The organism is Streptomyces caelestis, from assembly GCF_001279005.1.
Taxonomy (GTDB): domain Bacteria; phylum Actinomycetota; class Actinomycetes; order Streptomycetales; family Streptomycetaceae; genus Streptomyces; species Streptomyces heliomycini.
This window is the reverse complement of the sequence record NZ_LGCN01000074.1, coordinates 112,171-169,841: the sequence shown is the minus strand read 5'-3', so window position 1 is coordinate 169,841 and position 57,671 is coordinate 112,171. Positions and strand designations below refer to the sequence as shown.

The 57,671-nt window shown below is 74.2% G+C and carries 46 protein-coding genes and 3 pseudogenes (2 of these 49 only partly in view); 24 read left to right on the top strand and 25 right to left on the bottom strand.

The annotated features are described in order from the left end of the window. The 9 genes from ADK41_RS07625 to ADK41_RS07585 form a co-directional block, all read right to left on the bottom strand. Window positions 1-4, bottom strand: the 5' portion of a protein-coding gene (locus ADK41_RS07625) for an acyl carrier protein (protein WP_030827193.1). Its footprint begins 242 nt before the window's first position; 4 of the gene's 246 nt are visible here — the first part of the coding sequence; the start codon lies at window positions 2-4; the stop codon falls past the left edge of the window. A gap of 2 nt (window positions 5-6) precedes the next feature. Next, entirely contained in the window at window positions 7-1,389 is a 1,383-nt protein-coding gene (locus tag ADK41_RS07620; protein ID WP_030827190.1) for a dihydrolipoamide acetyltransferase family protein, read from the bottom strand. 2 nt (window positions 1,390-1,391) lie between these two features. Continuing rightward, entirely contained in the window at window positions 1,392-2,390 is a 999-nt protein-coding gene (locus ADK41_RS07615; protein ID WP_030827187.1) for an alpha-ketoacid dehydrogenase subunit beta, read from the bottom strand. Window positions 2,391-2,392: 2 nt separating this feature from the next. Next, on the bottom strand, window positions 2,393-3,478 hold the full coding sequence (pdhA, locus tag ADK41_RS07610) for a pyruvate dehydrogenase (acetyl-transferring) E1 component subunit alpha (RefSeq protein WP_030827184.1): 1,086 nt from the start codon (window positions 3,476-3,478) through the stop codon (window positions 2,393-2,395). After that, entirely contained in the window at window positions 3,475-5,265 is a 1,791-nt protein-coding gene (acsA, locus tag ADK41_RS07605; protein WP_030827181.1) for an acetate--CoA ligase, read from the bottom strand. Before acsA ends, pdhA begins: the two co-directional genes overlap by 4 nt. 96 nt (window positions 5,266-5,361) lie before the next feature. Then, the gene (locus ADK41_RS07600) at window positions 5,362-6,390 is read right to left on the bottom strand and encodes an alcohol dehydrogenase catalytic domain-containing protein (RefSeq protein ID WP_030827177.1); all 1,029 of its coding nucleotides are present in this window, start codon (window positions 6,388-6,390) and stop codon (window positions 5,362-5,364) included. Between the two features lie 126 nt (window positions 6,391-6,516). Then, window positions 6,517-8,100, bottom strand: coding sequence for an FAD-dependent oxidoreductase (locus ADK41_RS07595; protein WP_234318794.1), 1,584 nt, complete (start codon window positions 8,098-8,100; stop codon window positions 6,517-6,519). Further along, window positions 8,097-8,660: a hypothetical protein gene (locus ADK41_RS07590; protein WP_030827165.1), complete on the bottom strand. Its 564-nt coding sequence runs from the start codon at window positions 8,658-8,660 to the stop codon at window positions 8,097-8,099. Before ADK41_RS07590 ends, ADK41_RS07595 begins: the two co-directional genes overlap by 4 nt. 298 nt (window positions 8,661-8,958) lie before the next feature. Beyond that, complete coding sequence (locus ADK41_RS07585; protein ID WP_030827161.1) at window positions 8,959-10,434, bottom strand: AAA family ATPase; 1,476 nt, start codon at window positions 10,432-10,434, stop codon at window positions 8,959-8,961. A gap of 414 nt (window positions 10,435-10,848) precedes the next feature. Between ADK41_RS07585 and ADK41_RS07580 the strand changes: the two genes are divergently transcribed. The 7 genes from ADK41_RS07580 (at window position 10,849) to ADK41_RS07550 (ending at window position 17,055) form a co-directional block, all read left to right on the top strand. Next, window positions 10,849-11,670 (top strand): universal stress protein, encoded by an 822-nt coding sequence (locus ADK41_RS07580; RefSeq protein WP_030827158.1) that lies wholly within the window; start codon window positions 10,849-10,851, stop codon window positions 11,668-11,670. Between the two features lie 159 nt (window positions 11,671-11,829). Next, complete coding sequence (locus tag ADK41_RS07575) at window positions 11,830-12,432, top strand: Rv1733c family protein (RefSeq protein ID WP_030827155.1); 603 nt, start codon at window positions 11,830-11,832, stop codon at window positions 12,430-12,432. A gap of 39 nt (window positions 12,433-12,471) precedes the next feature. Then, entirely contained in the window at window positions 12,472-13,872 is a 1,401-nt protein-coding gene (locus tag ADK41_RS07570; RefSeq protein ID WP_030827151.1) for a nicotinate phosphoribosyltransferase, read from the top strand. An 11-nt stretch (window positions 13,873-13,883) separates the two neighbouring features. Then, window positions 13,884-14,171 carry a DUF1876 domain-containing protein gene (locus ADK41_RS07565; protein ID WP_030827148.1) on the top strand — a complete coding sequence of 96 codons (288 nt, stop codon included), beginning with the start codon at window positions 13,884-13,886 and terminating at the stop codon, window positions 14,169-14,171. A 36-nt stretch (window positions 14,172-14,207) separates the two neighbouring features. Beyond that, a complete protein-coding gene (locus ADK41_RS07560) occupies window positions 14,208-14,666 on the top strand; it encodes an Hsp20/alpha crystallin family protein (protein ID WP_030827146.1) in 459 nt (152 codons plus the stop codon). 435 nt (window positions 14,667-15,101) lie between these two features. After that, complete coding sequence (locus tag ADK41_RS07555) at window positions 15,102-16,025, top strand: DUF1918 domain-containing protein (RefSeq protein ID WP_030827144.1); 924 nt, start codon at window positions 15,102-15,104, stop codon at window positions 16,023-16,025. Between the two features lie 37 nt (window positions 16,026-16,062). Further along, a complete protein-coding gene (locus tag ADK41_RS07550) occupies window positions 16,063-17,055 on the top strand; it encodes an Acg family FMN-binding oxidoreductase (RefSeq protein WP_420706764.1) in 993 nt (330 codons plus the stop codon). A 72-nt stretch (window positions 17,056-17,127) separates the two neighbouring features. Here the strand turns inward: ADK41_RS07550 and ADK41_RS07545 are convergent, their stop codons facing one another. Next, a complete protein-coding gene (locus ADK41_RS07545; RefSeq protein WP_078661964.1) occupies window positions 17,128-17,805 on the bottom strand; it encodes a CBS domain-containing protein in 678 nt (225 codons plus the stop codon). Window positions 17,806-18,105: 300 nt separating this feature from the next. On the opposite strand from ADK41_RS07545, the gene ADK41_RS07540 reads away from it, so the two are divergent. Further along, complete coding sequence (locus ADK41_RS07540; RefSeq protein ID WP_030827138.1) at window positions 18,106-18,981, top strand: universal stress protein; 876 nt, start codon at window positions 18,106-18,108, stop codon at window positions 18,979-18,981. A gap of 58 nt (window positions 18,982-19,039) precedes the next feature. Continuing rightward, window positions 19,040-21,439 carry a glycoside hydrolase family 65 protein gene (locus tag ADK41_RS07535; RefSeq protein ID WP_030827136.1) on the top strand — a complete coding sequence of 800 codons (2,400 nt, stop codon included), beginning with the start codon at window positions 19,040-19,042 and terminating at the stop codon, window positions 21,437-21,439. 329 nt (window positions 21,440-21,768) lie between these two features. Here the strand turns inward: ADK41_RS07535 and ADK41_RS07530 are convergent. Continuing rightward, window positions 21,769-22,152, bottom strand: a pseudogene (locus ADK41_RS07530) (cytochrome c oxidase assembly protein); the annotation flags it as partial. A gap of 530 nt (window positions 22,153-22,682) precedes the next feature. Here ADK41_RS07530 and ADK41_RS07525 point away from each other — a divergent pair. Further along, complete coding sequence (locus ADK41_RS07525) at window positions 22,683-22,985, top strand: DUF1540 domain-containing protein (RefSeq protein ID WP_199821830.1); 303 nt, start codon at window positions 22,683-22,685, stop codon at window positions 22,983-22,985. A gap of 363 nt (window positions 22,986-23,348) precedes the next feature. Beyond that, window positions 23,349-23,480, top strand: a complete 132-nt coding sequence (locus tag ADK41_RS43870; protein WP_267883148.1) for a hypothetical protein — start codon at window positions 23,349-23,351, stop codon at window positions 23,478-23,480. Window positions 23,481-23,879: 399 nt separating this feature from the next. On the opposite strand, the gene fdhF is transcribed toward ADK41_RS43870, so the two are convergent. From fdhF to ADK41_RS07505, 4 genes are all read right to left on the bottom strand, one after another. After that, window positions 23,880-26,567, bottom strand: coding sequence for a formate dehydrogenase subunit alpha (gene fdhF / locus ADK41_RS07520; protein ID WP_234318792.1), 2,688 nt, complete (start codon window positions 26,565-26,567; stop codon window positions 23,880-23,882). Then, entirely contained in the window at window positions 26,564-28,249 is a 1,686-nt protein-coding gene (locus tag ADK41_RS07515; protein ID WP_037804296.1) for an NAD(P)H-dependent oxidoreductase subunit E, read from the bottom strand. The genes fdhF and ADK41_RS07515 overlap by 4 nt, the downstream gene beginning before the upstream one ends. Window positions 28,250-28,529: 280 nt before the next feature. Continuing rightward, window positions 28,530-29,192 (bottom strand): response regulator, encoded by a 663-nt coding sequence (locus ADK41_RS07510; RefSeq protein ID WP_030827113.1) that lies wholly within the window; start codon window positions 29,190-29,192, stop codon window positions 28,530-28,532. After that, window positions 29,189-30,316: a sensor histidine kinase gene (locus ADK41_RS07505; RefSeq protein ID WP_030827110.1), complete on the bottom strand. Its 1,128-nt coding sequence runs from the start codon at window positions 30,314-30,316 to the stop codon at window positions 29,189-29,191. The genes ADK41_RS07510 and ADK41_RS07505 overlap by 4 nt, the downstream gene beginning before the upstream one ends. Window positions 30,317-30,544: 228 nt before the next feature. On the opposite strand from ADK41_RS07505, the gene ADK41_RS07500 reads away from it, so the two are divergent. Beyond that, complete coding sequence (locus ADK41_RS07500; protein WP_030827107.1) at window positions 30,545-30,919, top strand: DUF6223 family protein; 375 nt, start codon at window positions 30,545-30,547, stop codon at window positions 30,917-30,919. Between the two features lie 273 nt (window positions 30,920-31,192). Here the strand turns inward: ADK41_RS07500 and ADK41_RS42905 are convergent. Beyond that, window positions 31,193-31,478: pseudogene (locus tag ADK41_RS42905) on the bottom strand (fumarylacetoacetate hydrolase family protein); the annotation flags it as partial. Between the two features lie 905 nt (window positions 31,479-32,383). On the opposite strand from ADK41_RS42905, the gene ADK41_RS07495 reads away from it, so the two are divergent. The 8 genes from ADK41_RS07495 (at window position 32,384) to ADK41_RS07460 (ending at window position 39,532) form a co-directional block, all read left to right on the top strand. Next, complete coding sequence (locus tag ADK41_RS07495; protein ID WP_030827104.1) at window positions 32,384-33,595, top strand: ATP-binding protein; 1,212 nt, start codon at window positions 32,384-32,386, stop codon at window positions 33,593-33,595. Continuing rightward, window positions 33,592-33,993, top strand: a complete 402-nt coding sequence (locus ADK41_RS07490) for a roadblock/LC7 domain-containing protein (protein WP_030827102.1) — start codon at window positions 33,592-33,594, stop codon at window positions 33,991-33,993. Before ADK41_RS07495 ends, ADK41_RS07490 begins: the two co-directional genes overlap by 4 nt. Continuing rightward, on the top strand, window positions 33,990-34,364 hold the full coding sequence (locus ADK41_RS07485; RefSeq protein ID WP_030827099.1) for a DUF742 domain-containing protein: 375 nt from the start codon (window positions 33,990-33,992) through the stop codon (window positions 34,362-34,364). Before ADK41_RS07490 ends, ADK41_RS07485 begins: the two co-directional genes overlap by 4 nt. Next, window positions 34,339-34,941: a GTP-binding protein gene (locus tag ADK41_RS07480; RefSeq protein WP_030827097.1), complete on the top strand. Its 603-nt coding sequence runs from the start codon at window positions 34,339-34,341 to the stop codon at window positions 34,939-34,941. The genes ADK41_RS07485 and ADK41_RS07480 overlap by 26 nt, the downstream gene beginning before the upstream one ends. 102 nt (window positions 34,942-35,043) lie before the next feature. After that, window positions 35,044-36,345 (top strand): cytochrome P450, encoded by a 1,302-nt coding sequence (locus ADK41_RS07475; protein ID WP_037804295.1) that lies wholly within the window; start codon window positions 35,044-35,046, stop codon window positions 36,343-36,345. Window positions 36,346-36,448: 103 nt separating this feature from the next. Beyond that, a complete protein-coding gene (locus ADK41_RS07470) occupies window positions 36,449-37,714 on the top strand; it encodes a cytochrome P450 (protein ID WP_030827091.1) in 1,266 nt (421 codons plus the stop codon). Next, on the top strand, window positions 37,711-38,493 hold the full coding sequence (locus ADK41_RS07465; RefSeq protein WP_030827089.1) for an enoyl-CoA hydratase/isomerase family protein: 783 nt from the start codon (window positions 37,711-37,713) through the stop codon (window positions 38,491-38,493). The genes ADK41_RS07470 and ADK41_RS07465 overlap by 4 nt, the downstream gene beginning before the upstream one ends. Before the next feature lie 112 nt (window positions 38,494-38,605). Next, window positions 38,606-39,532, top strand: coding sequence for a GNAT family N-acetyltransferase (locus tag ADK41_RS07460; protein ID WP_030827086.1), 927 nt, complete (start codon window positions 38,606-38,608; stop codon window positions 39,530-39,532). A 261-nt stretch (window positions 39,533-39,793) separates the two neighbouring features. Here the strand turns inward: ADK41_RS07460 and ADK41_RS07455 are convergent, their stop codons facing one another. From ADK41_RS07455 to ADK41_RS07435, 5 genes are read right to left on the bottom strand one after another with little or no spacing between them, the layout of a single operon-like run. Further along, a complete protein-coding gene (locus ADK41_RS07455; RefSeq protein ID WP_051843180.1) occupies window positions 39,794-40,102 on the bottom strand; it encodes a vitamin K epoxide reductase family protein in 309 nt (102 codons plus the stop codon). Beyond that, window positions 40,099-40,845 carry a respiratory nitrate reductase subunit gamma gene (gene narI, locus ADK41_RS07450; RefSeq protein ID WP_030827083.1) on the bottom strand — a complete coding sequence of 249 codons (747 nt, stop codon included), beginning with the start codon at window positions 40,843-40,845 and terminating at the stop codon, window positions 40,099-40,101. The genes ADK41_RS07455 and narI overlap by 4 nt, the downstream gene beginning before the upstream one ends. After that, entirely contained in the window at window positions 40,842-41,633 is a 792-nt protein-coding gene (gene narJ / locus ADK41_RS07445) for a nitrate reductase molybdenum cofactor assembly chaperone (RefSeq protein WP_030827079.1), read from the bottom strand. Before narJ ends, narI begins: the two co-directional genes overlap by 4 nt. Then, entirely contained in the window at window positions 41,630-43,171 is a 1,542-nt protein-coding gene (gene narH / locus ADK41_RS07440) for a nitrate reductase subunit beta (protein ID WP_030827076.1), read from the bottom strand. The genes narJ and narH overlap by 4 nt, the downstream gene beginning before the upstream one ends. Next, the gene (locus tag ADK41_RS07435; RefSeq protein WP_037804294.1) at window positions 43,168-46,872 is read right to left on the bottom strand and encodes a nitrate reductase subunit alpha; all 3,705 of its coding nucleotides are present in this window, start codon (window positions 46,870-46,872) and stop codon (window positions 43,168-43,170) included. Before ADK41_RS07435 ends, narH begins: the two co-directional genes overlap by 4 nt. Window positions 46,873-47,725: 853 nt before the next feature. Here ADK41_RS07435 and ADK41_RS07425 point away from each other — a divergent pair. Together ADK41_RS07425 and ADK41_RS07420 are read left to right on the top strand one after the other, a co-directional pair. Next, entirely contained in the window at window positions 47,726-48,970 is a 1,245-nt protein-coding gene (locus tag ADK41_RS07425) for a nitrate/nitrite transporter (RefSeq protein ID WP_030827070.1), read from the top strand. Between the two features lie 26 nt (window positions 48,971-48,996). After that, complete coding sequence (locus ADK41_RS07420; protein WP_030827067.1) at window positions 48,997-49,470, top strand: hemerythrin domain-containing protein; 474 nt, start codon at window positions 48,997-48,999, stop codon at window positions 49,468-49,470. Window positions 49,471-49,535: 65 nt separating this feature from the next. On the opposite strand, the pseudogene ADK41_RS07415 reads toward ADK41_RS07420, so the two are convergent. Beyond that, window positions 49,536-50,375 (bottom strand): annotated as a pseudogene (locus ADK41_RS07415) (serine hydrolase domain-containing protein); the annotation flags it as partial. Window positions 50,376-50,442: 67 nt separating this feature from the next. Then, window positions 50,443-51,645 carry a globin domain-containing protein gene (locus ADK41_RS07410; RefSeq protein WP_030827063.1) on the bottom strand — a complete coding sequence of 401 codons (1,203 nt, stop codon included), beginning with the start codon at window positions 51,643-51,645 and terminating at the stop codon, window positions 50,443-50,445. A 378-nt stretch (window positions 51,646-52,023) separates the two neighbouring features. Here ADK41_RS07410 and ADK41_RS07405 point away from each other — a divergent pair, with 378 nt between their 5' ends. Together ADK41_RS07405 and ADK41_RS07400 are read left to right on the top strand one after the other, a co-directional pair. Next, the gene (locus ADK41_RS07405; protein ID WP_030827061.1) at window positions 52,024-53,532 is read left to right on the top strand and encodes a PTS transporter subunit EIIC; all 1,509 of its coding nucleotides are present in this window, start codon (window positions 52,024-52,026) and stop codon (window positions 53,530-53,532) included. A 479-nt stretch (window positions 53,533-54,011) separates the two neighbouring features. Further along, on the top strand, window positions 54,012-54,875 hold the full coding sequence (locus ADK41_RS07400) for an endonuclease/exonuclease/phosphatase family protein (protein ID WP_030827059.1): 864 nt from the start codon (window positions 54,012-54,014) through the stop codon (window positions 54,873-54,875). Window positions 54,876-54,896: 21 nt separating this feature from the next. Here the strand turns inward: ADK41_RS07400 and ADK41_RS07395 are convergent, their stop codons facing one another. Together ADK41_RS07395 and ADK41_RS07390 are read right to left on the bottom strand one after the other, a co-directional pair. Continuing rightward, window positions 54,897-56,435: an MFS transporter gene (locus ADK41_RS07395; RefSeq protein ID WP_078661957.1), complete on the bottom strand. Its 1,539-nt coding sequence runs from the start codon at window positions 56,433-56,435 to the stop codon at window positions 54,897-54,899. A 910-nt stretch (window positions 56,436-57,345) separates the two neighbouring features. Continuing rightward, window positions 57,346-57,671, bottom strand: partial view of a TOPRIM nucleotidyl transferase/hydrolase domain-containing protein gene (locus tag ADK41_RS07390; protein ID WP_030827050.1) — the 3' portion only. The gene runs 292 nt beyond the window's last position; the window shows 326 of its 618 coding nt (coding positions 293-618); its start codon lies off the right edge, out of view; it ends in the stop codon at window positions 57,346-57,348.

Genomic DNA, 57,671 nt, shown 5'->3' with positions numbered 1-57,671 from the left:
TCATGTTCACAGGTGCTCCGGTTTCTGCAGGAGACGGGCGACCGCCGTGAGGTAGCGGGATCCGACGGCGCCGTCCGTCGCCCGGTGGTCCGCCGAGAGGGTCGCCGTGACCACGGGTCGCACGCCCAGCAGGCCGTCGACGGCGCACGGCCGGTCGGTCACGCGCCCGAAACCGACCAGGGCCACCTGCGGCGGGTGGATCACGCCGAAGACCGTCTCCACGCCCTGATCGCCCAGGTCGGTGACCGTGATCGTGGCCCCGGACACCTCGGAACCGCGCAGCCTGCCCGTGCGGGCCCGGGTGACCAGGTCCTTCAGGGCGTTCATCAGCCGGGGGAGGGCCAGGGTGTCGGCGTGACGCAGCGCGGGGGCGACGAGTCCCCCGCCGCGCAGGGACACGGCCACGCCGAGGTGGACGCCCTCGCCGGCCGTGAAGTGGTCGTCGGCCCAGAAGCCGTTGAGTTCGGGCACCTCCCGGGCCGCCAGGGCCGCCGCCTTGAGCAGCAGGGCCGCGGGGAGCAGCCGTTCACCGATGGGGCTGCGCCGGTTGTGCTCGTGCAGCCAGTCCGTCGCGGCGGCCATGTCCACGGTCGTGGAGAGGTGGTAATGGGGGATGTCACGGTTGGCGCGGCTCATCAGGCCGGCGATCGCCCGACGCATGGCCGCCGCCCGGTCCTCGGCCGGGCGCGCGGCGGAAGGAGGTCCGGGGGCGGCGGACGCGGGCGGGGCCGGGGCCGACGGGCCGGGGGCCGCCCGGCGTACGTCCGACGCGTGGACGGCCGACTGCCTTCCCGTCCCTCTCACCGTGGCGGGGTCGACGCCCAGTTCGGCGGCGAGCCGCCGGGCGAGGGGGGTGACCCGCGCCCGCGGCGGCCCGGCGCCGGTGCGGGCGGCCGCCGCGTGTTCGACGTCGGTCCGGGTGACGCGTCCACCGGGTCCGGAGCCGTGCAGTGTTCCCAGGTCGACGTCGCTCTGCTCCGCGAGGTGCCGGACCAGGGGGCCGGCGTCGACGTGGCCGGGCGGCCGGGCGGCGGGGGACGCCGGCACCGGGGCGGGCTCGGGCGGCGGGGAGGGGGGCTCCGGGGGCGTGCGGGGCTCGACGGGCTCGGAAGGCTCGCCCTTCTCCGGTGCGTGAGGGGCGGGCCGCCGTTCCCCGGCCGGCCCGATCAGCGCGAGCGGCGTGCCCACCGGAACGGTCGTGCCGGGTTCGACGAGCAGCTTCGTCATGGTCCCGGTGTCGAAGCACTCCACCTCGATGGTCGACTTGGCGGTTTCGACGACCGCGACCGGGTCTCCTCTGCGGACGAGGTCACCGGGCCCCACCAGCCATTCCACGAGCGTGCCCTCGTCCATGTCCGCGCCGAGGGACGGCATGGTGAACTCGGCCATGATCAGTCCACCGCCCGGTGGACGGCCGCGACGACGTCGGCGGTCTGCGGCAGGGCGGCCTCCTCCAGCCGCCGGGCGTACGGGATGGGCACCTCGGCGCTGCACACCCGCTCCACGGGTGCGTCCAGGTCGTAGAACGACTCCTCCGCGATCCGGGCGGAGAGCTCCGCGGCGAGGCTTCCCGTCCGCCACGCCTCGTCGACGACCACCGCACGGTGGGTACGGGCCACCGAGGAGGCGATGACCGCCTGGTCGAGGGGGCGGAGCGTGCGCAGGTCGATCACCTCCGCGCTGATGCCCCCGGAGGCCAGCTCGTCCGCCGCCGCGAGCGCCTTGGGCAGCGAACCGCCGTACGTGATCAGGGAGATGTCGGTACCGGGGCGGCGGACCGCGGCGTGGTCCAGGTCCACGGGCCCGGTGGGCGGGGGGAGCTCCCCGGAGGCGTTGTAGAGGCTCCCGTGCTCGAAGATCAGTACGGGGTCGGGGTCGGCGAGCGCCGGGGCCAGCATGTGGCGGGCGTCCTCGAGGGTGGCGGGGGCGAGGACGCGGAGGCCGGGGATGTGCGCGTACCAGCCCTCCAGGCTGTGCGAGTGCTGTGCGGCGAGTTGCCGTCCGGCGCCCGTGGTCGTGCGGATGACCAGCGGCACCGGGAGCTGCCCGCCCGACATGTGGAGGAGGGTGGCGGCGTTGTTGAGGATCTGGTCGAGGGCGAGCAGGCTGAAGTTGACGGTCATGATCTCGACGATCGGCCGCATCCCGGCCAGGGCGGCGCCGATGCCGGCGCCGACGAACGCGGACTCCGACAGCGGGGTGTCGCGGACGCGTTCGGGGCCGAACTCCTCCAGCAGGCCGAGGCTGACGCCGAAGCATCCGCCGTACCGGCCCACGTCCTCGCCCATGAGGAAGACGCGGTCGTCGGAGCGCAGGGCCTCCCGGAGCGCCTCGCGCATCGCCTCCCGGTAGGTGGTCGCCCCCGTCCCTTTCCCTCCGCCGGCGCCCACGGTCAACTCACCGCCTCTGCCGGGGAGCTGGTGACGTGGTGGAGCAGGTGCCCGACCGGTTCCTCGGGCGCCCGTTCGGCCGCTTCGACGGCGTGGTCGATCCCGTCGGCGACGCGCTGCTCGATCCGGGCCGGTTCCCCGTCGTCCAGCTCACCGTTCTCGCGCATGCGGTCGGTGAGCAGGGCGATCGGGTCCCGCTCCTTCCACCGTTCGACCTCCGCCTTGTGACGGTACCGGTCCGGGTCGTACATCGAGTGGGCGCGGAAGCGGTAGGTGCGCAGCTCCAGGAAATGCGGTCCGGCGCCGGCCCGGACGCCCTCGACGGCCCGCCGGGAGGCTCGTTCGACGGCCTCGACGTCCATGCCGTCCACGGCCCAGGCGACCATGCCGTACGAGGCGGCGCGCATGGCCAGGTCGGTCTGTGCCTCGTGCCGTTCCAGGGCCGTGCCCATGGCGTAGAGGTTGTTCTCGCAGAGGAACAGCAGGGGCAGGTTCCACAGCGCCGCCAGGTTCGCGGTCTCGTGGAACTCGCCCTCGGCGAAGGCGCCGTCGCCGAAGAAGCAGCAGGTGACGTGCTCCTGCCCGCGCATGCGGTCGGCGAGCGCGAGACCGGCGGCCAGGGGGAGCCCGCCGGCGACGATGGCGTTGCCGCCGTAGAAGCGGCGGCTCGCGTCGAACAGGTGCATCGATCCGCCCCTGCCGCCGCTGCACCCCGTCGTCCTGCCGTACATCTCCGCCATGACGGCCTCGGCCGGGATCCCGCGAGCCAGGGCGTGACCGTGTTCGCGGTACGTGGAGACGACCGCGTCCTCGGGCGTCAGGGTCGCGTTGACGCCGACGGCGACGGCCTCCTCGCCGATGCAGAGGTGGACGAAGCCCCGGATCCTCGCGGCGCTGTACAGCTCGACGCACCGCTCCTCGAAGCGCCGGATGCGCAGCATCGACTCCAGCAGATCCGTCCGGTGGCCGGCGGCCCCGTGCCGGGCCGGCGTCCCGGCGTCCGTGTCCCCCTTGGTCGCCCTGGTCCTCCTGCCGGACTTCGGGAGCGCCGGGTCCTTCCGTGTGCGGGTGGGGCGGGCCACGCTCATGCCGTTCCCTCCAGGGTCGACAGGTCGCCCGTGGGCAGACCGAGTTCACGCGCCCGCAGCAGGCGGCGCATCACCTTCCCGCTGCGGGTCCTGGGCAGGTTCTGGTCGAACGCGATCTCCCTGGGGGCGACGGCGGGGCCCAGCCTGCGGCGGCCGAAGGCGAGCAGTTCCCGCTCCAGATCAGGGGTCGGCTCGACACCGTGCCGCAGTGACACGAACGCCTTGACGACGTTCCCGGCGACCGGGTCCGGCCGTCCGATCACCCCGGCCTCGGCGACCGCCGGGTGCTCCATCAGCGCGCTCTCCACCTCGAACGGGCCGATCAGATGTCCCGCCGACTTGATGACGTCGTCGGCGCGCCCCACGAACCAGTACCAGCCGTCCGCGTCCCGGCGGACCAGGTCACCCGTCAGATACCAGCCGCCGGCGAACGCGGCGTCGTAGCGCTCCCGGTCGTGCAGGTAGCCGCGGAACATCGACGGCCAGCCCGGCCGCAGCGCCAGCTCGCCCTCGACGTCAGGGCTTTCCACCTCCGTCACGCCGCCCCCGGTGACCAGGACCCGGCCGTCCTCACCCCGCTTCAGCACGGTCGCGTCGACGCCGGGCAGCGGCCGCCCCATCGAGCCGGGACGGATCTCGCAGGCCGCGAAATTCGCGATCATGATGCAGCCGGTCTCCGTCTGCCACCAGTTGTCGTGCACCGGCAGGCCCAACACGTCCCGGCCCCACACGACGGCCTCCGGGTTGAGGGGCTCGCCGACGGAGGCGACGAACCGCAGGGCCGACAGGTCGTAGGAGCGCGGCAGGTCGTACGGGCCCTGGCGCGGGGTGGCGCGCATCAGCATGCGCAGGGCCGTGGGGGCGGTGTACCAGACGGTGACGCGCTGTTCGCCGAGGATCCGGTACCAGCGCCGGGCGTCGTAGTCGCCCTCGTCGACGACCACCGTCACACCGTGCGCGAGCGGGGCGATGATCCCGTACGACATGCCGGTGACCCAGCCGGGATCGGCGGTGCACCAGTACACGTCCTCGGGGTGCAGGTCGAGTGCGTACGCGGCCGTGGCGTGGTGGGCGACGACGGCCTCGTGGACGTGGACCGCGCCCTTGGGGGCGCCGGTGGTGCCGCTGGTGAAGTGCAGCAGGGCCGTGTCCTCGGGCGAGGTGGGCGGGACGGCGAAGGTGTCCGGGGCGGCGGACACCAGGTCGTCGAAGGAGGCCGTGCCGGGCAGCTCCTCGGCGCCGGGACCGACGATCAGGACGTGCTTCAGCCCGGGAACCGACGCGCGGCGCTCGGCGACCTTGCGCCGGTAGAGGGCCGCGGTGGTGACCAGCACCCGCGCGTCGCCCAGTCGCAGCCGCTGTTCCACGGGGTCGGGGCCGAAGGCGGAGAAGAGGGGGCAGAGCACGCTGGTGTTCTTCAGCGTGCCCAGCACCGCGGTGTACAGCTCGGGACAGCGGCCGAGCAGCGTGAACACCCGGTCGCCGCGGCCGACGCCGAGCGACCGCAGGACGCCTGCGAAGCGGGCCGTGCGACGGGCCAGTTCCGCGTACGTCACGGTCGAGACGGAGTCGTCCCGGGCGACGCACCGCAGTGCGACCTTGTCCGCGAGGTCCGAGGAGGCGTGCCGGTCGACGGCCTCGTGGGCCATGTTGAGTCCGCCGCCGGGCAGCCCGGACAGTCCGGCGCGCGCCTGCGACCAGGTGAAGGCGGAGCGGGTCCGGTCGTAGTCGGTGAGACGGGGCGGGACGGCCGGCGCGGCCTCCTTGTGGATGGTCTCCCCGTGCATGGATGCTCCTCCCTGCACTGTCCCCCCCCCCCCGCACCTCCAGGGTCACCGAGTCCGGCACCGGCCGCATCTCCGTGCTCCCGCGGGCCGGGCCCTTCACTCACGGCGCAGTGCGACCTTGAGCGCGCCGGACGTCGTGCCGTGGGAGAACACCTCGTAGGCGTCCGCCACCCGGTCGAGGCCGAAGGCGTGGGTGACCAGCGGGGAGACGTCCAGGCGCCCGGACCCCAGCAGCCCCAGCAGCCAGGGCGTGGAGGAGGTGTCGACCTGGCCGGTGCTGATCGTCACGTTCTTCCGCCACAGGGACTCGAGGTGCAGTGTGACCGGTTTGCCGGGCGTGCCGATGACGGCGATGTGGCCTCCCGTGCGGACGGCGCGCGTGCACAGGACGAAGCCCTCCGGTTCGCCCGACGCCTCGACGACCACGTCGGCGCCGGGCCCGTCGTACAACTCGGCGATCATCCTTCCCGGCACTTCGGCGGCGTCGGCGCCCATACGGGCGGCGGCCTCCAGCCGGGCGGTGGACAGGTCCACCGCGATGACCCGGCGGGGCGAGTAGAGCCGCGCGATCGCCACCGTGGCGAGGCCGACGGGGCCCGCGCCCACCACGACGACGGTGTCCCCCGGGCCGACCTCTCCCTTCCGCACGCCGACTTCGTAGGCGGTGGGGAGGACTTCGGCGAGCAGGACCGCGTCGTCGAGCGGCAGTGCGGGGGGCAGGCGGTGGGTGGAGCGGTCGGCGAAGGGCACCCGCACCAGCTCCGCCTGGGTCCCGTCGATCAGATGGCCCAGGATCCATCCACCGCCCCCGCGGCACTGCCCGAACAGGTGGTCGTGGCACGGCCGGCAGCGGCCGCAGGCCGAGACGGACGAGACGATCACCTGGTTCCCGGGACGCAGGTGGCGGACGTCGCCGCCGATCTCGACCACCTCGCCGACCGCCTCGTGGCCGAGGACCGTCCCCGCCTCCACCTCGGGCAGGTCCCCGCGCAGGATGTGCAGATCGGTGCCGCAGACGGTCGTGGTCCCGACCCGCACGACGGCGTCGGCGGGATCCTCGATCGCCGGATCCGGGACGGTGTCCCAGGAGATCCGTCCGGGACCGTGGTAGACGAGGGCTCGCATGGTCATCCACTCCCTGGCGGCTCGGCCGGCTCCCTCCACCGTCGCCCCGGGCGGAGGCCCGGGCAACCGGGGCCCTCGGCCCGTCGGCCCCCTGCGGCCGGGAGGCGGGGCCGCGTCGCCCGGCGTTCACGGCCGGACGGGCGGGGACGGCGCCGCGCCGATCAGGGAGAGCCAGCCGGTCAGCCCGGCGGGGTCGGCGGCCCCGCAGCGGAAGCCGACGTGCCCGTCCGGGCGGACGGCCACCAGACCGCGGCCGGGGCTGTTCGACAGCCGCAGGACGGTCACCCGAGGGCCGACCGTGTCCGGCGGTGGGTCGGCGTCGCGTTGCAGCAGCAGGTGCACGCCCGGGCGGGCCAGCAGTCCGTGCAGCCGCTCGGCAGGTCCTCCGACGCCGACGGCCGCGTCGGGCAGGCGGTCTCCTGGGCGAGGAGCCCCCCGCAGGGGCGGTGTCCCCTCCACCGACAGGGGACTGCGCCGGTAGTTCACGCGCAGCTGGGAGATGAGCCGAACGGCCTCGGCGACCAGCCGTCGCCGGCCGAGGAGGACGGGGACGGCGGGGGCCGCGCGCGGAGCGGCCACCGCGCGCAGCCATGAGGGGAGCCGGCCCGTCGACGCCTCCGCCCAGAACGCGGTGTGGGTCAGGAGCAGCCGTCGACGGGCGGCCGCCCTGCGCTCCCCCTCGTAGGAACCGAGCAGCACGTCGGCGTCGAACCCGTCCGCGGACCCGCCCCCGGGACCGCTCGCCGCGAAGCCGAGCTTCCAGCCGAGGTTCACCGCGTCCTGGATACCGGCGTTCATGCCCTGGCCGGTGGCCGGCGAGTAGGTGTGAGCCGCGTCCCCCGCGAGGAAGAGCCGCCCCCGGCGGAACCGCCGGGCAAGGGCGCACTGCAGCGGAACCCGCGCCGACCACGCGAGACGCTCGATCCGCGCGTGCGTCCCGGCCTCGTCCAGGAGGCGCTGGAGTTCGGCTTCCGGGACGGCGGGGCCGGGCTGGCCGAAGTCCTGCCCGGCCCCGCCGGCGGACGCGCGCGTGGCCAGCAGCCGCCAGGTGGCCCGCTCCCCGATCGGGAAGAGGAACAGCAGCCCCCGGCGCCCCGCGAACACCTGGGCGTCGGCGCCGGGGGGCCTGCCGCCGAGGTCCAGGTCGGCGAGGACCACCTCTTCGGCGTAGGGCCTGCGGTGCCACCCGATGCCGGCGCAGGCCCGCACGGCACTGGCCGGGCCGTCGCAGCCGACGACGAAGGGGCAGCGGATCTCCTCGGTGCCGCGCCGCGAGCGCAGCACGGCCCGCGCGCCGTCCCCGTCGTCGCGGGCGGTGAGCAGTTCGGTGCCCCGCTCGACCGTCACCCCGCGGTCGGCGAGCGCTCGCGTCAGCACCGTTTCGACATCCGTCTGCCGCATGAGCGACAGATGGGGGAACGCCGTGTCGGGCAGCGCGAGGTCCGCGAGCCCGGCTTCGACGACGCGGGGGCCGAGATGCAGGTGGACCCCCGGAGCGGTGTCCGCCAGCTCCAGCAGGGCGTCCGTGACACCGAGCGGTCGCAGCACCTCCAGGGTCCGCGGGTGCACGATGAGCGCGCGGGAGGGCCGGAACGGCTCGGGGCGCCGCTCGACGACCCGGACCCGTGCCCCGTGGGCCTGGGCCTGCAGCGCCAGGCTGAGGCCGGTCGTACCGGCCCCGACGACCAGGACGTCCACCGCCGCTGTCACGTCCCTACCGCGGTCCGCCACCATGCGGCGGCCTCCGGCTCCGGCCCCCCGACCGGTCGGGGGCCCGCGAGCACGTCGTCGCGGCGCATCCCCGGCACGACGGCGTACCGGATCGAACCCGGCACGCTGACCAGCGCGAGAACCCGCCACAGGGAGCGCGCGTAGCGCTCGGCGCGCCGCGGGCCGTCCCACTCGTACACGCCGCGGTAGCGGTCGCGCTCGTCGTGGGTCAGCCACAGCTTCGAGGTGAAACCGGGGAACCCGACGAACAGGGGCGTGTTCAGCAGGCTTTCGCGGCGGAACAGCGCGTGCGCGGGTCCGCGCACCAGCCGCAGCCGGAAGGTGACCACCAGCGTGCACGGGTCCTTCGCCAGGCCGCTGCCGAGGCGGGTCTCCCGGTAGACCCGGGCCCCGGTGCCGTCGGCGAAGCCCAGCCGCACGCCCACGTGCTCTTTCGGCAGCCGGATCCGGTGCCGCGAGAGCAGCGCGAAGGTGGTGAGGAAGCACGCGGCCACGGCCCGCCACGCCTCGCCGGGGGCGAGTGGTCCCTGTTCACCCATGGTGGCCTCCTCCGAGGGGCCATGACGGGCCCGCGCTGCCGGGCTCTGCCACGCCGGCCGGGCCGGAGTTCCCCGTACACCCCACCATGAGGCAACGCGCCCCGCCCCGCGAGACCGGGTGGCGCGGTCCGGCCGCCCAGGGGCGTCGTTCGGATCTCGCCGGGGTCGGGGAGGGGCCGACACCGCTCCCCCCGCTCCCGGCGTCCTCCTCCGCCTCGCGACGCACGGCGCCGGACCCCGCCCGGCCCGGCCGCGAGGAACCGCTCACCGGAGCCGGCCCGATCCGAACGGCATCCCCCTAGTCCGGCTCCATGTAGGGGCGGCGGAAGACCGGTGCCTGGCCCGTGCCCCACGGGCGCACGGCGGCCAGTGCCCGGGCGACCGCGGACTCCAGGGAGCCGCTGGTGTCGACCGCGACGGCCTCCGGCCACGGCTGTTCCCCGGCCTCCATCGCGGCGGCGACAAAGGCGTCGGCGTCGGACGCTCCGGGGGCGCGCGTGCCCAGGCGGGCCGTCGACACGTCCCTCGGCACGTGGCAGTGCAGGGCCACCAGGCCGGCGCTGGTGCGTTCGGCCATGCGCAGGGCCGCCTCACGCTGTGCCGCGTCGGACCAGGTGGCGTCCAGGACGACGGATTCCCCGGAGGACAGCAGGGCGGACGCGCGGTCGAGCAGGACGGAGTAGGTCCTGGCCGTCCACTCCGGCGTGTAGATCCCTTCGCCGTAGCCGGCCGCCGCGGACTGCTCCGCGGGGATCCCCGCCAGCTCCTTGCGGAGACGGTCGCTGCTGAGCAGCGTGACCCCCAGCCGGTCGGCCAGCGCCCCGGAGAGGGTGGACTTCCCGCTGCCCGGCAGCCCTCCGACGAGCGTCAGGCCGACGGCGGAGGTACGCAGGTGGCGCAGCGCCGTCGAGACCAGCCGCCGGAACGCCGCCTCCGCGCCCGGCGCTCCCTGGCGTGCCTGGATCAGGGAGACCTTGGCGCGGACGAAGGCGCGGTAGGCGACGTAGTGGTGCCACAGGGAGGAGGGCGCCGGGTCGCCCGAGTACTCGCCGTACCGGGCGAGGAAGTACGCCGCGGCCTGAGGGGCGCCGAGCTGTTCCAGGTCCATGGCGAGGAAGGCGGCGTCGTCGAGTCCGTCGACGTAGCGCAGGTGGTCGTCGAACTCCAGGCAGTCCAGGACACGGGGACCGTCGTCGAGACAGAAGACGTCCTCGGCGAGCAGGTCGCCGTGGCCGTCGACCACCCGCCCCTGTTCGATGCGGGAGTCGAACAGACGCGCGCGGCCGGCGAGGTAGCGGCGCACCAGCCGCTCCGTCTCCGCCACCCCGTCCGGCACGACGCCGTCCTCGGCCAGCGCACGGACCTGCCGGAAGCCGGCCTCCCAGCGCGAGGACAGGGCGTCCCGCGTGCCCTGCTCGTCCACCTCACGGCTCCGGGGCGCGTCCGCGTGCCACGCCGCGAGGTGCCGGGCGACGGCCCGCAGGGCGTCGTCGACGGCGGCCCCTTCCCGCACCAGGCGGGAAAGGCGGCGGTCCGCGGGCATCCGGCGCATCACCACGAGCGGTTCCGGCGCCTGCGCGTCGGGGCTTCGGAGCTCACCCAGCCCCAGATAGACGTCGGGGGCGAAGCGGCGGTTGAGAGCGACTTCGCGCTCGCACGCCGCCCGGCGGGCCGTCACCGTCGTGTAGTCCAGGAATCCCAGATCCACCGGCTTCTTCAGCTTGTAGGCGCGGTCGCCGGCGAAGAACACGACGGCGGTGTGCGTCTCGCACACCTGCGCGCGCGGCGGCTCACCGTCGTACCGGTCACCGGCCCGGAGCGGGGACGTGCCGGCCGCGGGCGCCGGGGGCGCCGTCCCCCCGCCGGGGCCCGGCTCAGTCATGGGAGCCGACGGTGACGGCAGGGCGTGCGGGACGGACGGCTGCCCGGCGGACGGCGGGGCTCCCGGGTGAGCCGGCGAGGCCCACGGTGACGACTGGCTGCATGGCGGTGCCCTCCGTCTCGTATGAAGCTGGAAGAGGGATGGATGACCGTGTGCGGGCCCGACGACGCGGATGGCCGAGACGTCGTCGGCGTGCCGGGCATGGCGGGCCCTCTCGTTCGAGGAGTACCCCAATCCCCTCCGCGGCGCATGTGGACCGGCAGAAGGGACGCAGGCGCGGGATCCGGCCGAGAGGAGACAGCGGCGGTGACGATTCCCCTGGTGGTCGGCGTCGACGGGTCCGAAGCGAGCCTGGAGGCGGTGGACTGGGCCGCCGACGAGGCCGTCCGGCACGGCGTGCCGCTCCACCTCCTGCACGCGGCGGCGCGGGACCACGAGGCGTCCGACGTGATCGAGGCCGCCTCCGAACGCGTCAGGAAGGGCGCTCCCACGGTGCGGCTGTCGAACGAGGTGCTGCACGAGGACGCGACCGCCGCCCTGCTCGGCAAAGGGCGCAACGCCTTCGCGCTGGTGCTGGGATCCAGAGGGTTCGGAGACCTCGCCGGCATGCTCCTGGGATCGGTCAGCCTCGCCGTGGCGGCGCGAGCGGACTGCCCGGTGGTCGTGGTGCGCGGTGCGGCGGAGCACCGGGACACGCGGTTCGGGAGCGTCGTCGTCGGTGTCGAGGAGGGGGAGGGCAGCGGCACGGCCGTGCAGTTCGCGTTCCGTGAGGCCCATGTGCGGCACTGCCGACTGGTGGCGGTGCACGCCTGGAGCGCACCGCTCGGCGCTCCCGCCTCACCACGGGCCCCCTCCGCGTACGTCCCGGAGGTCCGCCGGCGCCCACCGGCGCGGGTCCTCGACGACGCCCTGCGCGGCGCGTCGGAGCGGTACCGCGACGCCCCGGTGCACCGGCGGGTGATCGAGGGGCCGGCGCGCCAGGCCCTGCTGGAGGCGGCGGCGGAGGCGGACCTGCTGGTCGTCGGGGCCCGCAGACGACGAGGGCACCTGGGTCTGCAACTGGGACTGATCAACCATGCGGTACTGCATCACGCGCCGTGCCCGATCGCGGTCGTTCCCCGGATCTGACCGGACGGGCGGGGACGGACCACGTCGGCGGCCGGACCCGGTGAATCCGGAAGCCGCCCCCCACAGGGACTTTCGGCCCTGTGACCGGAGCCCGCGCCGTCCCATGATGGGACCGGGACGGTGGGGGAAACGGACCGGCTACCTGCTGGAGGCCGAGTCATGAGCGCACGCAATCCACCGCACGCGTCCGGCCCGCTGCCGCCGCGCCGGGAGCACGCGTCCACCGGGGCGAACCCCCTGCGGCGTGCGTCCGACAGGTTCGAGTCCTGGTTCCGCGGCTTCCTGATGCTGGTCCTCGCCCTCGGCCTGCCGGTGGCCGCGTTCGGCGCGGGGCTGACGGCGTACGAGTCGTCGATGCGCGTCGTGCGGACCCAGTCGGCCGAGCGGCACCAGGTCGACGCCCGGGTGACGTCGGTCGTCGAGGAGGCCGGCGAGGCGGCGGGACTGCGGGCGCGGGTCCGCTGGGCCGACGGCGAAACGGTGCGGACGGGAACCACCCTCGTGAAGCCGGACACGCCCGAGGGCGCCCCCGTGCGGGTGTGGGTGACCGGCGACGGGGCCGTCACCGGCCCGCCGATGAGCGGGAACCAGGCCGTGACCACCGGCTGGTTCGCGGGCGGTGCGGCGGCGGCCGGCGTGGCGGCCGGGGTCTTCGCGGCGCGGACGGGCGTGCGCCGCGTGCTGGACCGGAGAAGGTACGCGCAGTGGGACGCCGAGTGGGACCGGGTGGAGCCCCTGTGGGCCGGCCGGTTCCGCCGGTGACGTGAGGACGAGCCGGACAGGCCCGAGGAGGCGACCTTCATGTCCGACGCGACGACCACCGACCTGTACGAGGTGACGATGGCCATGTCCTACCTCCGGGAGGGCATGACCGGCCCCGCGACGTTCAGCCTCTTCGTCCGCGACCTGCCCGCCGAGCGCGGCTTCCTGGTCGCGGCGGGACTGGAGTCGGCCCTGGAGTACCTGTCCGGCCTGCACGTCGGCCCGGAGGACGTCGACGCCTTCGCGTCCGCGCTGCACCGTCCATCGCGTGACCTGAGGCCCCTGCTCGGCCTGGAGTTCACCGGCGACGTGCGGGCGGTGCCGGAGGGACGGATCGTCCTGGCGGGAGAGCCCCTGCTGGAGGTGACCGCGCCCCTCCCGCAGGCGCAGCTGGCCGAAACGTACGTGCTCAACCGGCTCAGCCACCAGACCGCCGTCGCCTCGAAGGCCGCCCGGTGCGTCCTGGCGGCGGCGGGGCATCCGGTCGTGGACTTCTCCCTGCGGCGCACCCACGGCCCGCAGGCCGGGTTCCAGGCCGCCCGCCTCGGCGCGATGGCCGGCTTCGCCGGAACCAGCAACGTGGCCGCCGCCACCGCCCTGGGCCTGACCGCCGTCGGCACGATGGCCCACTCCTTCGTCGAGGCGTTCGCCACGGAGGAGGACGCCTTCCGTGCCTTCGCCCGGTGCCACCCGGGGCCGGTGACCCTGCTGGTGGACACCTACGACACCGAGGAGGGCGTACGCGTCGCGTCGCGCGTCCTGCGGGACCTCGACCACGCGGCCCGGGGGCCCGGCTCGGCGGTACGGCTGGACAGCGGCGACCTCGGGGCCCTGGCGGTACGGGCACGGTCCCTCCTCGACGACGCGGGCCTGCCCGACGTCCGGATCATCGCGAGCGGCGGTCTCGACGAGTACGCGGTGGACGAGCTGGTCCGCTCCGGGGCGCCGATCGACGCCTACGCCGTCGGCACCCGCGTCGGCGTCTCGGCCGACGCGCCGTACCTGGACTCGGCCTACAAGATGGTGGAGTACGACGGCCGGCCGGTGATGAAGCTGTCGTCGGCGAAAGTGACGGCGCCCGGACCCAAGCAGGTGTTCCGCCGCCCCGACCGCCCCGACGTGATCGCCCTGGCCGACGAGCGGCCTCCCGACGGCGGCGTGCCGTTGCTGGAGACGGTGATGCGGGGCGGACGGCGCACCGGCCCCGGGCCCACGCTCGATGAGTGCCGGGAGAGGCTCACGGCGGACCTGGCGGGCCTGCCGCCTGCCGCCCGCCGGATCCGGGCGCCGGTCGCTCCCCGGGCGACGGCCTCCGAGCGGCTGGGCGCACTCGCCGCCCGCGTCCGGCGCCGTATCGAGGAACGGACGACGGCGGCTTCCGTCCGGTCCCCGGTCCCGGAACGAACCGCGTCCGGACCACACGGGTCCGTACCGGGGTGAGGAGGAAAGCGATGCCGCACACGACGGAGTGGAGGGTTCGACTCCACCTCTTCGAGGACGACGACGGAACCACGAAGGCGCACGTGGTGCTGGACACCGGCACCACGGCGCTCACCGGCCACGGGACCGCGCACTGCCATCCGGCGGACGCGAACGTGCCGGAGATCGGCGACGAACTGGCGGCCGGGCGGGCCCTGCGGAACATCGCCCAGCGGCTGCTGAACACCGCCGAACGCGACATCGAGGACACGGGGGCGCCGCGGCCCGGCACGCGGCAGGCCACCGGATGGCCCATGTGACCGACGGCCGGGGCGGCAGGACAAGGAGGATCAACCATGACGCATCCCGTACGACACAGCAGGAGCGGGCTCCCGGCGGCCCTGCACGAACTGGACGATCTCCGGACCCGGATGGACCAGCTCATGCACGCCGTCTTCCCCATCGGCGGACCTCTCGAATTCGGCGCGGGCGAACCGTGGGCGCCGCTGGCCGACGTCGTGGACGCCGAGGACGCCTACTTGGTGGAACTGGACCTTCCCGGCGTGGACAAGGACCAGGTCACCGTCGAGGTCGCCGAGGGCGAGCTCGGCATCCACGGTGAGATCGAGGAGAAGGAACACGCCGGGGTGGTCCGCAGGCACAGCCGCCGCACCGGACGGTTCGACTACCGCACGACCCTGCCGCCGAACTCCGACACCGAGCACGTCAGCGCGGACCTGACGAGCGGGGTCCTCACGGTGCGCGTCCCGAAAACGGAGACGGGGAAGGCACACCGCGTCGAGATCACCGGCTGAGCCGGGGAGGGGCCGACCGCCGGGCCGCGTACCGGTTCGGCGGGCGCGCGCCGCTCCCTCCGCCCGGGACCGCGGTCCCGGGCGTTCCGTCCGCCGGCGTCGGCGGTCCCCTCGGGGGAGCGGTGGGGGACCGCCGGGCGTCGCAGCACGTCCTCGGCGGTCTCGTCGCGGACGGCGTCGTCACGGCGCGGGAAGACCCGCGGCAGGCCGCCACGGCCGACGGCGCCCGGGAGCCGGTCCGTCCCGTCCACGACGGGCGGCCGCGCGACGTGCCGGGCCCCGCCGGGCGGCAGGCCACGCCGTGCCCCGACGACGTCACGGGTTCCGCGACCGCCCGGTGCCGCGTGCCGCCTCTCCCGTCCGGCCGTGCCGTGCGCCGGTGTGCCGCGCGTGGCACGTTGGATACAGCACCATTCCGCGGAGAGGGCGGCGATCATGCGAGCTCACCTCGGCGACCAGCTCGTCATCGAAAGCCCGGCGACCGGCGTCGCCAGGCGCGACGGCGAGATCGTCGGACTCCACCACGAGGACGGAACACCCCCCTACGACGTGCGCTGGTCGGACACGGACGACGTGACGCTCGTGTTCCCCGGACCCGACGCACACATCCGGCACACGGAGCACGGGCGGCCCGAGGCCCCCCGCGGGTCCTCCCCGCCGGACACGGGCGAGGCGCGGGCCGGGTCCGCGACCGTTTCGCCGCCCGGGGCGCCCAACCCCGGCGACATCGGCCGGCGTGTGGCCGTCGAACGCCACCGGCACGGGCTCAGCCGGGAGGAGACGGCCCGCCGCGCCCGCATCTCGCCGGCCTACCTCGCGTACCTGGAGGAACAGCCGGCCGACCCGACGGTGGCGACCCTCCTCGGCCTGGCCGGCGCGCTGGGCACCACCGCCGCGGCCCTGCGCGGAGCGGGCGTCGACCTGCCGCCCGGCCGGGGCCACGCACTGCTGCGTCCGCAGCTGCGCGACCTCGGCCCGGAGGAATGCCGCCGCCTGCTGTCCACGCACGGCGTGGGGCGCGTCGCCGTGTCGGCGCCCGACGGCCGTCCCGCGGTCGTCCCGGTCAACTACGAGGTCGTGGAGGACGCGATCGTCTTCCGGACCGCGCCCGACTCCGTGCCCGCGGCGGCCGTCGGAACGGAGGTCGCCTTCGAGGCCGACCACGTGGACGAGGCGATGAGCCGGGGCTGGAGCGTGCTCGCGGTCGGCCCCGCGAGCGTCGTCACGGAGCCCGACGTCGTGCGGGGGCTCGTCCGGCGCGCGCACACCGAGCCATGGGCGGGCGGTGCACGCGAGATGTGGGTGTCGATCCGGCCCGCGCGCCTCACGGGCCGGCGCATCACTCCGGCCGACCAGTAGGCGCCCACGGGGCGCCGGCCCGAGAGGGAGGCTTCAGGTGAGCCGACGAGCACCGGCCGACGAGCAGGTGACGGCCCTGGCCCGAGCCGCTGCCGCGGCCCCGTCCATGCACAACGCGCAGCCCTGGCTCTTCCGCTACTTCCGGCGCAGCCGCACGTTCGAGGTCCGCGCCGACCTCGAGCGCGCCATGCCGCACTCCGACCCCGACACCCGCGGCCTGCACATCGGCTGCGGCGCCGCCCTGCTGAACCTGAGGGTCGCCGTGGTCCACGAGGGCTGGTGTCCGGAAACCCTCCTCCTGCCCGACCCCACCGACCCGGCGCTGGTGGCGAGTGTGCGGTTGACGGGCCCCACGACCGACGAGGACGACCTCGGAGCGCTGTACCCGGCGATACACCGGCGCCACAGCAGCCGTTACCCGTTCGAGGAGAGGGAGATCCCCGGCCCCGTGCGGGAGGCCCTCGGCGCGGCCGCCCGCGCCGAGGGGGCGGCGTTGGCCTTCCCCACCCCATGGCATCTGCAGGAGGTGCTGGAGCTGGCCCAGGACGCCGAGGCACGCAACATCACCGACCCCGGCAGCGACCAGGACCTGGCGCGGTGGACGCGTATCGACGCCCCGTCGGCGGGTACCGCCGACGACGGAGTCCCGCACTACGCCTTCGGGCCCCGCAAGCTCGGGGGCAAGGCCCCCGTGCGCGACTTCGCGGGTTCCCGGAGGGTGGCGGGCCGTGACACCGCCGACTTCGAGCGCACTCCCCAGCTGGCCCTTCTCAGCACGAGCCACGACCACCCGGAGGACTGGCTCCGCGCGGGGCAGGCCATAGAACGCGTGCTGCTGCTGGCCACCCTCGAGGGCCTGTCCAGTTCCTTCGTGACCCAGCCCCTCGAATGGACCGATCTGCGCTGGCCGCTGCGCGACCCGGTGTCGGGGACGGGCTGCACCCAGATGCTCCTGCGCCTGGGGTACGGCCCCGAAGGACCCGACACACCGCGCCGCCCGGTGTCGGACGTGCTCGACATCCAGCCCTGACCTGTCGTCCCCGGCCCGCCCACCGGGCCCGGACCCGCCCGGGGGACCGCGGCCGGCCGGCAGGGCGCACGGTCACCGGGCCGTCCCGGGTCCGTCCCGGTCCGCCGGCTCGCCGGTGAGCCGTGGCTCGACGTCCACGACGCCCTCCACGGCGCGCACGAGGCGCACGGCGACCGAGATGAGCGAGGTGTCCTGGATGTGCCCGCGGAGGGTGACGACTCCCTCGTGGACGTTGACGTGGAGGGCGTGGCTGACGGCGGGGAAGAGGTAGGACACCACGGTGCGGCGGACCTCCTCCTCGATCTCCTCGTCCGGCCGCAGAAAGACCTTCAGCAGGTCGGCGCGGCTCACCAGGCCCTGCAGCATGCCGACGTCGTCGACCACGGGCAGCCGCTTGACGTGCCGGACGGCCATGATCCTGGCCGCCTGCGCCAGGGTGGCGTCGGGGTGGACCGTGATCGCGGGGGCGCTCATGAGCTCCGCCGCCGTCACCGCCCCGGCCTTGGCGACGTCGGACAGACGTCGGCGCTGTTCGAAGAGGGTCGGGTCGTTGTCGCGGAACTCCTCCTTGGGCAGCAGGTCGGCCTCGGAGACGACGCCGACGACACGTCCTTCCCCCTCCAGGACCGGCATCGCACTGACCTTCCACTGCTCCATGGTCCGCACGATCTCCTTGAAGGGCGCGTCGCGTCCGACGGCCACGACCGTCTGGGTCATCACATCGCTGACGATGTGCGGGGTCTCAGGCACCGCGATCATCCTCGTCTCGCCTCGTGGTGACGGGGAGGGAGCGGCCGGGGCCGGCCCGGCGGTTCCCCGGCACCGATGGTCCCGACGACCGCCGTGCGGCGGCCGTGGCGGCGGTGCGAGGGAGGGGCCCCCGGCCCTTCCTCCGGCCGTATGACTCCACGATCGCCGCAAATCGGCGCAGTGCAACCCGGGCCGGGCCCCTTCCGCGCGCCGGTCCATGTGTCGCGACGGAACCCGTGCGGTGCGACGGTATTGACAGGGACGTCAAGGCAGTGGCCGGGCAGGAAGGTGGTGGTGACCGTGGAGCTCCCGCTGGTCGTGGGTGTCGACGGATCGGATTCCAGTCTGGAGGCCGTGGACTGGGCGGTGGACGAGGCCGCGCGCCTCGGGCTGCCCCTGCGGCTCGTCCACGCCTCTTTGTGGGAGCGGTACGAGGGAGGTCTCCCGTCCTTCGGTACCGACCGTCCGGCCGAAGAGGTCATGGCCGAACACGTCGCCGCGTCCTGCGCGGAACGTGCCCGGCTGCGCGACCCGGAGGTGAAGGTGTCGAGCGACGTACTGCCCGACGACCCCGTGTCCGCGCTCCTGCACGCGGCTCATGAATCCTCCGTCCTGGTCACCGGCTCCCGCGGCCGCGGTGGGATCGCGGGGATGCTGCTGGGATCGGTGAGCCTCACGGTGGCCGCCCGTGCCGTGTGCCCGGTGGTCGTGGTGCGCGGCGCGGAGCGGAACCGGCAGGGCTCCCTCGGCCGGGTGGTGGTCGGCCTCGGCGACTCCACGGAGGGCTCGGCCGCCGTGCGGTTCGCCTTCCGCGAGGCGGAGGCGCGCGGCTGCGGCCTGCACGCCGTACGGGCCTGGCGCCGCCCCACCCCCGAGCACGTGGACCATCCCCTGATCGCGGACGGTGCCGCCGGCGCCGGGGAGGAGCACGCCCTTGCCCTCCTCGCCGACGCGCTGCGCGACGCCGCGGGGAGTCACCCGCAGGTCGAAGTGCGCCGTCAGGCGGTCGAAGGCCCCGCCCACAAGGTCCTCCTGGACGCTTCCTCCGAGGCCGACCTGGTGGTCGTGGGCGCGCGCAGGCGCCACGGCCACGTCGGTCTGCAACTCGGCAGGGTGGCCCACACCCTGCTGCATCACGCCGGGTGCCCGGTGGCCGTCGTCCCCCAACGGGCCTGACCCGACGCGCGTCCCGTGCTCCCGCGCACCCGGTGAAGGGAGAAGGAGAGGGCGGCGGATGTCGGAGTGGACCTGGGAGTACGAGGGGTACGACCCGGCCGGCGAGCGGCTGCGCGAGTCGTTGTGCACGCTCGGCAACGGCTGCTTCGCCACGCGCGGCGCCGTGCCCGAGAGCAGGGCGGGCCTGGTGCACTACCCGGCCACCTACGCGGCCGGGGTCTACAACCGCCTGGAGTCGGCCGTGGCGGGGCGGCGGGTGGTGAACGAGGACCTGGTGAACCTCCCGAACTGGCTGCTCCTGCGGTTCCGTCCGCGCTTCGCCGACGGGTCGGCGGGTCCGTGGTTCTCTCCCGACACGTGTCGGCCGCTCGACCACCGGCACAGCCTGGACCTGCGCCGGGCCGTCCTGACGCGTACGTTCCGGTTCCGGGACGACGAGGCGGGCGTGCTGGGGGTGGAGCAGGTCCGGCTGGTGCACATGGCGGATCCCCACCTGGCCGCGCTGCGGACCGTCTTCACGGCCGAGGAGTGGTCCGGGGAGATCGAGGTGGAGTCCGTCCTCGACGGCGACGTGACCAACGGCAACGTGCACCGCTACCGGTCCCTCGACCGGCGCCACCTGGTCCGCGTGCGGACCGGCGCGTCCGCGGCCGACGTGACATGGCTGAGCTGCCGCACCAGCGCCTCCGACATCGGCATCGGGATGGCGGCCCGTACGGTCGCCGCCGGGCGGCCGCCCACGGCGTCGGAGCTCCGTCCGTCCCACCGCCGCGCCGTGCACCGGCTGGTGGTACCGGTCGCTCCGGGCCGGCCCGCCGTCGTGGACAGGACGGTGGCCCTGCACACCTCCCGGGACCGGGCGATCAGCGACCCGCTCGGCGCGGCGCTCGACCGGGTGGCCACGGCCGCGGACTTCCCGGCGCTCGTGGACTCCCATGCCGCCGCCTGGGCGCGCCTGTGGCGGGGAGCGGACATCCAGGTGCCCGGGGAGGCGGGCCGTGTCCTGCGCCTGCACCTGTTCCACGTGCTGCAGACGCTGTCACCGCACACCGCGGACCTGGACGCGGGGGTGCCGGCCCGCGGGCTGCACGGCGAGGCGTACCGGGGCCACGTCTTCTGGGACGAGCTGTTCGTGCTGCCGTACCTGAACCTGCATTTCCCGGAGGTCTCACGGGCCCTGCTCGACTACCGCCACCGGCGTCTGCCGCAGGCGTGCCGCGCGGCCCGCGCGGCGGGCCGGGCCGGGGCGATGTACCCGTGGCAGTCCGGCAGCGACGGCCGTGAGGAGACCCAGCAGCTGCACCTCAACCCCCGTTCGGGCCGGTGGCTGCCGGACGACTCCCGGCTCCAGCACCACGTCGGCTCGGCGATCGCCTACAACGTGTGGCAGTACTGCGAAGCGACCGGCGACACCGAGTACCTGCACACCAAGGGCGCGGAGATGCTGCTGCAGATCGCCCGCTTCTGGGCGGACAGCGCGGAACCCGCCCCCGGCACCGGCCGGTACCGCATCCGCGGCGTGGTCGGCCCCGACGAGTACCACGACCGCTACCCCGACGCCGCCCGGCCGGGCCTGGACGACAACGCGTACACCAACGTCACCGCCGCCTGGGTCCTCGGCCGGGCCCTGGACCTGGTGCGGCGCCTCCCGGCATGGCGCCGGCAGGAGCTGTTCGAACGCATCGGGCTGGACGGCGGTGAACTCCCGAAGTGGGAGGAGGTCTCCCGGCGGCTGCGGGTGCCGTTCCACCAGGGCGTCATCAGCCAGTTCGACGGCTACGGCGACCTCGCCGAGCTGGACTGGGACGCCTACCGCACCCGCTACCCCAGCATCCGGCGGCTGGACCGCATCCTCGAGGCCGAGGGCGACTCCGTGAACCGCTACCAGGCCTCCAAACAGGCCGACGTCCTGATGCTCGGATACCTCTTCTCGTCCGCCGAGCTGCGGGCCCTGTTCCACCGTCTCGGGTACGACGTGGACGAGGAGGTCTGGCACCGGACCGTCGACTACTACCTGCGGCGCACCAGCCACGGCTCCACCCTCAGCGGACTCGTCCACGGCCTCGTCCTCGCCCGGGCCAGACGGGCCGAGGCGTGGAGTTACGTCCACGAGGCCCTGGAGGCGGACATCGCCGACATCCAGGGCGGCACGACCGGCGAGGGCATCCACCTCGGCGCCATGGCCGGGACCCTGGATCTGGTGCAACGCGGCCTGACGGGGCTGGAGACGCGTGAGGACGCCCTCTTCCTGGACCCGGTGCCCCTTCCCGCCCTGTCGGAGTACGGGTTCTCGCTGCGCTACCGCGGTCACTGGGGCATCGGCGTACGGCGCCGGAGCGGACAGCTGGAGATCCGGGTGCCCGACTCGGAGGAGTCACCGATCCGCGTGGTGCTGGCCGACCGGGCCGTGAGCATCGCGCCGGGGGAGACCTGCACGCTCGTGCTGCCGGAGGACTGATCCGCGCGGACGGGCGAACCGGCCCCGGCCCGGGCGCCGGAGGCCGGATCCGCCGGACAGGACACGGGCGCGGTGAGGAAGCCCCGGGAGGCGTCACGGTCGCTGTTTCCGCCGACGGCGGCCACTTCGCGCGGACAGCAGGCCCCCTGCCGTGCCGCCGGGTACCGGGGCGGGCGCCGGCCGCGGGAGCCGCCGAGCCGGCCGGCGGTGCGCCGGACCGCGCCCACGGCCTGGACGGAGTGCTTCCCCCGCACCGGAACGCGGGCACCGGCGGCGAGGACGACACGATCCCCGGGCCGCCCCGCCTCGGCCACGGCACGTCCGGCCCCTCAGACGGGAGCGGCCGCCCGCGCGGGTGGTCCCTCCGCCGACGGGCGGGCGCGGCCCCGCGGACGCCAGGTGGCGACGAGGGCCGCGGCGAGGAGCAGTTCGGCGATGTCTCCGTCGTAGTACATGATCTCCGCTCCACCCCGGACCTCGGGCACCGGGGCGTGGACGTCGACCCGGAAGCCGCCGTACATCAGCTGCGAGATCACCGCGTGGGCGGTGACGGCCACGCCGATCCAGACCAGGCGGGCGCGGACGCCGGGCCGGCCCGGCGCGGGGTCGACTCCCGCGATCACGTAGGCGAACAGGCACCCCGCCAGCAGGAAGTGCAGGAGCAGCAGCCGGCGCCCGGCCGGATGGGCCATGACGGTGTCGTGGAGCGTGGTCGCCATCGCCCCGCCTCCCTCCTGTCGGCCCGGTGCGCGTCCTTCGGGTGCGCGGGTTCCCGCCGGGGGACCCCGGCCGGGTGCGGTACGGCCCGTTCCCCGTCACGGTCTACCAGCTGCCCTGCCGCACCGGCACCGCGCCTTCGGCCGTTCGGCGGTGTTCGTCCCGCCTCCCGGCGAACCGCGCCGAGAGGGACGGCCGCTCCGTCCCGTCCGCCGACGTGCGCCGGCACCCGTCATCGCGGAAAGTGGAGGACAGGAAGGGAGCGTTCCATGAGCTGTCGGTGCGGACACGGCCCCTGGCGCCACCACGTCCAGCCGCACCCACCGCCCCATGGCCACGGTCCCGCACCTCGTCCGCACGTACCGCCGCCGGATTCCTGCGCCCCTGCCGTGGACGCGGAGGAGCCGAGGCGCCGGTCCGACGAGCCGGAGCGGTGACCGCCGATCGCGGCGGCATGCCGCCGCCCGGAGAGGGCCGTCACCGCAGCGACCGATCCGTACGCCACCTCGAGAAAGCAGGCCTCCTCATGGCAGCCACACCCGTCATGCAACTGCCGGTCATCAGCGAATGCGCGGCCGAGAGCTGCGCCTACAACCACGACCACGCCTGCCACGCCGTGGCGATCACCGTGGGAGACCTCAGCAGCCCCGTCTGCGACACGTTCCTGGGCGCGGACCTGGAGGGCGGGGAGCCGTCCGTCACCGGCCGGGTCGGCGCGTGCAAGATGGCCGACTGCCGGCACAACACCGGGCTGGAGTGCCGAGCCCCGTCCATCGCCGTCGGATACGAGCACGAGCAGGTCGACTGCCTCACCTACGCGCGGACCTGAGGGACGGACACGGTCATCGCGCGAGGTCACGGATCAGAAGGCTTCCGGACTCCTCGACCGACGCCGACCGTGCGGAACGAAGGCGTGCACCGGCGCCCCTGTCCGGGGCCACGGCTGCGGCCGGGGAACATCCCTGAAGCGGGGTCCCGCTCCGGGCGACGGTGCCGTGGGGGACGTGGAGGAAGCGGTGGGGCTCACCGGCCGGCGCCGGCGACCGTCCGCCGACCGCCCGGGCCGTGGTGGAGCGCCGACCGGGGTACGCGTCCGCGCCCGGACCGCTTTCGAGCGGAAGCCGGACACCGTCGGGGAGGGGCGCCGGAGACCTGGCGAGGACCCCGGGCATGTCCCCGGCCCTCTCCGGGGGTGCCGCTGCCCCCGCTGCCCGCACAGATCCCGTGGATCGACCTGCTCGCACACGGCCCGCCCGGTGTCGCGCTCGGCGCGGAGCCCGTCGCCCCGGAGGCGACGGCCGCCCGGACGGAACGGCCCGGCTGAGTAAGCTCTCCCCGCGCGGGGACAGCCACGTCCCCGGTCCACGGACCGCCTCACACGGCGGGGCGGACGACTGCCGACGGCCACCGCCAGTGACTGTTCGAACGGGCTGAGGCCCAGGTCCTCGCGGAGTGCCGGGCCGAGCGGCCCCAGCAGGTCCCACGCCCAGAACCCGGCCGTGAACCCGGCCGTGGCCAGAGCAAGCATGCGCGTCGGCTGCGAGGACCGGCTCACCGGCGTTCCTCCCTTCCCTCGGACACCGGCGACACCCGGAACCGGCCCGGGGCCGGGGGCGTACGCTCCCTCACCCTCCCGTACGCGGTGCGGCCGCGGGGCACTCCGCTTCTCCGGACCGGCGAGAACATGCGCACAAGGGGACATCGCGCGGTGTGCGTGCCCTTCTCACGACGCGGCCACGCGGACCGCCGTGACCTTGTACTCGGGGCAGGACGTGACGGTGTCCGCGACGCCCGAAGTGAGGCGGTTCACCCCGCTCGCGGGGAAGTGGAAGGAGCAGAAGACCTGCCCGGGGGCCGTCTGCTCACCGACACGGGCGACGAGCCGGGCCCGGCCGTGCCGGCTTTCCACGGTGACGCCCTGGCCGTCCCGCAGGCCGTACCGGCAGGCGTCGTCGGAGTGAAGATCCAGGAAGTCGACCGGATCGAGCGCCAGGTTGCCGCCGCGCCGCGTCATGCTTCCGGAGTTGTAGTGCGCCCAGCGCCGCCCGGTGACCAGGAGCAGCGGATAGTCGTCGTCGGGCCGTTCGCCGGGCGGGAGACAAGGGGGAGCGGCCAGGTGGGCCCGCCCGTCCGGTGTGGCGAAACGCTCCGTGTACAGCTTGGCCTCTCCGGGCCCGTGGGGGGTGGGGCAGGGCCATGGCACGGCGCCCTCCCGGTCCAGGCGGTCGTGGGAGAGCCCGGCGAAGACGGGCGCGAGCCGGCCGCATTCGGCGAGGGCGTCGGCGGGGGCCGGGCAGCCCAGACCGGCCCCCATGGCCTCGGCGACGGCCCGGAGGATGTCGAAGTCGCTGCGGGCCTGCCCCGGCGGGGGCACGGCGGGTCGGACGCGCTGGAACCGGCGGTCGAAGTTGACGAAGGTGCCGTCCTTCTCCAGCCAGGACGCGGCGGGCAGGACGACGTCGGCGTGCCGGGCGGTCTCGGACAGGAACAGTTCGTTGCAGACGACGAGCGGACAGGCGTCCAGGGCCCGGGCCACCTGACGGGTGTCCGGGTCGGTGGCGAGGACGTCCTCGCCGACGATCCACAGCGCCCGCAGGGCCCCGGCTCGCGCGGCGGCGAACATGTCCGGGATACGGAGTCCCGGCCGCGGCGGGACCGGCACGCCCCAGACGTCCTCGGCCCGCGAGCGGACGGCGGCGTCGGCGACCTTGCCGTACCCGGGCAGGAGGTCCGGCAGGGCGCCCATGTCGGAGGCGCCCTGGACGTTGTTCTGGCCGCGCAGCGGGTTGACCCCGTAGCCGCGGTCGGTGCCCACGGCGCCGCGCAGGATCGCCAGGTTGGACAGGGACCGCACCCCGTCGGTGCCGTGCAGGTGCTCGGTCACGCCCAGGCCGTAGACGATGGCGGGCCGCTCGGCCCCGCCGTAGAGGCGGGCGGCGGCGACCAGGTCCGCGGCCGGTACGCCGGTGAGGTCCGCGACCCGGTCGGGCGGGTGGTCGGCCAGCAGTTCGGTGAGTTCCGGCAGCCCGGTGGCGCGCTCGCGCAGGAACTCCTCGTCGATCAGCCCCTCGGCGAGCAGGACGTGGGCGAGCCCGTGGAAGAGCGCCACGTTGGTGCCGGGCCGCGGCCGCAGGTGCACGTCGGCGTGCAGGGCGAGGCCCACGGCCCGTGGATCGGCGACGACCAGCCGGGCTCCGCGGAGGACCTGCCGCAGCAGCCGGGCCCCGACCACCGGGTGGGCCTCGACGGGATTGGCGCCGACCACCAGCAGGCAGTCGGCCCGCTCCACGTCGTCGAAGACGTCGGTGCCGCCGGAGAGCCCGAAGGAGGCGGTGAGGCCGGCGGCGGAGGGGGAGTGGCAGAGACGGGAGCAGTTGTCGACGTTGTTGGTCCCGATGACGACCCGCATGAACTTCTGTACGAGGTAGTTCTCCTCGTTGGTGGCGCGGGCCGATGAGATCGCCGCCACGGCGTCCGGGCCCCCGGCGTCGACGGCGGCCCGCAGGCCCCGGGCGACGTGGGCCAGCGCCTCGTCCCAGCCGGCCGGCTCCAGTACGCCGTCACGTCGCAGCAGGGGCCGGGTGAGCCGTTCCGGGGAGGTGCGGAATCCGTGGGAGAAGCGGCCCTTCACGCACGCGTGGCCGCGATTGACCGGGCCGTCCCGGGCGGGCAGCACCGCCGTGACCTCGCCGTCCCGCGTGACCACGTCGAGGGCGCAGCCCACGCCGCAGTAGCCGCACGTGGTGCGCGTCAGGCCCTCCGCCGGGGGGAACGCCGAGGTGAGTCCCCGCCCCGGTCCGGGCCGGCTGATCGCCCCCGTGGGGCAGGTGTCCACGCAGCCGCCGCAGGCCACGCAGTCCGACTCGATCCAGGGCCCGCCGGTCCCCGGGGCCACGACCGTGTCCCCGCCCCGGCCGACCAGGGTGAGCGCGAAGGTGCCCTGTACCTCGGAGCACATCCGCACGCACCGGCCGCAGGCGATGCACAGGTCCCGGTCCAGGTGGACGTACGGGTGGGAGTCGTCCCCGCCCCGGCCTCCGGCGCCCTGTGCCGCCTCGGGGCCGATGCCCAGCGACCGGCAGACGTGCGCCAGTTCGCCGGGACCGCCGTCGGCGAGGGCCCGGGGCGGCAGCGCGGAGACGATGACCTCCACCGCGTCCCGGCGCAGCCGCACGACGTCGTCGCTCCCGGTGTCCACGCGCATGCCGGGGGAGACCGGAGTGACACAGGCCGCCACGACGCGCCCTCCGGTCCTCACGAGACACGTACGGCATGACCCGGCGGGACTGAGCCGGTCGTCGGAGCAGAGCGCGGGCAGCTCGATCCCGGCCGCCCGTACCGCCGTGAGCAGGGACGACTCCTCGGGTACCGTGACGCCGGCGCCGTCGACCTCGACCATGAACCCGTTCACGGCCCCCACCCCGCGAGCCGGTCCCCGCAGGCGCGGACGAGGCTGTGCACGGCGGGCGGAATCCGCCGCCCGAAGGCGCACAGGCTCGCCTCGGCGAGGAGCCGGGACAGCCGCTCCCACTCCTTGGCCGGCGGGGCGCCGGCCAAGGCCCACTCCAGACCGCGGCGCGAGCCGACGCGGCAGGGCGAGCACGCGCCGCAGCTCTCGGCCGCCGCGAACTCCCACACGTGGCGCAGCACGTCCTCCGGGGCCACGCGTTGGTCGAAGGCGACGAGCCCGGCGTGCCCGAGGGCGGCGCCCCGGGCCGACAGCCCCGCCTCCGACAGCGGCACGTCCAGCGCGTCGGCGGCGAGGAAGCCGCCCAGCGGCCCGCCGACCTGGAGCACCGTCAGCCCGGCGCCGTCCCGCAGACCGCCTCCCAGCTCGGTGACGATCCGCCGCACGGGCGTGCCGAGCTCGACCTCGTAGCATCCCGGCCGGGCGAACCGCTCCGAGAGACAGACCAGCTTGGTTCCCGCCTCGCCGGGCGTACCGCGCCGGGCGTACGTCCGGCCGCCGTGCCGGACGATCCAGGGGAGAGCCGCCAGGGTCTCGACGTTGTTGACCACGGTCGGCGCGTCCCACAGGCCGTGCTCGGTCGGGTACGGCGGGCGGGGCCGGGCGCATCCGCGACCGCCCTCCAACTCCGCGATGAGCGCGGTCTCCTCACCGGCGACGTAGGAGCCGGCGCCCTCGACGACGCGGATGTCCAGGGAGGTGGCCGTCCCGTGCACCGACGGTCCGAGATGCCCGTCCGCGTACGCCCGGCGCACCGCTTCCCGCATCCGCGCCAGCGCGGCCGGGTACTCGGAGCGCACCAGCACGAACCCCCGGCCGGCCCCGCACGCGAAACAGGCCAGGGCCAGGCCCTCCAGGACGCGTCCCGGGTCGGCCTCCATCAGCAGCCTGTCGGCGTACGAACCCGGATCGCCCTCGTCGCCGTTGGCGACCACCACGGTCCCGGGCCCGCGGCCCGCCGCCTCCCATTTCGCCGCCACACGGAATCCGGCGCCGCCCCGCCCCCGGAGCCCGGACGCCGCCACCTCCCGGCGGACCTCTTCCGGAGTGCCGGACGAGACCGTCCCCGGCCACACCCGCCACGCCGGCTCACCGCAGAGCACACCGCCCAGCAGGACCGGGTCACCGGTGTCGTCGGCCGCCGGGATCCCGGGCGCCCGCGGCGGCTCCCGCCCCGCGAGCTGAGCCGGGAGGGTCGCCCCGGCACACGGTGTGTCGCCGTCGAGCGCCGCGGGCCCCGCGTAGCAGTAGCCCAGACAGCGGACGGTCTGCACCGACACGTCACCGCGCGGCGAGGCGGTGTGCGCGGCGACGCCCAGCTCACGCTCCACCTCCGCGAGGTGCCCTCCGCCCCCCGCGGCGAAGCACGCCGTCGCGGTGCACACCCGCACATGACGGTCGCCGTGCGGGGCGGAGAGGTCCGCGTAGTAACCGGCGGGCCCCAGCGCGGCGGCGGCGGGCAGGCCGATGCGGGAGGCGACGGCCGGCGCCCAGGCCTCGGGGCCGTCCCGCGTTTCGGCCCTGGCCTCGGCCAGCGACTCGACCAGCTCGGCTCCCGGCCGCCCACGCCGGTCCGCCAGCGCCCGGAAGGCGTCGAAGGGGCGAGCGGATCGGATGAACGCCATGCATTCATCGTGGGGGAGGGCGCGCGAGACCGCAGCCGGAGGACCGGGCCGGACAGCATCCGCGGTCACGCCGGGTGAACGCCGCCGGGCGCAGGGTGACCACGGTGCTCTTCCGCGGCCGGGTGCGGGTGGCGTACACGGTCTCGGGGGCGCGGTGGGGAAACCGGGCGGCGAGGCGCTCGGTGACGGGGCGGGCCGGGGTGCGGGAGTTCCGGCGGGGCGCTGTGCGGCTGCGCGTCCCGCGTCACACGGCCGAGGGGGAGGCCCACGGTGCGCGGGGTCAGCGGGCGCGTGGGGTCACCAGTCCGGACTCGTAGGCGAGGACCACGAGTTGGGCGCGGTCGCGGGCGTGGAGCTTGGCCATGGCCCGGTTGATGTGGGTCTTGGCGGTCGACGGGCTGATGACCAGGCGGCCGGCGATCTCGTCGTTGGACAGGCCGTGCGCGGCCAGGGCGACGGCCTCGCGTTCGCGGCCGGTCAGCTCCTCCAGCCCGCTTCCGGCGCGGGCGCGCGGCGGCTGGGTGACGTACCGGTCGATGAGCTTGCGGGTGATGGCGGGGGCGAGCAGGGCGTCGCCGCGGGCGGCGACGCGCACGGCGTGCAGGAAGTCCTCCGGCAGGATGTCCTTGACGAGGAAGCCGGCGGCGCCGGCGCGCAGCGCGTCGAAGACGTACTCGTCCATGCCGTAGTTGGTCAGCATGACGACGTGCACGCCGGCCAGGGCCGGGTCCGCGGCGATGCGCCGGGTCGCTTCGATGCCGTCCATGACGGGCATCCGGATGTCGATGAGCGCGACGTCGGGCAGCCGTTGTGCGACGAGGGCCAGGCACTCCTGGCCGTCGGCGGCCTCGGCCACCACCTCGATGTCGTCCTCGAGGTCGAGCAGCGCGCGGAAGCCGCTGCGGATGAGCGGCTGGTCGTCGACCAGCAGAACCCGGATCACGGCGCTCCGTTCGTGGGGAGTTCGGCCTGGACGGTGAAGCCGCCGGCGCCGCGCGGCTCGGTGCGCAGTCGCCCGCCCAGGGCCGTGACGCGTTCGTGCATGCCGAGCAGTCCGAGGCCGGGCGCCGGTGCGGGGTGCAAGGTGGTCCTTCCGTTGTCGTCGACGCGGACGGCGAGGGCGTCCGGCCGGTAGTCGATCAGTACCGAGGCGGTGGTGGCGGCGGCGTGCCGGACGACGTTGGTGAGCGACTCCTGAACGATCCGGTAAGCGGTACGGCTCACCGCGGCCGGCACGGCGTGCGGGTGTCCGCCTATCGTCAGCGTCGTCTCCAGGCCGGTTCCCTGGAACCGCTTCACCAGGTCGGGGACGTGGTCGAGTCCGTGCGGCGGGGCGGTGTCGTCGTCGCGCAGCGCCTCGAGGGTCGCGCGCAGCTCCCGGCTCGCCTCCCGGCCGGCTTCCTGGATCGCCAGCAGGGCCTCCGGCACCTGCTCGCCGCGGCGCCGGGCCACGTGGACGGCGACCTCGGACTGCACCTTGATGACCGAGATCTGGTGGGTGAGGGAGTCGTGCAGCTCCCGCGCGATGCGCAGCCGCTCCTCGTCCGCCCGGCGGCGCGCGGTCTCCTCGCGGGTGCGCTCGGCTTCGTCCGCCCGTCGTTCGGCCTGCCGCACCGCCTCCCCGGCGGCGAAGGCGGCGATCAGCCAGGCGAGTTCGAGGGTGCTCCGGGCCCGCGCCACGACCTCGCGCGCGGGCCCGTCGTGAAGGACCAGGGCCGTGAGGTGGAGCACGGCCAGCAGTCCCGCGGAGACGGCCAGCGCGACGGCGCGGTGCCCGGCGCGTACCGCGCCGTAGACCGCGACCAGGTACGAGACGGCGAGCACCTCGAACCCGGCCCCCAGGTGGCCGACCGCGCACAGCCCGGTGACGGCCAGGACCACGAGCGGCGCCCGGCGGCGCGCGGCCAGCGCCAGCCCGCCGGCCGCCAGCAGCGCGGAACCGAGCAGCTCGCGCCCCCCGGCCGGGTGCGGCCCGGACAGCCCGGTGCCCAGCAGCAGCGCCGCCACGCCCACGGCGGTCGCCCAGTCGGTGACCCCGGCCGGGACAGCGAACCGTCCTTTGTCCATGGGCGCACCGTAGCCGGACGTGGCGGTGGGCGGGTCCGGCTCGTGGACGAGCGGTCGGCTACCGCGTGTGCGGTACCGGCGCGCCGTCTGCCGCGTCCGCGGTAGCCGGATCCCGCGCCGGCGGCAGCGGAAAGTGCCCGCACCCGCCGGACGACCGGCCGGGGGGCCGGCCCGCATGCTCGAGGCACATCGAACCTCGCGATCAGCGACGGAGAAGGAGGAAGCGGGATGAGTGCTTCAGCAGCGCTGCTGGCGGCCGCCGAGGGCGGGATCATCGGCGACGGGCGGACCGGTGCCAACCTGGCCCTCGGAGTGGGGGCGCTCGGGCTGGTCCTCGGTCGGTCGGCCCTGACCCGGGCCGGCGGCCGGATCGGCGTCGGCAACGCGCGCATCGGCGGGATGGCGGCCGTCGTGGTGGGAACGGTCGGCACGATCCTTGCCGTGCTGCACGTGGCGACCGCCGACGGCGGTCCCGGCACCGGCAACGGCCTCGTCGGCGCCCTCGTGGCCGTCCCGCTGGGATGCGGCGCCGTACTCCTCGGCCGCCGGGCGCTGGCCCGGTGCCGCCGCGCCGGCCGGCCGGCCGATCGGATGCCCGTCTGACCTCCCCCGTCCCCGGCCACCGCCGGGGACGGGGGAGGGGCGAAGGCCAGGAGCAGGCAACCGGCCGACCCGGCCAGGGGGATCCGCGTGGGGCGGCCCGTCCGCGGCCGCGAAGTCCGGTCGGCGGCGCCGGCGGCCGGGCGCCTCGGTGACGTCGGTGGCGACGACGCGCGCCTTCCCGGGGGAGCGCCTCGGCCTCGGCGGCGCCCTGCCCGCGGGCGGCGCCGGTGATCACGACGACCTTGCCCAGGAGCCTCGTGGGGCGCGGGTCGCTCACGGCCGCTCCCGGGCACGGCGCCGGCCGGCCGGAAGGGGAACGGGCTCCACGCCGGGGACGACGGTGTCGGTGAGGGTGACGGTGTCGCCGGGCCTCAGCGGGGGGCGGCGACTGCTCGCCGCGCCGGCCCCGGAGTTCGGCGAGGCAGCCGCCGTTGCCGCAGGTGCCGGAACCGGGGGCGACGCGGGTGCCGCGGGAGGCGTAGGCGGTCATCTCCTCGAAGGTCCGGCTCAGATGGGACAGCAGGTCCTCACCGACCTTCTCGCCGTTGACCTCGGCGGTCGGACCGTCGTTCGCCCAGGGAACTCCGTGGGGGCGTCCACGCGCCGGACCGACGGTATCCGGAAAACGGGTCGTGCCGGGGCGGGCGGGCCGGCGCCCGTGCGACGCCCACGGTCGGGACCGAGGCGTTCCCGACCGGATCCGCATGGACCTTTGATCCACGCGGATCCACGCCCACGTCCCCGGCGTCAAGGACCACCGCCCGGCGGACCGGGAGCCCGGCGAGGCCGCGGTCCGCGAGTGGCCCGCCCCGTCCGTCCGTCTGCGCGCCGACCGGGACCGGGCGAACCGGGCGGTCCGCCGGCTCGTCGGGGGAAGCGGGCGTGCGCCGGTTCCCCGACGCCGGCACCGGCATGCCCGCCTCCCCGGACCCGTACGAGATCGCCCCGTCGGCGGCCCCCGAGTTGTTCGAGGGCCTGGAGCCGGCCGGGCCGGGCATCGTCCAGGGGAGCCGGCGGTACCCGGAAGGCGCGGGCGAACAGCGCGTCCGCGACGAGGACATCGCGCTGTACGGAGCGATCGCCCGCGAGCCGTGGGGACTTCGTCCGCGTCCGGCCCCGGCCCGCACCACGTTCACGTGGTGTTCACGCGGCCGCCGGGTGACGGCGGCGCCGCGTGGACGCCCTCGCCGACGCCGGAGGAGGGCCGGGTGTGTGGGTCTCGTGAGGGTCGCCGGGCGATCCCCCGCACAGGCAGGCCCCGGCCGCACGCCTGTTAAGATCATCGGACTTTCAGCAGGCTGGCGGCGCGTCATGAACGCGTACGGGGGACAGTCTCTAAGGCCCCATCGCTGAGGAGTTGAGGCTTGGTCCGCTGCAGGCCCGCGCCGTTCGTCGGCCCGGACCCGTCCCACGGGCGTGCTGACCTGCCGAACTCCCGGCGCGATGCGACTTGAAGAGAGTCTCATGACGTCATTGATCGAGGATCCGCTGCTGTGGATCCTGCTTGTGGTGCTCGTCGCTGCGGTGTTCGCAGTGCTACGGGCCCGGAGAACCAATCTGGCGCTCCGAAGAACGAAGAAGGAACTGGAGACCGGACTGGGCCATGCCCAGGGCCGGATCGACCAGCTCCAGGGGCACATCGCCTCCCTGGGCACCCAGCACAGCGGCGACCTCGCTGACGTCCGGGCGGACGCGGAGTCGTCGACCAAGGCGGTGCTGAAGTCGGCGATGGGAACGCTCCAGTCGCTCGCCGAGGAGCAACAGCTTCTGCTGGACGGGCTGTTGCAGAAGTACGGCAACGACACCGAGGTGCTGGCGGACCTGATGTCGGTGGACCACACCGGCAGCCAGTTCAGCCGCCGGGCCAAGGGCATCTCGGTGCTGTGCGGCGGGTGGCTGGGCCGGCGCGAGGGCGTGGCGACCGTCTACGACGTGGCCCGCAGCGCGCAGGGCCGCATCAAGGACTTCAACCGGGTGAGCATCCACGCGCAGGCCAGTGTCGCCGTCACCAGCAAGGCCGTCGAGCCGGTGGCGATGGTGCTCGCCGAGCTGCTGGACAACGCGACCACGTACAGCGCTCCGGGCACGCCCGTCGAGGTCAACATCCAGGCCGTGCCGACGGGTGTGTGCTTCATCGTCGACGACGCCGGTCTGGGCATGGACCAGGAGACCAAGGACCGGGCGGCGGCGCTGCTGTCCGCCGACGGTCCCGTCGACATCACCGGTCTCGGTGACCCGCCCCGGTTCGGGTTCGCGGTGTGCGGCATGCTCGCCGCCCGGTACGGCTTCGCCGTCTCCGTCGGTTCGGTGTCCCCCTACGGCGGAGTGCGCGCAGTGATCCGAGTGCCGGAAAGCCTTCTGGCGGCCGAGGCCGTCACGCCCGCCGAACCCGTTCGGGAGACCGCGGACCAGGGCAGGGAGAGCGCCCCGCAGCGGCTGGCGCCCGTCCCGGTCGGCCCCTCGCACGTGGTGGGCACGACGACCGGCGGGCTGCCCAAGCGCCGCCGGCGTCAGGGACCCATCTCGGTGGTGCCGGCCCCGCAGGAGACGGCCGGCGCCGACCAGCAGACGTCCGAGTCTGCCGGTGAGGTGACCGCGTCGCGCCTGGGGGCGTTCGCACGCGGCACCCAGCTCGGACGGACCACGAACACCACGGAAGGACCTGACCACCAGTGAACACCGACCTGTCGTGGGTGCTGAACGACGTGCTCGAGGTGCGGGGCGCCCGCCACGCGGTCCTCGTCTCGGGTGACGGCCTGCTGCTGCAGCGTTCGGACGAGATCTCACGTGACGACGCCGAGACGAACGCCGCCGCGATGAGCTCCATGCAGTCCCTGAGCCGGGCGGTCGCCGGCTTCGTCGGGGCGGGGCACGGCATCTGGAAGCAGACGCTGCTGGAGTACGACGGCGGCTGGATCTTCCTGATCGCGGCCGGGCAGGGCGCCTACCTCGCCGTCTCGGCGGCGCTGGACGTCGACATGGAGGCCATGTCGTTCCGTATGCAGAAGACGGTGGCGGCGCTGAGCAAGGCGATGAGCGTGGCCCCACGCTCGGACAACGGTGTCGGCGCATGACGACGCCCGGCGAGGAAGCACCCGTCACCAGTGACTTCGTCCGCTCCTACGTCATCACGGGCGGCCGGAGCCTGCCGTCCTCGGACGAACTGGCGCTGCACACCTTGGTCACCCTGGCTCCCGAGCGGACGCTTCCGCTCGGGGCCGGCCCCGAGGTCAGGGCGATCTGGGAGCTGTGCGCGGGCGGCTACCTGTCGGTCGCCGAGGTGGCGGGCCACCTCGGCCTGCCCGTCGGGGTGGCCCGACTGCTGCTCACCGATTTAGCGGAACAGGGGCACCTACTGCGCCGGGCCGAGCCGCCCCGGGCCCAGAACGTTGACAGAGCGACCCTCGAGAAGGTTCTGAATGGACTCCAATCCCTCATCGGCTGAGACGGCCCAGCGGTCCATCTACGTCTCCAGCGCGGTGACCAACGCCGCCAAGATCCTCGTCGTCGGGCACTTCGCCGTGGGCAAGACGACCTTCATCGGATCGCTGTCGGAGATCACTCCGCTGCGCACCGAGGAGAAGATGACCCAGGCGTCCGTCCACGTCGACGACCTGCGGGGCGTGGCGGACAAGACCACCACCACGGTCGCCCTGGACTTCGGCCGCCTCACCCTCAGCGACGACCTGGTGCTGTACCTCTTCGGCACCCCGGGACAGCAGCGCTTCATGCAGCTGTGGGAGGACATGGCCCGCGGCGCGCTCGGAGCCCTGCTCCTGGTCGACCCGGGACGTCTGGAGGAGACCTTCCCGGTCATCGACCTCATCGAGCGGTACGGCCTGGAGTACGCCATCGCCGTCAACCGCTTCGACCCCGCCGCCACCTACGGCGAGGCCGAGGTGCGCGAGGCGCTCGACCTGCTCCCGGACACCCCTGTCGTCTACTGCGACGCCCGCGACCAGCAGTCGTCCGCCAAGGCGCTGATCGCCCTGGTGAGACATCTGCTCGACCGCGCGGCCTGACCGCCTCGCGCCCGCCCGGACCGGGAACCGCGGTTCCCGACCACTAAGGAAGACTTCATGGATCCCCAAGCACCGTCTGCCGGCACCGCCGGCAGATGCCCCATGCACGACGCCGCGTTCGCCGCCGACCCCCAGAAGGTCTACGACCGGCTGCGCGCCCATGCCCCGGCCGGGCCCGTCGAGCTCGCCCCCGGCGCGGACGCCACGCTGGTCGTCGGCCACGAGACGGCGCTGCGCGTGCTGCAGAACACCGAGCTGTTCGCCCGCGACGCCCGCCGTTGGAAGGCGCTCAACGAGGGCCGCATCGGCATGGACAACCCGGTGCTGCCGATGATGGCGTACCGGCCCAACTGCCTGTTCACCGACGGGGCGGTGCATCTGCGGCTGCGCAAGGCGGTGGTGGACAGCCTGGCCCGGCTCAACATCACCCGGATCCGGCGTGACGTCGAGCCGATCGCCGACTACCTGCTCGACCGGTTCAGCGAGCGGGGCCGGGCCGATCTGCTCAACGACTACGCCAAGCTGCTGCCGCTGCTGCTGTTCAACAAGCTGTTCGGCTGCCCGGCGGACATCGGTGACACCCTCACCGCCGCGATGACGGCGATCTTCGACGCCAAGGACGCGCTGCGCGCCAACGAGGACCTCACCGCCTGTCTCATGGAGCTGATCGCGCTCAAGCGGCGCCAGCCGGGCGACGACGTCACCTCCTGGCTGATCCAGCACCCGGCCGGGCTGACCGACGAGGAGCTCAAGGACCAGCTGGCGCTGCTGATGGGCGCCGGCATCGAACCCGAGCGCAACCTCATCGGCAACGCCCTGGTGCTGCTGCTGTCCGGGGCGGGCGGCCGGCAGAGCGGCATGCTGATCGAGGAGGCCCTCGACCACGTGCTGTGGAACCAGACGCCCATCGCCAACTACGCCACCCACTACCCGGTCCAGGACGTCGACCTCGGCGGCCATGTGGCGGAGGCGAACACCCCGGTCGTCATCTCCTTCGCGGGCGCCAACAGCGACCCCGCGCTCGCCGAGGCCCGCCGCACGCACAGCAAGGGCGCCCATCTGGCCTGGGGAGCCGGTCCGCACGCCTGCCCCGCCAAGGACCCGGCGCAGGTCATCGCGACCACCGCGATCGAACGGCTGCTCAACGCGCTGCCCGACCTGGCCCTGGCCGTGCCGGAGAAGGACCTGCAGTGGCGGCCGGGGCCGTTCCACCGCGCCCTGACCACGCTGCCCGTGACGTTCAGCCCCACACCGGCCACCCGCATGGCGGCCGCGCTCCAGAGCCGGCCCTCGGCTTCGGACGCCCAGCAGCCCGCGCCGGAGGCCGCGTTCCGGCAGGTCCGGAACGATCCGGGGCGGAAGAAGGGCTTCTGGAGCAGTTTCCTGGACATTTTCCGCGTCTGACGGAACGGCATGTGACGGGGGCAACACAGAGCGACGCATGATGCGGAGGGGCGGAAGGGTAGGTTCCGGCGGTACCGGCAATATTTGGCCAAAGGAGCTTCGCTTGACCGTCGTTGGCGACATACGCGGCACCACCCACGACCGCCTCGCCGTCACCTCCCTGATCCGCCGGCTGCGTACCGTCGAAGGACAGACCGACCCCCTTCCCGTCTGGGAAGGGCTGCGCGCCCTGGGGGAGGTCGTACGTGCCCCCTGGGGCGGCTACCTCGTCACCGGTTTCGAGGCATGCAGCCAGGTCCTGCGCAGCAGGACCTGGCTCGTGCCGGACTTCGCCTGGCAGGAGCGGCAACCCGACCCGAGACGCTGGCAGGAGTTGGCCACCCAGGAGCTGACCCGTACTCTTTCCCGTCTCAACGCCCCGACGCACACCTGCCAGCGCCGGGCCCTGGGCAACCCGTTCGACCGCGCCACCCTGGAGCGCATGCGTCCGCGGATCGCCGCTCTCGCCTCCGGCCTCCTGGACGACCTGGAGGACCGCCTGCGCACCGACGGGGAGGCCGACTTCGTCCACACGGTCGGCGAGCACCTCCCGGTCCGCACGGTCGGTGAGTGGCTCCGCATCCCCGAAGAGCACCACGCGCACATCCTGGACTTCGCCCACCGGCAGGCCTACGCCCAGGAACTGCTGCCCACCAGGAACGAACTCGCGCTGGCGGCCCAGGCCACACGGGAGATGCGGGTCTTCTTCACCGAGCTGATCCGTGACCGGCGGGCCCGGCCCGGCGACGATGCCCTCACCGGCTGGATCCACCACTGGGACGCCCAGCACCCGGACGACCGGGCCGCCGCGGACCAGGTGATCTACAACCTGACGATGTTCATCACCATCGCCTCCCTGGAGACCAGCGCGGTCCTGCTGACCAACGCGGTGCGGTTCGCCACCGAGAACCCCGCCCGGGCCGAATGGCTCCGTGCCCACCCGGAGCACATCGAGGACCTGGTGGAGGAGACCCTGCGCTACGACCCCCCGGTGTGGCTCAACTCCCACGTCGCCGCCGAGGACACGGTCCTCGCCGGCACCCCCCTCGCCAAGGACACCACCGTCCACGTGCTGTACGGCTCGGCGGCCCACGACCCCCGCCGCAACCCGGACCCGCACGTCTTCGACGTCCTGCGCGGCGGCGGTCACCTCACCTTCGGCAGCGGCGCCCACTACTGCCTCGGCGCGGCCCTCGCGCGCCTCGAGGCCCGGGAGCTGATCACCCAGGTGCTGGAGCGCTTCCCGACCCTGCGGCCCACCGCACCGCCCCTGTACGACACCTCCCGGCTCGTCTTCCGCCGTATCACCTCCTTGAAAGTGACGACATGATCGCCGCGCCCCTCGCCGGACTCCCCGCCGACCGGATACTCAAGACCCTGCGCACCCATCGGCAGGGTCCTCTCCTCACCGTCGAACTGAACGTCCCCGAAGAGGGGAACGCCGTCACCGACGCCATGCTGGAGGATCTCCTCACCGTCCTCGACGACCAGGACCCGGAGGTACGGGTCCTGGTGCTGGCCGCCGCGGGGGACGAGTTCTGTCTCGGCGGCGACCGGCGCGAGTTCCCCCGGCACCTCGCCGACGACCCCGCCGGCGGCGGGGTCCGGGTCAACGGGACGAAGGCCCTGCGCGTGTGCGAGGCCCTCACCGCCAACCCGGCCGTCACCATCGCCCGCGTCCAGGGCAGGGCCGTCGGCGCCGGCGTCGGGCTCGCGCTCGCCTGCGATCTGCGGGTGGGTGCGGACACCGCGTCCTTCCGCCTGCCCGAACTCGCCCTCGGCCTGCCTCCCGCCTGGGGCGGGCTGCTCCCCCGCCTGATCAGTGAGGTGGGGGCCGCCCGGGTGCGCGAGCTGATCCTCACCGCGCGCGTCTTCGACGCCCAGGAGGCCCTCGGTCTGTCGGTCCTCCACCGGGTCGTGCCGCGGGACGCGCTCGACGACGCCGTCCTGGCCTGGGCCAAACCCGTCCTGCGGCGGCCGGCCTCCGCCCTGCGGGTCACCAAGGCCATGTTCAACTCGCTCACCGCCGCCACCCGGCTCGCCGACACCTCGGTGTTCGATCCCGAACTCCTGGCGGCGATCCTCACCCAGCAGCACCGGCCGAGCTGACCGCCGGGGATCTCCCACAGGACGCCGGGCGTGCCCCGCCACGCCCGGCGCGTGGTCCGCGGCACCGAAAAACCGTTGCGCTCCGGGCCCCGCGACCGGATTCTTGTGCCTCATGCCCTACGCACAGCGTCCCGCGGCGCTCACCGACGCGCCCGCCGTCACCGAACTGCTCAACAAGATCGACGAGATCGAGATCGGCCGGCCCGAGACCGACCTGCACATCGTCGAGGCCGAGCTGAAGCGTCCCGGCACCGACCTGGAACGGGACTCCTGGCTCATCCGGGACGGAGACCTCCTGGTGGCGTACGGGCTGCTGTGGGACGAGTCCGGCGGCGAGCGCATCGACATCGACCAGTACGTCCTGCCCGAGCACCAGGGGGCCGCCGCGCGGCTGCTGGAGGCCATGGAGGCCAGGGCGCTGGAGAAGGCCCGTGAGAACGGGGCGGCACGGGCGGTGGTGCATCTGTACCTCAACGCGGCGCCCACCCTCGACACCGGACTCCTCCGGGCACGCGACTGGCGGGTCGTACGCCGCTACCACGTGCTGCGCCGCTCCCTGGACCCGGCACGGGACCCGTTTCCCGAGGCCCCCGCGGGCGTGCGGGTGCGCGACTGCGTCGCCGAGGAGGACCGGGCGCGCGTCCACGCGCTGTACCAGGAGTCCTTCGCCGACCACTTCGACTTCCGGCCGCGCACCTGCGAGACGTGGCTGCACGACATCGACGCCGAAAGGCTGGACTGGTCCCTGGTGTGGATCGTCGGCACCGAGGACCTGGGGGACGTCGGTTTCCTGCTCGCACGGGACGACCGCGAGGCCATGGGGTGGATCCGCAACCTCGGTGTGCTGCCCGCGGCCCGCGGCCGCGGACTGGGCGGATTCCTGCTGCGGCACGCGTTCGCGGCGTTCGCGGCGCGCGGGCGCGACACCGTCGGGCTCGGCGTGGACACCCGGAACACCACGGGGGCGCCCCGGCTGTACGACCGCCACGGCATGACGGTCCACTACGCCGTCGACACCTGGGAGGCGACGGTCGGCTGACGCGGGCGCCTCCCCGCGGGCACACGGCACCGGCAGCGGCCAGTGGCTCTCCGGGACCAGGTCCGGGGCGGCGCGACCGCGCCGGGGCACGGGGATGACGCCGTGCGCGCGGTTGCGCAGGGTCACGTACCGGAACAGGGCGATGGTCACGATCCGAACGACGGCGCGGTACGGGCAGAGGCGGCCGAGTGCGTACGGCGACTGCCGGATCAGCCGGTGGACGGACCCCACCGCCGCCGGCGCCCCGCCGTTCGGCGTCGGTCACAGGGCCCGGTGCGGCCGCGCCCCCGTCGGCACGGTCACGCCGAGGACGGCCACCGCGGCGAAGGCGCCCGGGCCGGTCAGCATGTCGGGGAAGTCCAGCGGATTCCCCCGTGGGCTCGCCATGGCGCTGCCGCGGCCCACCACCGGGCCGACGTCGCACGACGGCACGTGGTCGGGGTCCTCGAGCAGTCGCCGGTCGTCGATCGCGAGGCGCGGGGAGACGAGCCGGCCGACGGCCCCGGTCGGCGTCGTCAGCCGGCCGATGCGCCTCCCGGACGCCGTCGCCGTGCCGGCCGTCCCGTTCACACGGTCCGCCGTCCGCCCGGCGCGGCGCCGGCGCCCCGCCGCCGCGGCGCCCCGGCCACGGTGCGCCGCCGGTAGACCACGTACGGGCGTACGAGGTAGCCGACCGGCGCGCTCCACACATGGACGAGCCGGGTGAACGGCCAGGCGGCGAAGAGCAGGCAGGCCGTGAGGGCGTGGAGCCGGAACAGCAGCGGCGCCCCGGCGATCGCCCCGGGCTCGGGGGAGAGGGTGAACAGCCCGCGGAACCACACGGAGACGGTGGAGCGGTAGTCGTAGCCGGCGCCGAGGACGTTGTGGGCCGCGGTGGCGGTGATGCCGAGCAGCACGGTGGCGGACAACAGCGGGAAGAGGACCTTGTCGCTGCGGTCGGTGCCGAGCCGGATCCGCCGGGTCAGCAGCCGGCGGGCGCACAGCATGCCGAGGCCGGCGACCATGGCGAGGCCGGCGACCGAACCCGCCCACACGGCGGTGGCGTGGTACGCGTGCTCGTCGACGCCCACCGCCTCCGTCCAGGAGGCCGGCACCGCGAGGCCGACGACGTGCCCGGCGATCACCATGAACGCGCCGAGGTGGAACAGCGGACTGCCCCAGCGCAGCCACCGGTGCTCCAGGAGCTGACTGGTGCGCGAGGTCCAGCCGAACTGGTCCTGGCGGTAGCGCCAGACGTGCCCGACGGCGAACACCGCGAGACAGACGTAGGGGACGGCGACCCAGAGGAGGAGGTCGGTCGCGGAGACGTTCATCGGCGGTCTTCCTGACGGTGCGCGGCGGACGGCGGCACGAGGGTGGGCGGAGCCTGCCCGGGCGGGACGAAGGAGCCCGGCGGCGCGAACCCGCCGGCCCCGTAGGGGTCGAGCCCGACGTCCTCGTCCGGCGGGCCCTCGGCGGCCAGTTCGGCCACCGCCCGCAGATCGGCCTCGGTGGGCGGCGGCAGCAGCGCGATCAGCGCCGCGAGGACGTGCCGGTAGGGGGAGTCCGCGTCGGTCAGGGCGCGGTGGATCAGTTCGATGCCGCGCCGGTGCTGCCGCAGCGGGGCCTCGCCCTTGCCGAGGCCGGTCAGCGCGGCGAACTCGAGGACGACCGGGAGGTGGTCGGGGAGTTCGCCGCCGTCGGTGTCCCAGCCGGCGGCGCGGTAGCGCTGGGCGAGCGTGAGCAGGGCCATGCCGCGGCGGCGGGTGTCGCCGTGCAGGTAGTAGGTGAGGTGGAGGCCGCTCCTGCGGCGCAGGTCGAACGTCTCGACGTAGTGCCGCTCCAGGGCGTCGGGCTCCTGTCCGGCGAACCAGGCGGTGAAACCGGCCAGGTGCCCGGCCGCCGGGGAGGGCGGCAGCGCCCCGACGGCGGCGGTGAGCACCGGCCGGGCGGCGGTGAGGCCGGCGTCGGGGTACTGCAGCAGCAGCGACATCAGCCGCAGCAGCAGCGCCCGTTGTTCCGTCTCCTCGGGGGTGGGCGGCACGGGCCGGACGGGGCGCCGCAGGGCGGCCCGGACCCTGGTGCGGACGATCCCGGGCACGGTGGAGGGGAGCGGGGTCACGGGCGGCCTCCGGCGGGGGTGTCGGTGGTGCGGCGGCGCAGGGCGGGGATGCCGAGCAGCACACGGCGGCCGTCGCCGGACCCCGGTGCGCCGGAGGTCTCGACGGGGCAGCGGTTCTCCGTCGCAAAGAGCGCCGCGTCCTCCTTGTGCGCGGCGGGGACGACGTAGCGGTCGGCGTACTTGGCGACGGCGAGCAGCCGGTGCAGGTCCTCGGCCTCCCGCGCGGTCAGTCCGACGGCCTCGAGCGCGCTCTCGTCGCCCTCCTCGCCGAGGGTGCGTTCACGCATGTACGAGCGGAGCGCGGTGAGTTTCATCAGGACCCCGCCGACCACATCGGCGTCCCCGGCGGTGAACAGTTCCGCCAGGTACTCCAGCGGGATGCGCAGCCGGGTGACGGCGGCGAACACGTGGTCGGGGTCGTCCTGGTCGCCGCCGGCCGCGTCGACCGCGTCGAGGACGGGGGAGAGCGGCGGCACGTACCAGACCATCGGCAGGGTGCGGTACTCCGGGTGCAGCGGCAGCGCCACCTTGTACTTCGACACCAGGGCGTGCACCGGGGAGCGGCGGGCGGCGTCCAGCCAGTCCTCGGGGACGCCCGACTCCCGTGCGGCGGCGACGACCTCGGGGTCGAAGGGGTCGAGGAAGACGCCGCGCTGGGCGTCCAGCAGGTCCTTCTCGTCGGGCGTGGCCGCCGCCTCGCCGACCCGGTCGGCGTCGTACAGCAGCAGGCCGAGGTAGCGCAGCCGCCCGACGCAGGTCTCGGAGCAGACGGTGGGCTGCCCCGCCTCGATGCGCGGGAAGCAGAACGTGCACTTCTCGGCCTTGCCGGTGGCGTGGTTGACGTACACCTTCTTGTACGGGCACGCCGTCACGCACATCCGCCAGCCCCGGCACTCGTCCTGGTCGGCCAGGACGATCCCGTCCTCCACCCGCTTGTACATCGCGCCGGACGGGCACGCCGACACGCAGGCCGGGTTGAGGCAGTGCTCGCACAGCCGGGGCAGGTGGAAGAGGAAGGTCTGCTCGAACTCGAACCTGACCTTCTCGGCCCACTCCCCGGAGAGGTTGGGGTCGGCGCCGGCGTTCTGCGGGGCGCCGCCCAGACCGTCCTCCCAGTTGGCGCCCCAGGTGATCCCGGTGGGTCTGCCGGTGAGGACGGAGCGGGGCCGGGCGACCGGCATGTCGGGCCCGGCGGGGGCGCTGATCAGGTTGTCGTAGTCGTAGGTGACCGGCTCGTAGTAGTCCTCCAGGGACGGCAGGTCGGGGTTGGAGAACAGCGACAGCAGCCGCCTGACCCGGCCCCCGGAGCGCAGCACCAGGCGCCCGCGCCGGTCGAGCGCCCAGCCGCCCTTCCACTGCTCCTGGTCCTCGTAGCGGCGGGGGTAGCCGACGCCGGGCTTGGTCTCGACGTTGTTGAACCAGGCGTACTCGACACCGGTGCGGTTGGTCCACGTCTGCTTGCAGGTGACGGAACAGGTGTGGCACCCGATGCACTTGTCGAGGTTCATCACCATCGCGATCTGGGCCATGACCCTCATCGGTAATCGACCTCCTGGGAGCGGCGGCGGATGACGGTGACCTCGTCGCGCTGGTTGCCGGTCGGGCCGTAGTAGTTGAAGGCGTAGGTGAACTGCGCGTAGCCGCCGGCCAGGTGGGTCGGCTTGAGCAGCAGTCTCGTCAGCGAGTTGTGCATGCCGCCCCGCTTGCCGCTGACCTCGGTCCTCGGCACGTTCACGTTGCGGTCCTGGGCGTGGTACATGTACACGGTCCCCTCGGGCATCCGGTGGGTGACCACGGCCCGGCAGGCGACGACGCCGTTGCGGTTGTACGCCTCGATCCACTCGTTGTCCTCGACGCCGATCTTCTCGGCGTCCTCCAGGGACATCCAGATGACCGGGCCGCCGCGGGACAGGTCGAGCATGTACTTGTTGTCCTGGTAGGTGGAGTGGATGGACCACTTCGAGTGCGGGGTGAGGTAGCGGACCGTGACCTCGGCCCGCCCGTCCTCGTGCAGGTGCTCGTCGCCGTAGTGCCGTGGGGTGTTCAACGGCGGCCGGTAGACGGGAAGTTGCTCGCCGAGCTCGGTCATCCAGTCGTGCTGGACGAAGAAGTGCTGGCGGCCGGTGAGGGTGTGCCACGGTTTCTTGTGCTCGGTGTTGATGACGAACGGGGAGTAGCGGCGCCCGCCGGTCTCCGAGCCCGACCACTCGTAGGAGGTCATCACCGAGCGCGGCTGGGTGCGGGTGTCGGCGAACGTGATCCGCTCCGCCTCGCGTTCGGCGGCGAGTTCCACCAGTCCCTCGCTTCCGGTCTGCCGCTCCAGCTCGCGGAACCCCTCGGTGGCCAGCCGGCCGTTGGTGGTGCCGGACAGGGCCAGGATCGCCTCGCACATGTCGGAGGCGCCGGCCAGCGACGGCCGGCCCGCGGCCACGCCGTCGCGGACGGTTCCGCAGCGCCGGCGCAGGTCCTCGATCTCCCGGTCGGGGTGGACGGTGACGCCCTTGGTGGTGGTGCCCAGGGTGTCGAGGAGCGGGCCGACGGCGCGCATCTTCTGCGCGACGGCCGCGTAGTCCCGTTCGACGACCACCAGTGTGGGCATGGTGCGTCCGGGCACCGGCTCGCACTCGCCGGCCCTCCAGTCCCGCACCACCCCGCCGGGCTGGGCGAGTTCGTCGGGGGTGTCGTGCGTCAGCGGCACCGCCAGGACGTCGGTGCGCGTCCCCAGGTGCTCGGCGGCCAGGTCGCTGAACCGGTCGGCGATGGCGAGGAAGCCGTCGTAGTCGGTGCGGGCCTGCCAGGGCGGGGCGATGGCCGGGGTGAAGGCGTGGACGAAGGGGTGCATGTCCGTGCTGGACAGGTCGTCCTTCTCGTACCAGGTCGCGGCCGGCAGGACGACGTCGGAGAGCAGACCTGTGGAGGTCATCCGGAAGTCCATGGTGACCAGCAGGTCGAGCTTGCCCTCCGGCGCCCCGTCCCGCCACACCACCTCCCGCGGACGCTTCCCGGGCGGGGTCTCCTCGGAGCGGACGGCCGCGTCCGTGCCCAGCAGATGGCGCAGGAAGTACTCGTTGCCCTTGCCGGAGGAGCCCAGCAGGTTCGCCCGCCACACGGTCAGCACGCGCGGGAAGTTGGCCGGGTCGTCGGGGTCCTCGGCGGCGAACCGCAGCCGCCCCGCCTTCAGTTCGTCCACGACGTGCTCGACGACCGGACGTCCCCGCGCCGCCGCCTCGTCCGCCAGGTCGAGCGGGTTGCGGTTGAAGCCGGGGTGCCCCGGCGTCCAGCCCAGCCGCACCGCCTGCGCCAGACAGTCGGCGAACCCCTTGCCCGCGAACCGCCCCTCGCCCAGCGGGGAGGCCAGTTCGTCCGGCCCGAACGCCTCGTAGCGCCACTGGTCGGAGTTGAGGTACCAGTACGAGGTGCCCGCCATGTGCCGGGTCGGCCGCTGCCAGTCGAAGGCGAACGCCAGGTGCTGGAAGCCGGTGAGCGGGCGCACCTTCTCCTGGCCGACGTAGTGGGCCCAGCCGCCGCCGTTGACGCCCTGGCAGCCGGTCAGGGTGGTCAGCGCCAGGAACGCCCGGTAGATGGTGTCGGAGTGGAACCAGTGGTTGGTGCCGGCCCCCAGCGCGATCATGGAGCGGCCGCCCGTGCGCTCGGCGTTGCGGGCGAACTCCCGCGCGATCCTGGCGGCCTGCTCCGCCGGCACGGACGTGACCGTCTCCTGCCAGGCGGGCGTGTACGGCTCGGTGGCGTCCTCGTACGACACCGGCCAGCTGCCCGGCAGCCCCGGCCGCCGCACGCCGTACTGGGCCAGCATCAGGTCGAACACGGTGGTGACCAGGCGCCCGCCGACCCTGCGGACCGGCACTCCGCGGACCATGGTCGTCCCGCCCTCGGTGGCGCCCTCGTCGAAGCGGGGCAGTGTGATCCCGACCGTGTCGTCGGCCCGTTCCAGCAAGGTCAGTTCGGGGGTCACCTCGCCGAGGTCGAGGTTCCAGCGGCCCTGTTCGCCCGTGGCCCAGCGGAAGCCGAGCGAGCCGTTCGGCACGACCGGCTCACCCGTGGCCGCGTCGAGCAGGACGGTCTTGGAGCCGGCGTTCTCCTCCTCGTGACCGAGGTCGGCGGCGGTCAGGAAACCGTCCGGCACGAGACCGCCCGCCGTGTGCTCGCGCAGGGTGATCAGGAACGGGGCGTCGGTGAACTTCCTCAGGTAGTCCCGGAAGTACGGCACCTCGCGGTCGACCAGGAACTCCCGCAGGATCACATGGCCCATGGCCATCGCCAGCGCGCCGTCGGTGCCCGGATGCGGGGAGACCCACTCGTCGGCGTGCTTGACGTTGTCGGCGTAGTCCGGGCTGACGGCGACGACCTTGGTGCCGTTGTAGCGGGACTCGGTGAGGAAGTGCGCGTCCGGGGTGCGGGTGACCGGGATGTTGGAACCCCACATGATCAGATAGCCGGCGTTCCACCAGTCCGCCGCCTCCGGCACGTCCGTCTGGTCGCCGAAGACCTGCGGGGAGGCGACCGGCAGATCGGCGTACCAGTCGTAGAACGACAGCAGGGTGCCGCCGATCAGCGACATGAAGCGGGAGCCGGCCGCGAACGACGCCATCGACATCGCCGGGATGGGGGAGAACCCGGCGACGCGGTCCGGGCCGTACGCCTTGACGGTGTGGACCTGGGCGGCGGCGACCAGCTCGGTCACCTCGTCCCAGTCGGCCCGCACCAGCCCGCCCTTGCCACGGGCCCGCTTGTAGGCGCGGGCCTTCGCCGGGTCACCGGTGATCTCCGCCCACGCCGCCACCGGGTCGCCGAGCCGCTCGCGGGCCTCGCGCCACAGCTTCAGCAGCGCACCGCGCACGTACGGGTGGCGGACCCGGCTCGGCGAGTAGGTGTACCAGGAGAACGACGCGCCGCGCGGGCAGCCGCGCGGCTCGTACTCGGGGCAGTCGGCGCCGATCGACGGGTAGTCGGTGGCCTGGTGCTCCCAGGTGATGATGCCGTCCTTGACGTACACCATCCAGGAGCAGGAGCCGGTGCAGTTGACGCCGTGGGTGGAGCGCACCACCTTGTCGTGGGACCAGCGGTCCCGGTAGAACCCCTCCCACTTCGGGTCGCCCTCACCGAACACCGCGCGCCCGTCGGACGAGACCTCACGGCGGTTCAGCAGTCTGCGCGCGGCCAGCGGCCAGCCCTGCGGGGAGAGGGCCCGTCCCCGGGGTGCGCTGTGATCGTTCTCCATGGTCGAGAACGCTAGGTTCCGGCCGCGGGGGCGGCCTTGGGCCGAACGGCCCCGGTCCCCCCTCCTTCCGGCCCGCTTCCCGCCCGCCGTCCAGGGCCCCTCGGCACGGCCGGGCCGAAGCACCCGGCCGGGCGAGGCCGTTCGGCCCGGCGCCCGCCCGGCGGGGACCACCGGACGCCGGCAGGGCCCGCCCGGCCCACGGGGCGGGGCGGAGGCCCGGTGACGCCGGGCCCGACCGGACCGGCGGCGGCAAAGCCGCGCCCGGGTCGTTCCGCCCGGGCCGGGCCCGTACGGCGTACCCCTCACCGCCGTCCGCCCGCCGGACGCCGCCGGACGCATGCCGGTGCGCGACTTCACCGGCCGGGCGCCCGCGCCGGGCCTGCCCCGGACGCGGTCCGAACGGCACGCCCGGGTCGCCCTGGCGTGGACCGCCGGCGACCGGCCGCGGGACTGGTTCGCGGCCGGCCGGGCACGGGAACGGACGCTGCCGGCGGCCACCGCCCACGGGGTGCGGACCTCGCTGCTCCACCGGGCCACGAAGCGGCCGGACCCGCGGGAGGCGATGCGGGTCCCCGGCGCCCGGTGGCGCCGCCCGCAGGTGCTGATCCGCTTCGGTCACGGCCCCGAGGCGAGGGGGCCCGGGCCCGGCGGGCCGCGGCGCGTCCGGCCGGCCGGTGCGGGACGCCGTTCGGACCCCGGTTCCGGGACCGCCGGTCCCCGGCGACGGGGACCGACGGCCCACTCGCCCACCGCCTCCCGCTGCGGATAGTGGTCGTGGGACGCCGGGACACAGCTCCGGCGCCCGCGGCGCCGACTGATCCGGGCCGCACCGCGAACAGGGAGGACGGACGGCATGCTCCAGCCGTCGAGCAAGTCGAAACGAGCACCGGCAGCCGGTGCGGACGTGACCGGCCGCGCCTGGCTGATGCTGGCCCTGGCCACGGCCGGGTTCGCCCTCAACTTCTGGGCCTGGGCACTGCTCAGCCCTCTCGCCCCCAGGCTGAAGGACTCCTTGCACCTGTCGTCGTTCCAGCAGTCGCTGCTGGTGGCGGTCCCCGTCGTGGTGGGTTCCCTGGGCCGCGTCCCGGTCGGCGCGCTCACCGACCGGTTCGGCGGGCGGGTGATGTTCCCGCTGGTCTCGGCGGCCACCATCGTGCCCGTGCTCCACCTGGGCCTGGCCGGGCACTCCTCGCTCGCCGCGCTGCTGGTCGGCGGCCTCTTCCTCGGCATCGGCGGCACCTCCTTCGCCGTCGGCGTGCCGTTCGTCAGCGCCTGGTTCCCGCCCGAACGCAGGGGCCTGGCCATCGGCGTCTTCGGCGCCGGCATGGGCGGTACCGCGATCAGCGCCCTCACCACGGTCAAGCTGGTCGACGCGCACGGAACGGCCAACCCGTTCCTGATCACCGCCGCGGCGCTGGCCGTGTACGCGGCGGTCGCCGCCCTGCTGCTGCGCGACGCCCCCGGGCGCACCGTGCCGACCGAGCCGCTGACACGCCGACTGGCCGCGACCTTCACCCTGGGCATCACCTGGCAGGCGTCCACCCTGTACGCGGTGGCCTTCGGCGGCTACGTCGCCTTCTCGGTCTACCTGCCCACCTACCTGAAGACCGGTTACGACCTCACCCAGGCGGACGCGGCCAACCGGATGGCGGGGTTCGTGCTGCTGGCCGTGGCCATGCGGCCGGTCGGCGGCTGGCTGTCGGACCGCGTCGGCCCCGTACGGGTGCTCGACGGCGCGCTGGCCCTCGTGGTCGCCGGTGCGCTCGCGCAGTCGTTCACCCCCGCGCTGGCGCCCGTCGGCACCCTCGCGTTCCTCGTCATGGCCGCGGCGCTCGGCGCCGGAAGCGGCGCCGTCTTCGCCCTCGTGGCCCTGCTGGCCCCGGCGAACAAGGTCGGCTCGGTCACCGGCGTCGTCGGTGCGGCCGGCGGCCTCGGCGGCTTCCTGCCGCCGCTGGTCATGGGCGCCCTGTACGGCGCGTACGGCTCCTACGCCGTGGGCCTGGTGCTGCTGGCCCTGGTGTCCGTGGCGGCCCTGGCCTACACCGCGACCGGCGTCCGCCGCGGGGTCGCCCGCGTCCCCGTCGGCCGTCCGAACTGACCGTCGCACCCCCGAGGAGCCACACCATGTGCGAGTACTGCGGCTGCCAGTCCCTGACGGCGATCGACGACCTCACCCGCGAGCACGACGCGGTGGTGGACCTGATCGGCCACGCCCGGGACGCCCACCGCGCCGGCGACACCGACCGGATGGCCGAACTGGCCCGGCGGATCGGCGCGGTGCTGGAACCCCACACCCAGGTCGAGGAGCACGGGCTGTTCCCCGCTCTCACCGACGAGTTCCCCGAGCGGATGGCCGCGCTCGAGGCGGAACACCGCCGCGTCGAGACCGTGCTGGAGGAGGCCGCGGCCGGCACGCCGCGGGACGCCGCCTGGCCGGACCGGCTGGTCCGGGCGCTCGACCTGCTGCGCGAACACATCCTGAAGGAACAGGACGGTGTCTTCCCGGCCGCCTTGGCGGCCCTGTCGACCGAGCAGTGGGAGGCGGTCGAGACGGTGCGCGCCCGCGTCGGCACGCGGATGCGGCAGCCGGCGGGCTGAGACCGGCCCGTGCCCCGGCCGGCCACGTGTCCGGCCGGGGCACGGGCGCGCGGCGACCCGGTGGGTCAGTCGCGGGCGACCTGGGGGGCGATGTCCTCGGTGCGACCGCGGACCGGGGCGGTGGACCTGGCGGTGGCCGTGCCGGAGCCGCAGAAGGCGGCGTCCAGCGTGGCGCCGAGCGTGGCGTTCACGGTCCCGTTGTTGGAGGTGTTCGCCAGGGAGGTCATGCTGCGGACGCCGTCACTGGTGGTGAAGGCGTAGGTGTAATAGCCCTGGACGGTGCCGGTGCGGCCGTGGACGGTGGTGCCGCAGGAGAGTTCGCGTGCCCGCAGCCCCAGTCCGTAGGCCGGCTTTCCGTCCGCGGTGACCGGGACCGTGGTGGTCATCTCCTCCAGCTGTTCGGCGGGCAGGAGCCTGCCGGACAGCAGCGCGGAGAAGAAGCGGTTGAGGTCCTTGCCGTTGGAGATGACCGCGCCCGCGGACCGGGCCCAGGAGACGGTCTGTTCGGTGGAGTCGACCAGCGGCAGCGTGGTGTCGTCCTGCCGGAGGCAACCGCGGGCGCAGGAGCCGGGGAGGGTCGTCCGCGGATGGACGTACGAGGTGTTCCGCGGCCGCAGGGAAGCGAAGACGCGCCGCTGGTACTGGGTGGCGACCGGGGGGCCGGTGAGGTGCTCGACGATCTGTCCCAGCACGACGAAGTTGGTGTTGGAGTAGCTGTAGGCGGTGCCCGGCGCGTTGTCCAGGGGACGCGCGGTGGACAGGTCGATGAGCTCCTGGTAGCCGAAGACCTTGGTGCGGACCGCCTCGAAACCCGGGACGGTGTCGTGGAACATGTCGTTGGTGCAGTCGTACAGACCGCTGCGGTGGCTGAGCAGGTGCCGCACGGTGATGCGGTCGTCGGGAACCCGGCCGTCGCGGCGCGTCACGACGAGGGGCGGACCGCCCGGGTGACGGTCCGTCCCTCGTCCGGTCCTACTTGCTGAGCCAGAGGTCGGGGCCGAACACCTCGTAGTGGACGTCCTTCGGGCTGAGCCCCCGGGCGAGCAGGTCACCGCGGACGGCCTGCATGAAGGGCAGCGGGCCGCACAGGAACGCGCTGACGCCCTCCCGCAGCGTCAGCCGGGCCACGTCGGCCAGGCCTTCGTGGACGTGGGGCGGCACCGGCTCCCGAGGCGTCTCGTACCACACGTGCAGTGCGGCGTTCGGAAGCCGGCCGACGAGTTCCTCCATCTCCAGCCGGTGCGCGTGGTGGGCGGGGGAGCGGTCGGCGTGCAGGACGGTGACGTGGCGCTCGGCCGAGGTGCCGGCCAGGTGGTCCAGCATCGACAGCATGGGCGTGATGCCGATGCCGGCGGAGGCGAACAGCAGCGGGCTGTCGCCCTCGGGGAGCACGAGGTCGCCGAAGGGCAGGGAGACCTTCACGAGGTCGCCCGGGCGGGCGTGGGCGTGGAGCCAGGACGACACCTCTCCCTCGGGCGCCCGGCCGTCGGCGGAGCGCTCCCGCTTCACGGTGATCCGCCAGGTCTTGCGGCCGGGGGCGGCGGAGAGGCTGTACTGGCGTATCTGCTTCGCCCCGTCGGGGAGTTCGACCTGGACGCTGACGTACTGGCCGGGGGTGAACGGCTCGGTGGGGTCGCCGTCGGGGCGGCGCAGCTCGAAGGAGGCCGCGTCGACCGACTCCTCGGTGCGGTCGGCGATCTCCATGTCGCGCCAGACGGCGCCGTCCTCGACCCCCGCGCCGGCGTACAACCGTGCCTCCATGGCGATCAGCGCGTTGGCCATGAGCCAGTACACCTCGTCCCAGGCGGCTGCCACCTCGGGGGTCACGGCGTCCCCGAGGACCTCGCCGACGGCCCTCATCAGATGCCGTCCCACGAGCGTGTACTGGTCGGACGTGATGCCGAGCGAGGCGTGCTTGTGGGCGATGCGCCCGAGAACGGCGTCGGGACGCTCGCCGGGCCGCTCCACCAGCGTGGTGGCGAAGGCCGCGACGGCGCCGGCGAGGGCTTCGCGCTGGGCGCCGTTAGCCTGGTTCGCGCGGTTGAACAGGCTGCGCAGCAGATCCGGGCGCTCCTCGAACATCCGGCGGTAGAACAGCTCGGTGATGCTGCCGAGGGAGGCCCCGACGGCGGGCAGTGTGGCCCGGACGACCGGGATCGACTGGGTGGAGAGCATCCTGTGGCTCCTTGATCGGCACTGGTGTGCTTCATGGGTCGCGCGCACCAGCATGCTAGTTAATTGGCATATCAGATTCCTATTTAGGGGTGTGTGATCTGTGCGACCCTCCCGCGGAGAGCCGTGAGGCGAGCGGGTGGGCCGGGCGAGGGTGGCCCGGGCACTCCGGGACGTCTCGCCGCTCTTCGTTCCCGAGGGCGCGTCGGCATGGCCCTCGGGGGTGAGGGGAGCCCGGTGTCCCCGGCTTCCGCGGGGCATGTCGCTCGCGGACGCTTGACGCTCCGGAGTGATGAAAATATCTTTCAGTTTCGAGCAGCATCACGGAAAGAAAATTTCGAGGACTCGCCCACCCCCTTCACAGCGAGGCGCGACCGCACCATGAGCGACGAGAACAAGCACCACGCCACCGCCGCCGCGATCCTCCCCCTGGTCGGCGGCGCGGAGAACGTGGCGTCGGTGGCCCACTGCATGACCCGTCTCAGACTGGGTCTGCGTGACCGCTCCCTCGTGCGGGACGAGCAGCTCAAGGCGCTTCCCGCGGTCATGGGCGTCGTCGAGGACGACACCTGCCAGATCGTGCTGGGACCGGGAACGGTGGCGCGCGTCACCCCGGAGTTCGAGGCCCTGGTCGAGGCGGAGAGGACCGGGGCCGCGACGGCGTCCCCCGCCCCGGACCGCGGGGACGGGCCCGTGACGGCCGAGGCGCTCGCCGCGCAGGGAGCGGCGCTCAGGGCGCAGCGGAAGGCGAGGAACGCCACGCCGTTCAAGCTGTTCCTGCGCCGGATCGCGAACATCTTCGTACCGCTGATCCCCGCGCTCATCGGCTGCGGCATCATCGCCGGCCTGAACGGCCTGCTGGTCAACCTGCACTGGCTGCCGGGGGTCACCCCGGCGCTGGCCGCCGTGGCGTCCGGGTTCATGGCGCTGATCGCCGTCTTCGTCGGCCACAACACGGCCAAGGAGTTCGGCGGTACACCGGTCCTGGGCGGCGCCATCGCGTCGATCATCGTCTACGCCGGAGTGGCGGACGTCGAGGTGTTCGGCCGGCACCTCTCGCCGGGACAGGGCGGCGTGCTCGGGGCCCTGGGCGCCGCGTGGCTCGGCGTGTGCGTGGAGAAGTGGTGCCGGCGCCGGGTCCCCGAGGCCCTCGACGTCCTGGTGACGCCCACCGTCACCGTGCTCGTGGCCGGACTGGCGACCCTGTTCGGACTGATGTTCCTCGCCGGGGAGGTCTCCACCCGGATCGGGGACGGCGCCGACCGGCTGCTGTCCCACGGCGGCGCGGGCGCCGGGTTCCTCCTCGGCGGCCTCTTCCTGCCGCTGGTCATGCTGGGCCTGCACCAGGCCCTGATCCCCATCCACACGACCCTCATCGAGGGCGCCGGCTTCACCGTCCTGCTGCCGATCCTCGCGATGGCGGGTGCGGGACAGGTCGGTGCGGCGATCGCGGTCTACTGCCGGCTGCGGCACAACACCTCGATCCGGACGACCGTCAAGTCCGCGCTCTGGCCCGGCTTCCTCGGCGTCGGAGAGCCCCTCATCTACGGCGTGTCCCTCCCCCTGGGGCGTCCGTTCGTCACCGCCTGCACGGGCGGAGCCTTCGGCGGCGCGTTCGTCGGCCTCTTCAACCAGCTGGGCACGGACGTCGGTTCGACCGCGATCGGCCCCTCCGGATGGGCGCTGTTCCCCCTCCTCGACGGCAACCACGGCCCGGGGCGGACGGTCGCCGTCTACGCCGCCGGCCTGGTCGTCGGTTATGTGACGGGCTTCCTCGCCACCTACTGCTTCGGCTTCACGAAAGCCATGCTCACGGAGTTCGACACGGCGCCCGCCCCTTCGGCGGAGGACCGGCCCGCTCCCGCGGAGCGGGCCGCCGAGAAGATCTGACCCGGCCCGAAGACGCCGTCCCGTCAGGCCGGCACGGCGGGCGGGACCCGTCCTCCGGAACGCCGGAAGGTCCACCGTGCACCGCCCCGACGACCGCGGCCACCCCGACCGCACCACCGACACCGTCTCGCGCCCAGCCGTGCGACGGGCCCGGCCGGGACCCCGAGCCGGTACACGGCCGCACCGTGGGCGGGCGGGTCGACGCGCAGGCGACGGCCGTCGTGCGGGGTGCCGGTACGGCTCCACGGTTCCCGCGCGTGGCCGTCCGGGCGGGCGCCGACGCAGCCGAACGGGACGGCGAACCGCCGGGGAGCGTCGGCCGGGGAGAACACGGCGGCGCAGCGGGCGCGTCGGTCGGTCCGGCTTGTGCCGAGGTCCACTGCGGACCACGGCGACGGCTGTACGGTGCTGCGGTGACCGACGAGAGTCATGCCGGAACGCACTGTGCCGGTCCCGCCTCCACCCGATCCGGAGAAGGCATGAAGCCCCGTTTTCGTCGCCCTGTCCGCGCCGCCGCCGTACTCGCCGCCATCCTGCCGGCCACGGCCGCACCGGCCACGGCGGCCGGTGTTCCCGGAGCGCACGCCCCCGTGGTGGCGCTGCGGGTGGCGACGTACAACATCCACGCCGGGGCCGGCGAGGACCGGGTCTTCGACCTCGACCGCACCGCGGCGGCCCTGCGCGGCCTGCGGGCCGACGTGATCGGCCTCCAGGAGGTCGACGTCCACTGGGGCGCCCGCAGCGACTTCGCCGACGAGGCCCGCGCACTGGCCGGGAAGCTGGACATGCGGGTGTTCTTCGCACCGATCCACGACCTGGACCCGGCCGAGCCGGGCGGCGAGCGGCGGCGGTTCGGCGTCGCCGTACTGAGCCGCCACCCCGTACTCGCCGCCGAGAACCACGAGATCACCCGGCTCTCCACCCGGACACCCGATCCGGTGCCGGCCCCGGCGCCCGGCTTCGCCGAGGCGGTGGTCGACGTGCGGGGCGCGCACGTGCACGTCTACACCACGCACCTGGACCACCGGGCCGACCCGTCGGTCCGCGAGGCGCAGGTGGCGGACATGCTCGCCGTACTCGCCGCCGACCGCGGACCGACGATCCTGGCCGGCGACTTCAACGCCGAGGTGACGGACCCCGAACTCGCGCCGCTGTGGGAGCGGTTGCGGGACGCCGCCCCCGGCGGCGGCGGGACGTATCCGGCGGCCGACCCGGTCAAGCGCATCGACCTGGTCACCGTCTCACCCGACGTCCGGGTGACCGGCGCCCGCACGGTGGCGACGGAGGCGTCCGATCACCGGCCCGTGGTCGCGGACCTGAAGGTCCACCGGCGCGGCCGCTGAACCGGTCGCCGGCGGGCTCGTTCACCCGCCCTGGAGGCGTTGCAGGTCGGAGGGGCGGACCTGGATGGCCACGACGGCGATCAGCGCGGCGAGCGCGGCGAAGATCGCCGCCATGACGAAGGCCGCCGAGACACCGGAGGCGAGGACCTCGTCGCCCCAGGGCGGTGGCAGCTCTCCGGTGCGCTGGAAGCGCAGACGCTCGGCAGGGGTCGCCTGCCGCAGGAAGAGCGGAACCTGTTTCTCCGCCTCGTTGCCGCTCGCCGTGCCGAACACCGTGACCAGGATGGACAGACCGAGCGAGCCGCCGACCTGCTGGGTGGCGTTGAGGAGGCCGGAGGCCGCGCCGCTCTCCCGCACGGGCACGTTCGACAGGGCCATCAGCGTCAGCGACACGAACTCCATGCCCATGCCGAGGCTGAAGACCAGCATCGGCCCGAGGACGCTGCCCGCGTAGGTGGAGTGGACGTCGGTCAGCGTCAGCCAGCCCAGGCCCGCCGCAGCGAGCACACCACCCCCGACCATGAAGGGTTTGGGCCCGTACACGGGCAGGAACCGCGAGGCCAGTCCGGCGCCGATCGCGATGACCGCGCTGACCGGCAGGAAAGCGAGTCCGGCCCGCAGGGGACTGAAGCCCAGTACGTCCTGCACGAAGAGCGTCAGGAAGAAGAACATGCCGAACATCGCCGCGGCCAGGCACAGCATGATGCCGTACGTGCCCGCGCGGTTCCGGTCGGCGAACATGTGCAGCGGGGTGATGGGCTGCCTCGACCTCCTCTCGACCAGGACGAACCCGAAGAGGACGAGGGCGGCCGCGGCGAACGAGGCCAGGGTGAACGGGTCCCGCCAGCCGTCCTGCGCGGCCCTGATGAACCCGTAGACCAGCAGCACCATGCCGGCGGTGGAGGTCAGCGCGCCGGTGACGTCGAAGTGACCCGGGTGGCGTTCGGACTTCCTGATCCAGTGTGGTGCGGCGAGGGCGATGAGCAGCCCGATCGGGACGTTGACGAAGAGCACCCACCGCCAGTTCAGCCACTCGACGAGCATGCCCCCGGCGAGCAGACCGATCGCGCCGCCGCCCGCCGACACCGCGGCGAAGACCCCGAAGGCCCGGTTGCGTTCCGGCCCTTCGCGGAAGGTGGTGCTGATCAGGGCGAGGGCCGTCGGCGAGGCGATGGCTCCTCCCACGCCCTGGAGGGCGCGGGCGGCGAGGAGTTGGCCGGAGTTCTGGGCGAGCCCGCCGAGCAGTGAGGCCAGTGCGAAGAGCAGCACGCCGACGATGAAGACACGCCGTCTGCCGAGGATGTCGCCGGTCCGGCCGCCGAGCAGCAGCAGACCGCCGAAGGTGAGGGTGTAGGCGTTGACCACCCACGACAGGCTGGTGGTGGAGAAGTCGAGGGAGCGCTGGATGTGCGGCAGCGCGATGTTCACGATGGTGATGTCCAGCACCACCATCAGCTGACACGACGCGATGACCAGCAGCGCCATCACGTTTCCACCGCCGCCGGCGTTCCGGGCGGCGTTCTGCGGTGCGGGGGCCGGTCGCGGACTGCTTCTGGTCATGCCGGGTCGCCCTTTCGGGAGTCCACCGTTCGACCGTACGCGCACGCCCCGACGCCCACCACTCGATCACCACGTCCCCGCCGCCGGGCGCGGCCCCGGTGCCCGCCTCATGTCGGCACGGGCATGATCTCGCCGTGGACGAGGCGCAGTTGACCGCCGGTGTCCGCCACGTCGACGCCGGCGTGCGGCCGGCGCCGGGCACGCGCTACCCCGGCCGACGGGGCGGCGCCTTCCGTCCGGTGGGCCGCGACGGGCCGGCCGGGGTCCGGGCGCGCTTCGCCGTCGGCGCCGACGGAGCCCGTTCGAGCGTCGCCCGCGAACGGCGAACCCCCGACCTCCCCTTGCGTCCTCGTCCCCTCCTGCGCCCCCGGACACCTGGCCCGGGTGGTCGACGGCGGGCGGCACGCCCACGTCGGGGCCGCGGGGTACGCCGACCGCCTCCCCACGGGGCCTGCGCCGGACCATGGAACGGTTCGGCGCCTCGACCCCCGGGCCGGCCGGCGTGGACCGGCCCGGGGCGGTGGAGCGGCGCGGGGCCCGATGTCCGTCGGCGGGGTGCCGCGCCGCATCGCCTGTGCCGAAGGGCTCCTCGTGGGCGACGCGGCGGGCGCGGTCTCGCCCCTCACCGCCGGGGGCCTGGACCCGTGCCCGCGCCTGCCGGAGCCGGCCGCCTCCGCCTTCGACGACGCGCTCCGGCCGGGGCGACCGGCCCCGTCGACCCACTACGACGGAGCCGCCCTGCGCGCGCACTTCCGGGGACGGCTCGCCCTGCGCAGGAGCCTGGCGCACATCCGGACGCCGGCGCCGCGGCCACGGCGGCGTCCGCCTTGCCGCGCACACCGTTCGGCCGGGCCGCGGCCGGTCGCGTCCTCTTCGGCGACCGGTCCTTCCCTGCCCCGTCGCCCACCGGTCACAGGACGGTGAGCAGGTCGTCGAGCGGTGCGGGCACGCGCCCGGGGTGGAGGGCCTCGACGAGAACGCGACCGTAGTGGATCTTGCGGCCCTTCTTCGTGCCGAGGAAGCGCCGCAGCCGCTGCCGCGGGGTGCGTTCCCGCTGGGCGGGCTGGCTCAGGAAGGTCCGCAGGGGGCGCAGGTCGCCCTCCGCCCGGACCAGTTCCTCCACCCGCGTCACCCCCAGCGCGCGGATGAGCTCGTCCTCCAGGTCCGCGGCGCAGACGAAGAACTCCTGCCGTGCGACACCGGCCCGCTCCAACCCGCGGGCGTAGTGACCGCGTT

What these genes read in the sequence shown, in the direction of transcription:
- ADK41_RS07620 (WP_030827190.1), bottom strand. Translation starts at nt 1,389, where the DNA reads ATGGCCGAGTTCACCATGCCGTCCCTCGGCGCGGACATGGACGAGGGC.
- pdhA (WP_030827184.1), bottom strand. Translation starts at nt 3,478, where the DNA reads ATGAGCGTGGCCCGCCCCACCCGCACACGGAAGGACCCGGCGCTCCCG.
- acsA (WP_030827181.1), bottom strand. Translation starts at nt 5,265, where the DNA reads ATGCACGGGGAGACCATCCACAAGGAGGCCGCGCCGGCCGTCCCGCCC.
- ADK41_RS07600 (WP_030827177.1), bottom strand. Translation starts at nt 6,390, where the DNA reads ATGCGAGCCCTCGTCTACCACGGTCCCGGACGGATCTCCTGGGACACC.
- ADK41_RS07590 (WP_030827165.1), bottom strand. Translation starts at nt 8,660, where the DNA reads ATGGGTGAACAGGGACCACTCGCCCCCGGCGAGGCGTGGCGGGCCGTG.
- ADK41_RS07575 (WP_030827155.1), top strand. Translation starts at nt 11,830, where the DNA reads ATGAGCGCACGCAATCCACCGCACGCGTCCGGCCCGCTGCCGCCGCGC.
- ADK41_RS07570 (WP_030827151.1), top strand. Translation starts at nt 12,472, where the DNA reads ATGTCCGACGCGACGACCACCGACCTGTACGAGGTGACGATGGCCATG.
- ADK41_RS07565 (WP_030827148.1), top strand. Translation starts at nt 13,884, where the DNA reads ATGCCGCACACGACGGAGTGGAGGGTTCGACTCCACCTCTTCGAGGAC.
- ADK41_RS07560 (WP_030827146.1), top strand. Translation starts at nt 14,208, where the DNA reads ATGACGCATCCCGTACGACACAGCAGGAGCGGGCTCCCGGCGGCCCTG.
- ADK41_RS07555 (WP_030827144.1), top strand. Translation starts at nt 15,102, where the DNA reads ATGCGAGCTCACCTCGGCGACCAGCTCGTCATCGAAAGCCCGGCGACC.
- ADK41_RS07535 (WP_030827136.1), top strand. Translation starts at nt 19,040, where the DNA reads ATGTCGGAGTGGACCTGGGAGTACGAGGGGTACGACCCGGCCGGCGAG.
- ADK41_RS07525 (WP_199821830.1), top strand. Translation starts at nt 22,683, where the DNA reads ATGGCAGCCACACCCGTCATGCAACTGCCGGTCATCAGCGAATGCGCG.
- ADK41_RS07515 (WP_037804296.1), bottom strand. Translation starts at nt 28,249, where the DNA reads ATGGCGTTCATCCGATCCGCTCGCCCCTTCGACGCCTTCCGGGCGCTG.
- ADK41_RS07505 (WP_030827110.1), bottom strand. Translation starts at nt 30,316, where the DNA reads ATGGACAAAGGACGGTTCGCTGTCCCGGCCGGGGTCACCGACTGGGCG.
- ADK41_RS07500 (WP_030827107.1), top strand. Translation starts at nt 30,545, where the DNA reads ATGAGTGCTTCAGCAGCGCTGCTGGCGGCCGCCGAGGGCGGGATCATC.
- ADK41_RS07495 (WP_030827104.1), top strand. Translation starts at nt 32,384, where the DNA reads ATGACGTCATTGATCGAGGATCCGCTGCTGTGGATCCTGCTTGTGGTG.
- ADK41_RS07485 (WP_030827099.1), top strand. Translation starts at nt 33,990, where the DNA reads ATGACGACGCCCGGCGAGGAAGCACCCGTCACCAGTGACTTCGTCCGC.
- ADK41_RS07480 (WP_030827097.1), top strand. Translation starts at nt 34,339, where the DNA reads ATGGACTCCAATCCCTCATCGGCTGAGACGGCCCAGCGGTCCATCTAC.
- ADK41_RS07475 (WP_037804295.1), top strand. Translation starts at nt 35,044, where the DNA reads ATGCACGACGCCGCGTTCGCCGCCGACCCCCAGAAGGTCTACGACCGG.
- ADK41_RS07465 (WP_030827089.1), top strand. Translation starts at nt 37,711, where the DNA reads ATGATCGCCGCGCCCCTCGCCGGACTCCCCGCCGACCGGATACTCAAG.
- ADK41_RS07460 (WP_030827086.1), top strand. Translation starts at nt 38,606, where the DNA reads ATGCCCTACGCACAGCGTCCCGCGGCGCTCACCGACGCGCCCGCCGTC.
- narI (WP_030827083.1), bottom strand. Translation starts at nt 40,845, where the DNA reads ATGAACGTCTCCGCGACCGACCTCCTCCTCTGGGTCGCCGTCCCCTAC.
- narH (WP_030827076.1), bottom strand. Translation starts at nt 43,171, where the DNA reads ATGAGGGTCATGGCCCAGATCGCGATGGTGATGAACCTCGACAAGTGC.
- ADK41_RS07435 (WP_037804294.1), bottom strand. Translation starts at nt 46,872, where the DNA reads ATGGAGAACGATCACAGCGCACCCCGGGGACGGGCCCTCTCCCCGCAG.
- ADK41_RS07425 (WP_030827070.1), top strand. Translation starts at nt 47,726, where the DNA reads ATGCTCCAGCCGTCGAGCAAGTCGAAACGAGCACCGGCAGCCGGTGCG.
- ADK41_RS07420 (WP_030827067.1), top strand. Translation starts at nt 48,997, where the DNA reads ATGTGCGAGTACTGCGGCTGCCAGTCCCTGACGGCGATCGACGACCTC.
- ADK41_RS07410 (WP_030827063.1), bottom strand. Translation starts at nt 51,645, where the DNA reads ATGCTCTCCACCCAGTCGATCCCGGTCGTCCGGGCCACACTGCCCGCC.
- ADK41_RS07405 (WP_030827061.1), top strand. Translation starts at nt 52,024, where the DNA reads ATGAGCGACGAGAACAAGCACCACGCCACCGCCGCCGCGATCCTCCCC.
- ADK41_RS07400 (WP_030827059.1), top strand. Translation starts at nt 54,012, where the DNA reads ATGAAGCCCCGTTTTCGTCGCCCTGTCCGCGCCGCCGCCGTACTCGCC.
- ADK41_RS07395 (WP_078661957.1), bottom strand. Translation starts at nt 56,435, where the DNA reads ATGACCAGAAGCAGTCCGCGACCGGCCCCCGCACCGCAGAACGCCGCC.